The following is a 57671-nucleotide window of genomic DNA, read 5'->3' on the forward strand; positions in this document are numbered from 1 at the left end:
GGCGGCCACCAGCCCCGATCCGATCACCCCCACCGGGGCGATGACCAGAGACTCACAGTCTCGAAACCATTGGCGGTCTCAGGCGCCGAGCAGCCCCCGCGCGTACGCCGCCTGGCCGGCGTGCTGCAGGTCGTCGCCGATGACGCTCACGAGCCGGGCGCCGAGGGTGACCGGCGGGTCCCAGTTCTCGTCGACGACGCGGTCGAGGTCGTCGGGGCCGAGCGTCTCGAGGTAGCGCTTGGTGGCCTCGGTGACAGCGGTGAGGTAGTCGGTGAGGGCGGAGGCGCTCGCGCGGACGCGGCCGACCTGGTCGGGGTCCATGTCGAAGCCGGTCTCGGTGTCGTCGAAGGGCAGCCCCCAGCGCTCGGCGTACCCGCCCGAGGTCCACACCTGCTCGGTGCCGGCGACGTCGGCGACGTGGTCGTCCTGCACCCGCGTGAGGTGCCAGACCAGCCACGCGATCGTGTTGGCCTCGGGCCCGGGTCGCTCGGTGAGCTGCTCCTCGCTCAGCCCGTCGACGGCGGCGCTCGCCGTCTGCTGGATGCGGTCGAAGGCGTCGGAGAGCAGCTCGGAGGGGGTCACGATCCTCCGGTAACCAGTCAGGAGCGCTCGGGCGCCCTCACGGTGAGCGTGCTGGTGGAGAGCTTGCGGAGGCTGCCGTCGGGCTGACGCTCCGAGACGAGGACATCGACCTTCAGTCGGCCGCGTGCGGCCAGGATGCGGCGGCCGAGACCGTTGAGGCGGATCTTCACCTTCGCGCTCTGGCCGCCGGTCAGCACCACCGACTTCTTGGCGAGAGTGCGGGGCCTGGGCTTCGCGACGCCCGACCGGAAGCCCGGGACGTACTCGTGCTCGCTCACGCGGTAGATCACCGTGCAGCGGGCCGTCGGCGGTCCGAGGCAGATCTGGTTGGCGGTGACCTCGCCGTCGTCGGCGCGCGGCTTGCTCAGCTGGGCCTGGCCGACGGAGACCGGGGTGAGCGCGACGGGTGCCGGCGTGGTGGGCGTCGTGGTGCCGGTCGTGGTGCCCGTGCTCTGGGTGGGAGCAGTCGGCGTCGTCGGCGTCGTCTGGCTGGGAGCGAGCGGGAGCCGCCCGAGGTCGCTCCCGACGGTGCCGAACCAGACGTCGGTCGCGGTGACGGTCAGTCCGAGCGGCTGCACCGAACCCAGCGACGTCACCGTGGCGGTCGCGGACGCCGACCCCGAGCCCGGCACGACGTGCACGAGCGCGTTGGGCGGCCCGCTCACGCTCACCCAGAGCGACCCGTCGGGGGCCGCCGCGATCTGCGACGGGCTGCCGCCGACGAGGGAGGGACTGATCGAGGCGAGGGTGTACTGCGTCATGGTCCCGGAACCGGGGTCGAGCCGGCCGATCTTCTTGTTCAGGCGGTTGGTGAACCACAGCCCCCCGTCGCCACCGGCGGCGACGTCGGTCAGGCCGCGACCGGAGTAGGAGCCCGAGCACGGGTTCTGGGCCTCGCACGGGGTCACGGCGTACTCGTTGTACGTCGCCCCGCCGGTGTAGGAGGCGATGCGGTAGCCGGGGGTGCCGGGGTCCTCCTCGACGAACCACGGCGTCCCGTCGGCGGCCACCGTGATGCCCGACGGCTTGGCGTCGTAGCGCGACGAGGTGAGCGTCGTGGCTCCGCCCTGGACCGCGACGTTGGGTCCCTCCGTGAGCCCACCGTCGGTGATCTGCGCGATCCGCGCGCCGGGGTAGGGGGCGACGTTGCTGGTCGTCTTCTCGGTGATCCAGGCGCCTCCGCCGGGCGCGGTGGCGACGTCCCACAGGTCGACACCACCCGCGGCGGTGCCGGTCGAGATCGTCGTGGCCGGCGCGGGTGCGCTCGGCACGAGGCTGCCGTAGGCGCCGTCGCTGCGCACGTAGTAGAGCCGCCCGTCGTGGGCGCTGAACGCCACGGAGCGCATCTGGTTGGCGCAGCAGCCCACCGGCGAGGGGTCGGGCGTGGCGACGGTGGTCGTCCCCGCCGCAGTGCCGGCGACCGCCGAGGCCGGGTGGAGCCGGATCAGCGACGGCGTGGGCTGGCTGCCGCGAGCCGGTCCGCTCGCCGAGAACCACACGTCGCCCGACCCGTCGACCGTGACGCCGTAGTTGACGACGGCGTACCCGCTCGGCGCGGAGTAGTAGGTCGGCACACCTGTCGACGGTGCGTCGGCTGCGGCGGGGAGCGGCAGCGCTCCGGCGGCCATGGCCGAGGCGGTCAGCGTGAGGACGGCGGTGGTCGCGGCGACGGCGAAGCGGTGCACCGGACACGTCTACCTCCGCCGCGTCGCCTGGCGCATGACCACAACGGGTCATGGCGCCTACGGTGGATCGGTGGTCGACGACGATCTCTGGGCGCGCCGCAGCTCGGCCTTCGGGGCCGCGGCCCGGGAGTACGCCGAGCACCGGCCCGGCTACGCCCCTGCCGCTCTGGACTGGCTGCTCGAGGGAGCCGGCAGAGACGTCCACGACGTGCTCGACCTCGCTGCCGGCACCGGCAAGCTGTGCGGCGCCCTCGACCCGGCGATGCTGGCCGAGCTCGGCCGGCGGGTGCCGTCGGCGCGGCGGCTGGTGGGCCGGGCCGAGGCGGTGCCGCTGGCCGACGACTCCGTCGACGTGGTCGCGGTGGGCACGGCCTGGCACTGGTTCGACACCGACCGGGCGCGGGCGGAGGTGCGCCGGGTCCTGCGCCCGGGAGGCGTCCTGGGTCTCGTCTACGCCCTCGACCGGACCGACGTGCCGTGGGTGGCCGAGGTCGGGCGGCTGGCGCTGACGTCGGTGTCGACCACACCACCGGACCCGGACGCGCCGTTCGACCTCACCGGTTGGGAGGGCTGGGAGCTCGAGGAGCGCCGCTTCGACCACGTGCACCGGCGCACCGCGGACTCGCTGACGGCGATGTTCGGCACCCAGTCGCACACGATGGTGGTGAGCCCCGAGGAGCGCGCCGAGACCCTCGCCCGGGTGCGGGCCTTCCTCGCATCGCAGCCGGAGACGGCAGAGGGCGAGTTCGACCTGCCGATGCAGACGTGGGTGGCGCGGCTGCGGCCGCCTGGCTAGGGGGCAGCGGTCCTGAGCCGCTCCCACCTCGTCTCGAGCAGGTCGCGCCGGTGGGCGTTGCCGTGCAGCGCGAGGTAGCGCTCGCCGAAGACGAAGAGCAGCGCGTCGTCGAGGCGGCGTACGGCGCCGGGCGGGTAGCGGTAGTCCATCCGCTCGGCGATGGCATCCTCGTCGGCGTCGCGCAGGGTCTCGGACAGTTCCTGCAGCGTCGTGATGCCGAGCTCGAGGAGCAGCCCGGAGACCCAGAGGTAGTGGTCGGTGCGCGACCAGCCCGCGTCGTCGTACTGCCCGGCGAGGAAGGCCGCGAGCTCGCGCGGCGCGATGCGCGGGTCGTCGTCGGCGCGCTCGGGAACGGGTGCGCCGCGCAGCCGGTCGCGCACCGCGGAGAACTCCCGGTCGGCGAGCTCGAGCAGCCCCGCCGCGAGCGTGAAGCGGCGGTCGAACTCGCTGGCGTGCTCGGCCGGCACCGACCCCTTGTAGCGGATGTCGTGCTCGAACTCCGCCCACGCGTGCTGCAGCACCGTGCGCAGCTGCACCTGCACGACCTGCTCGTCCTCGGCGCCCCCAGCGCCCCCGGCGTCCTCGACCGGCAGCGCGACCTGCAGGTGGCGGCTGGCGTAGCCGAACCGGCCCTCGCTGGCCGTGACCTCGCCGAGGTCGCGGTCGTCGAGCACGCGCGACTGCGCGGCGAGCAGCCCGGCGACCGCCTCGACGTCGCTGCGGACGTAGGTGATGACGCGGACGCCGACCTGGTCGCCGATGTCGCGCAGCGGGTCGGGGTAGAGCAACGCCCCGGTCTCGTCGGTGCGCGTCGCCTTGTCGGCGAACGACGCGACCGCCTTGGCGCGGGCGCTGATCGCGAGGTAGTTGATGCCGGCCTCGTCGAGGATCGTCCCGAGCTGCCGCTCGGCGCGGGCGGCGGCTGCGACGAGCGCAGGGTGGCGCTCGGCGTACGCGCGGACGGCGGCGCGCAGCGGGTCCTCCGGCGGGCGCTGGGTGCGCAGGACGGGGGTGACGATCTGGCCGGTCTCCAGGTCGCCGTACGTCGTGACCGCGTCGGGCCGGGTGTGTGCGAGCAGCGCGACGTAGGCGCAGACGACGGCGTCGACCTGGTCCTCGGCCACCCGCAGCTCGCTCTTGCGGGTCGCCGCCTCGACCGACGCGCGCAGCGCGCGCCAGGTGTCGTCGGGTTCGACGACCGTCTCCGTCAGCTCGATGAGCCGCAGCAGCTCGGAGCGCAGCGAGGCGAGGTCGCGGCCGGGCTTGGCCTTGTACTTCAGCGTCTTGGGCAGCTCGAAGAGCGCCACGGTCGCGGCGTGGGGGTAGACCTCCAGGGCCGTCGCGTGGAGCTCGAGCCCGAGCAGCGCGGCGACGCGGGCTCCGCGGGTGCCGTCGCGGAACTCCGGCTTGCCGGTGTTGGACGGGTGCGTCCCCGCCTCGAAGCGGCGGTAGTCGCGACTCAGGGCCCGCTCCGCCGGGCGCGAACCCGTCTCGTTGGTGACGACGAGCGGTGCGTCGATGCCGGCGACCACCGGTCCGTCGGCGTACGGCGACAGCGCGGCGACGATCTCGTCGTCGGTGCGGACCGTGGACAGGTGCAGGATCCGGCCGCGCTCGTCGAGCACGGCGACGCCGGTGGGGTTGCGCTCGCCCCACGCGAGGTCGAGGCCGACGTAGAGGGTGCTCACTCGGGGCTCACTCGGGGAGCGGCCGCTCGGGGAGGGGCCCGAGCCCGGCGAAGGCGTCGAGGTACGGCGTCACGTCGCCGGTCTCCGTCCAGGCGCGCAGCTGGTCCGCCGTACGCCGGGAGACCAGGGCGCGGGCCAGGTCGAAGTCGGAGGCGCGCACGCGGGTGGTCGCGTCGGCGGGCCCGCTGGACCAGGTGTCGCCGACGAGCAGGATCGAGTCGTCGGGGGCGGCGTCGCGGAACTTCACCGCCCGTCGCTCGCGCACGATCGCGAGTCCCTCGGTGTCGCGCGCGCCCGGCGCCCCGAGAGCCGAGCGGAGGTCCTGCTCGTGGATGACGACGTCGTTGAGCGGACGGGTGCCGTGCTCGCGCATCCACCCCTCCAGGCCGTCGGCGAGCCCCCGCCACTCCGCGACCAGTTCGGCGGCGGTGCGGTCGCGGCGGGCGTCGACCTGGGCCTGGGTCCACTCGTCGTTGTGGTCGTCGGGCTCGTCACCGTCGAGCACGTCGGCCCCGAGGCCGACCACGTGGGAGAGCAGGTCGCGCGCGGTCCAGTCGGGGCAGGCCGGCACGCGCTGCTCGAGCCGGGCGGGGTCGACCGACTCCACCAGGGCGCACACCCGCTCGTGCGCGGCGCGCCACTCGGCGATCTCGCTGGCGGTCTCGGTCTCGCTCATGGGTCGAGACTGCCACGTGGGCCGGGGACGGTGAGGACGGCGACCGCGGTGGTCGCGGGCACCGCGAGCACGAGACCGATCGACCCGGTGAGCGCCCGCACGATCTCCTCGGAGATCTCCTCGGTCGTGAGCAGCTCCCACCACGAGCGGTCGTAGAGCGAGACCGCGAGCAGCAGCGTGAGCGCGGTGCCGGCGTAGGCGAAGACGATGGTGTAGATCGTCGAGGCGATGTGGTCGCGCCCGATCCGCATGCCGCTGGTGAACAGCCGCGCGCGTGACATGGCCGGCGACGCCGCGCGCAGCTCCCAGACCGCCGAGGCCTGGGTGATGGTGACGTCGTTGAGGATGCCGAGCCCGGCGATGACGACGGCGGCGACGAGCAGGTCCTGCATCTGCAGGCCGGGGGCGAACGTCGTGAGCGCCTGCCCGCTCTGGTCGACCACCCCGGTCAGGTGGGCCGCACCGATCGCCCACCAGGAGATGCCGGCGATGAGCAGCATGCCGACGAGGGTGCCGCCGAGGGCGGCGCTCGTGCGCATCGAGAACCCGTGCGTCGTGTAGAGCACCACGAACATGATCAGCGCGCCGGTCACCAGCGCCACCGCGACCGGCTGCTCCCCGGTGATGAGCGCCGGGATCGCGAAGAACCCGACCACGAGAGCCGCGAAGCCGAGCCCGACGATCGCCATCAGCCCGCGCCAGCGCGCGACCACGAGCACGACGAGGGCGAAGAGCCCCGCGACCAGCCACAGCGGGGTGGCGCGGCTGATGCCGAAGTAGCCGTACGTCGGGTCCTGGCCCTCGACGGTCGGCGTGCGCAGCAGCTGGATGCGGTCGCCCTTCGCCAGCCCCGAGGTCGCGACCTCCGGCGGCACGTCGACCGTCACCTGGTCGCCGTCGCCGGCGCCCTCGGCGACGGTCGCCGTCACCGTGCCGCAGCCGCTGCGGTCGGCCGAGCCGCCCGAGCCCCCCGGGTCGCTGGGGTCGACCGGCGGGCAGGCGGGCCGCACCCGGTCGACGACGGCCTCGGGGAACGTCGCGCCCTCCGCGGCGAACTGCACCGAGCCGTGCAGGTCGTCGGCCGCCTTCCCGTCCGGCCAGAGCCAGGCCAGCCCCGCGAGCGTCGCGATCGCCACCGCGGCCAACGCGACCAGCAGCACCGCCCGCGGCACCGGGTCGAGGTGGAGCTCCACCTCACCCCCGCCGTGCCCGTGGCCGTGACCGTGCCCGTGGCCCTGATCCCGCGACGCTCGGTGACTCCCCACGCGGACATGCTCCCCCGGTGGTCAGGGAAGGACGAAGTCCTGTCTCCCCCGGTGGTTGAGGAAGGACGAAGTCCTGTCTCCCCCGGTGGTTGAGGAAGGACGAAGTCCTGTCTCGAAACCACTCCCGGTCGCGACTCAGCTCAGCCCCACCAGCCGGGGCGCTCGCGCCTCGACCTCGGCCACCCCGGCGGCCCGGCCCCGGGCGCTCGCCGACTCGACCTCGACCGACAGCGGCCAGGCGCGGTAGGTCGCGCTCCACCGGTAGCGCAGCTGCCCACCCCCGGCCGACACGGGCACGGCGGCCGTCCAGGTGCGGCCGGCGAACTCACCGTCGACGAGCCACCGCGACCCGGAGGTCGCGTGCTCGGCGTCGAACCAGGCGAACCGGTCGAAGCCGGCCTGCCAGCGGGTGTAGCGGACGACGTGGTCCTCGGCCCGGCAGGTGAGGACCTCGACCTTGCCGACCACGACCGCGCGGGTCGCGCGACAGCCGACGTCCTCGGAGAGCTCCGCGAAGACCGTGGCGAGGCCGACGGCGCCCGCCGGGGTCGTGCATTCGCGGACGGAGGCCACCCGGGCGCCGTCCCAGCAGGTGCGATCGCGCCCCGACGTGTCCGGCGAACCGGACACCGAGCCCACGGCCGACTCGGCGACCGGCGTCGGACCTCCGCTCGCCAGCGGACCGAGCAGGAGCGCCACCCCGGCCGCTCCGCTGACGCCGACGAGGGTGCCGACCGATCGGCGCCCGATGGTCCCGCCCGGCCGGTCAGCGCGGTGCGTCGGGGCAGCGCGAAGCGCCCTGCGCGGCCGTCGTGAGGGCAGCGCAGAGCGCGTTGAACCCCAGCCCCCCGGCACGTCCTCGACGGTAGGGGGCCGATCGGTCGACGACCATGACTCGAACAGACCATCGCGGCACCACCCGAAGGGGTCAGGCCCGAGCGACCGACCGTCCTGACCCGTCTGTGCACGAGGGCCACGGACGGGCGATCGTCCGCCTGACCCTGGTAAGGGTCACGCCCATGACTTGACACGTACCGCACTAGTCCATTCACACCGGTGCAGAAACTTGTGGATATGGCGGGATGGCGTAGGGCAACCGCTCCCCCGGCGTGTCGCGACCTCCACCGCGAGGTGACGTCGAGGTGAACCAAGAAATCGGCCCACTGATTTGTGTACACACCGTGAGAAAGACATCTGCGCAGGTCAGAGCGGTGTGACACCGCGTCGGGGATCTTCTCTCCACAGACTTCTCCCCAGACTGTGCACAGCCGATCGCGTGTCGTCCACCGGCGGGCCGTGGTTGTCCCCAGGACCTGTGGACAGGCCGCTGTCCGGACCCCCCTCCGGCCCCCTAGGTTCACCAGACGCCGTCCGCGAGCCCCGCGGTCGTTCCCCGGCCCGGGCCGCCTGTCGGTGGCTCGTCCTAGGTTCGGGACCGACCCCGCGAAGGTCGTCGCACGCCGCCACCCCCACCCCCTGCAGCACCCGTCCCGGAGGTTCCGTGAGCCTGACCGAGCCCGACACCTGGGCCCCCCAGCAGCCGTCGTCGTCCGAGCGCGGCGGCGGGGGCGGCGGCGCCGGTGGCGACTCCTGGCAGGGCGACCGCACCCCGCCCCAGGACATGGCCGCCGAGCAGTCGGTGCTGGGCGCCATGATGATCTCCAAGGACGCGATCGCCGACGTCACCGAGGAGCTGCGGGGCACCGACTTCTACCGCCCCAGCCACGAGACCATCCACGACGCGATCATCGACCTCTACGGCCGCGGCGAGCCGGTCGACATGGTCACCGTGGCGGCCGAGCTGCAGCGGCGCGGCGAGCTGCAGCGCGTCGGCGGCGCGGCGTACCTCCACACGCTGGCGCAGGCGGTGCCGATCGCGGCCAACGCGTCCTACTACGCCGAGATCGTCCGCGAGAAGTCGATCCTGCGGCGCCTGGTCGAGGCCGGCACCCGCATCGTGCAGTCGGGCTACGCCGGCGAGGGTCACATCGACAACATCGTCGACAACGCCCAGGCCGAGGTCTACCAGATCACCGACCGCCGCAGCACCGAGGACTACGCGCCGCTGGCCGACATCCTCGACGGCGTCGTGTCCGAGATCGAGGCCATCGACAACCGCGAGGCCGGTCTCTACGGCGTCCCGACCGGCTTCGTCGAGCTCGACGACCTCACCAACGGCCTGCACTCGGGGCAGATGATCATCGTCGCCGCCCGACCCGGCGCCGGGAAGTCGACCTTCGCCCTCGACCTGTGCCGCGCCGCCTCGATCAAGTCCAACATGGCCACCGCGTTCTTCAGCCTGGAGATGACGCGCTCGGAGATCACCATGCGCCTGCTGTCGGCCGAGGCCGGCATCGTCCTCAACCACATGCGCAACGGCAACATGCAGGAGGACGACTGGAACAAGCTGGCCCGCAAGTCCGGCCAGATCCACAGCGCGCCGATGTTCATCGACGACAGCCCCAACATGACGATGATGGAGATCCGGGCCAAGGCGCGCCGCCTCAAGCAGCGCCACGACCTGCGCCTCATGGTCATCGACTACATGCAGCTGATGTCGTCGGGCAAGAAGGTCGAGTCCCGCCAGCTCGAGGTCTCGGAGTTCAGCCGCCAGATCAAGCTGCTGGCCAAGGAGCTCGAGATCCCGATCATCGCGCTGTCGCAGCTCAACCGTGGCCCCGAGCAGCGCGCCGACAAGCGCCCGATGGTCTCCGACCTGCGCGAGTCCGGCTCGCTCGAGCAGGACGCCGACATGGTGATCCTGCTCCACCGCGAGGACATGTACGAGAAGGAGTCACCCCGCGCCGGCGAGGCCGACCTCATCGTCGCCAAGCACCGCAACGGCCCCACCCGCGACATCACCGTGGCCTTCCAGGGCCACTACTCGCGCTTCGTCGACATGGCGCACTGAGCGCCCGTCTCCAGGACGATCAGACCATGGCCCGTCGTCTCGCAGCCTCGCTCGCAGGCCTCGGCGTCCTGCTGCTCCTCGCTCCGTCTCCGGCGACCGCAGCGCAGAAGACGCTGGTCGACGCTCGCCGCGACGCGCCTGCACGTTTCGACATCACCACGGTTCGCGCCACGAACACGACCGGAAGGCTGACCGTCTCGACCCGGTTCCGGGCTCTCGACGGGGACGGCACTCAGATCTTCGGGTTCTCCGTGCAGTCGAGCGACCGCTCCGAGTCGTACATGGTCACCGCGGTGCGCCGCCCGTCCGGCCGCGTCAAGACCGTGATCGACGGCACCGCGCCGACCGATCAGTGCACGACCGACACGACGTGGTCGCCGCGGCAGGACGTGATCGAGGTCAGCGTGGTGGGCCAGTGCCTGCTGCCGGGCGCGGTCAGGGTCACCACGTTCGTCGGGGCGGGCGACGGCAGCTACGGAGACCCATCGGACTTCACCCGCGGGTTCAGGGTGCCGCAGGACTGATCCCGCCAGTCAGGTGACCTGGTCTGCTGCGGCACGGCCGGCGACCCGGCCTGAGAACAGGCACCCGCCGAGGAAGGTGCCCTCGAGCGCGTTGTAGCCCATCATCCCGCCGCCGCCGAAGCCGCTGACCTCGCCGGCGGCGTACAGACCGGGGACAACCGAGCCGTCAGCGGACAGGCAGCGACCGGACAGGTCGGTCTCGAGGCCGCCGAGGGTCTTGCGGGTCAGGATGTTGAGCCGGACGGCGATGAGCGGGCCGTTGGCCGGGTCGAGGAACTCGTGGGGCGTGGCGACCCGGATGAGCCGGTCGCCGCGGTACCTCCGGGCGCCGCGCATCGCCGTGATCTGGGCGTCCTTGGTGAACGGGTTGCGCAGCTCCCGGTCACGGGTCTCGAGCAGGGAGCGCAGGCGGGACTCGTCGATCAGGTCTCCGTCGCCGACCCGGTTCATCCCGGCGACGAGCTCGGTGAGAGTGTCGGCCACCACGAAGTCGGAGCCGTGCTGCTTGAACGCCTCGATCGGCCCGGGGGCGCCGGGGCGGACGCGGGAGAGCAGGAGCTTGAGGTCCTTGTCGGTGAGGTCGGGGTTCTGCTCGGAGCCCGACAGCGCGAACTCCTTCTCGATGACCTTCTGGGTCAGCACGAACCACGAGTAGTCGTAGCCGGTGCCGCGCAGGTGGCGGAGCGTGCCGAGGGTGTCGAAGCCCGGGAAGTACGGCGCAGGCAGGCGCGCACCGGTCGCGTCGAGCCACAGCGAGGACGGGCCGGGGAGGATGCGGATGCCGTGGTCGGCCCAGATCGGGTCCCAGTTGCGCAGCCCCTCGACGTAGGCCCACAGCCGGTCGGGGTTGATGAGGCGGGCGCCCGCGTCCTGGCTGATCGCGAGCCCCCGGCCGTCGACATGGGCCGGTACGCCGGACACCATCGTCTCCGGCGGCGTGCCGAGCCGCGCCGGCCAGACCTTCCGCACGAGGTCCTGGTCGCCACCGATGCCGCCCGAGGTCACGATCGTCGCCTGCGCCCGCAGCTCGAACCCCCCGACCACCACCCGGCTCGAGGCCGCGCCGCGGGCGGCGTCGGTCGGCTCGAGCACGGCGCCGCGCACGCCGACGACGGTGCCGCCCTCGACGAGGAGACCGTCCACGCGGTGGCGGAACGCGAACCGGATCCGACCCCCGGCCACGTGGGCGCGGACCCGGCGCTCGAACGGCTCGACGACGCCCGGACCCGTGCCCCATGTGAGGTGGAAGCGCGGCACGGAGTTGCCGTGACCGTCCGCGCGACCGTCGCCGCGCTCGGCCCACCCGACGACGGGGAACAGCCGCAGCCCCATGCCGCGCAGCCACGACCGCTTCTCGCCGGCCGCGAAGTCGAGGTAGGCCTCCGCCCAGCGCCTCGGCCAGGCGTCCTCCTCACGGTCGAACTGCGCGCTTCCCATCCAGTCCTGCTCGGCGAGCTCGCGCGAGTCGCGGATGCCCATCCGGCGCTGCTCGGGCGAGTCGACGAAGAAGAGTCCACCCAGGCTCCAGAACGCCTGACCGCCGAGGTTCTGCTCGCCCTCCTGGTCGACCAGCACGACGCCGCGGCCGCGGTCGGCCGCCTCGGCGGCAGCGACCAGGCCAGCGAGCCCGGCTCCCACGACGAGCACGTCCACCTCTGATGCGTCCATGACGGCGAGCCTGCGCGAGGCGCGGCCAGCCCACAACGGTCTTTGTCACCCAATGACAGCCCAGTACGTTGTCAGGTGAGCAACCTGGCAGGGTGAGCGCCGTGACCGCTCGCGACCGGGCCGCAGGGGCCGTGTTCTCCCGCCTCGACGTGCTGGTCGACGACATCGTCGCCGGCATCGAAGAGCAGATCCCGGCCTACCGCACCCTCACCCCCGCGCAGCTCGCCGAGGTCACCGCCATCGCCGGGTGGGGCGTACGCCGGATCCTCGAGCTCTGGACGTCCGACAGCCCGCTGACCGAGGCTGATCTGCAGCGGTTCCGGGGCATCGGCACAGCGCGGGCCCTGGACGACCGGCCGCTCGCTGGGGTGCTGAGGGCCTACCGCCTGGCCGGCGAGCGGATCACCGACGAGATCGCGGCAGACCGCACCGCAGGGCTCACGGTGGCCGACGCCATGGCCCTGGCCCGGCTGTGGATGGCCGCGATCGACGAGATCTCCGAGGCACTGTCCCTCGGCCACTCCGAGGCGGCGCGTCGCCTCGACGAGGACCGTGACCGCGCCCTCGCCGAGCTGCTCGCCGACCTGCTCGACGGGCGCCGCGTCACCCTGACCGCGCTCGCCGACCGCGCCCGCCGCCTCGACCTGAGCCTGCCCGCACGCCCGAGCGTCGTCGTCCTCGCTCCGCCGCCCGACGTCGGCGCCCGGCAGCTCGTCGACGCGGTGCTGAGCGCCGCGGGACTGGCCGCCCAGGACGACGTGCTGCGCCTCGTCCGCAACGGGCGCGCCTTCGTCGTGTGCGACGCCGCTCAGGCGGCGGCGCTCCTGGGCGAGCTCTCCGGGGTGGCGGACGGCGCCCGTGCCGCGTGCGTCCCAGCACCCCGCCCCGCCGAGGTCCGCACCGCGTACCGGCTCGCCGACCACGCGCTCACCTACGCGCCCGGTCACGCCTTCGCCGCCCGCCCGTGGCTGTCGAACGGCGACGCGCTGCTCCTCGCCCTGCTCACCCCCGGCTCCGGCCCGGGCCCGGCACCCGATCCGAGCGAGATGGCGGCGGCCGTGCTGGGCGACACGCTCACACCGGACAACGCCCATCTCCACGAGGGGCTGAGGGCCGTCGTACGCACCGGCTCCGCCGTCGCGGCCGCGGCGCACCTCGAGGTGCACCCGCAGACGGTGAGGTACCGCCTGCGCCGCGTCCACGAGATCACCGGGCGCAGCACCGGCGACCCGTGGGACCTGTTCGTGCTCAGTGCGGCCGTACTGGCCGCCGGGTCCTGACTCAGGCAGCTGCGGACTCCTGCGCCCGCCACCACGCCACGGTCGCGGCGACGCCGTCGACCATCGGGGTGGGCGAGAGGCCGAGGCGGGCCTCGCTGGCGCTCGAGTCGAGGACGAACGGCGCGTCGAACATGTACGCCGTCTCGGCCATCTCGCGCATCGGCCGCGACACCGCACCCGAGGCCCGGAACACCCAGGCGGGGATCGACGCGGTGCGCGGCACGGGCACGCCGCCGGCCTGCGCGACCAGCTCGACCAGGCGTCGCTGGGTCACGGGCGCGGCGGTCGGGGCGTGCAGGAAGGAGTTCCACAGGTCCTCGCGCCCCGCGGCGCGGATCATCGCTGCGGCCAGATCGGGCACGTAGGTGAAGGAGTGCGGCTGGTCGAGGCTGCCCAGCACCCGCATCGTGCGACCGGCGAGGACGGTCGGGACCATCCGCTCGCCGGCGTGCGCGCCGCGGACGGCGGGCCCGTAGAAGTCGGACGCGGCGACGCTGACCGTCGGCGTGGCCGAGGCGTCGCGCTGGGCGAGGAGCTCGGTGCGCACGCCGAGCTTGCCGCTGGTCGCGGCGCGCGGGGTGTCCTCGGTCATCGGCCCGTCGACGGGGCCGTAGGCGTAGAGGCTCTCCGGGAACACCACGACCGCACCGACCCGTCCGGCCGCCTCCAGCACGGCGCGCTCGGCCTGCGGGAGCTCGGCGCGCCACACGCGGGCGTCGTACGCCGACCCGTGGATGCAGTGGTGCACCGCGACCGCACCGGCGAACGCCTCGGTCAGAGCTCCGGCCTGCGAGACGTCGACGCGCCGACGGTCGATCAACGGGTGCTCGGGGCCGCTGCCCGAGCGGGTGAGGAGCCGGACGTGCTCACCGGCCTCGGCGAGCTGCAGCGCGACGGTCGAGCCGACGGGGCCGGCTCCGGTGACGACGTGGACGGGGCTGTGAGCGGACATCGGTGCCTCCTGATGGGAAAGTGAGAGCACTGCTCTCGGAACATGGGAAGCATGCACCCGACGCTCGGGAAAAGCAAGAGCACTGCTCTCTTCCGCTACCGACGCTCTCGGCCGTGTGCGATCATCGAGCCATGACCGAAGCCCCCTCGACCCCTCGCAGCCGTGCGCGGGAGCAGACGATGCGCGACATCGTGCGGATCGGGCGGCAGCACCTCGCGACCGACGGCGCCGCGGCGCTCTCCCTCCGAGCGGTCGCCCGCGACCTCGGACTCGTGTCGTCCGCGGTCTACCGCTACGTCGCCAGCCGCGACGAGCTGCTCACCCTGCTCGTCGTCGACGGCTACGACGAGCTCGGCGACGCCGTCGACACAGCCCTCGCGCGGGTGGACCGGGGCGACTACGTGCGCCGCATGGAAGCCATCGGCCGCGCGGTCCGCACCTGGGCGCTGGCCGAGCCCGCGACGTACGCGCTGCTCTTCGGCAGCCCGGTGCCCGGCTACGAGGCCCCGGCCGAGCGCACGACCGGCCCGGGCACGCGGGTGGTCGGGCGCCTGGTCGAGGTGTGGGAGGACGCCTGGACGGCCGGTGCGGTCCGGCTCACCGATGACCCGGTCACTCCCCGGCGCCTCGCGCGCGACACCGCCCGGATCCGCCGTGACATGGGCCTGAGCGTGCCCGACGTGCTCATCACCAGGGGGATGTTCGCGTGGGCGGCGCTCTTCGGGTGCGTGAGCTTCGAGGTGTTCGGGCAGTACGGCGCCAGCACGTTCACCGACCCCGGCGACGTCTTCGAGCACCACCTCGTCGCGCTCGTCGAGGCCGTCGGGCTGCGAGCGGCGTAGCCTGGGCGGTGACCACGCACGACCGTCGATGGACCGGCGCCGCCGCTGAAAGGCGCCTCGCGATGAAGCACCTCTGCCCGACCGTCCCCGGAGGCCCGTCCACCCGCTGTTGAGCGCGCCCCGCACCAAGCCGCGCGAGCTGCGTGCGCAGCGTCGCCGTGGTCGTCACGGCTGCTGGGACCATCTCGTGGTCGCTCCCCTCTGGGTCGCCTACGACGCCAACCTCGGCACCCTGCTGCGCACCTGCGACGCGGTCGGTGCCTGCCTGGCGGTCCCGCGTACGCCGCACTACCGCGCTGCCCTCGAGGTCGGCGACACCCTGCGCGGGAGACGCCCGTGCATCCACTGGGTGGCGCCGACCAAGGAGGGGTGGCTGGCCGAGCAGCACAAGGCGGGCCGTCGCATCGTCGCTGTCGAACTGGTGGACGGCGCCACCCCGCTGCCGCGGCTCGAGCCCGCACGCTCACCCACCGTGCTGCTGCTCGGCCACGAGCACCACGGTGTGCCCGACGACGTGCTCGCTGAGGTGGACGAGTGCGTCGAGATCCCGATGGTCGGCTGGGGCGCCAGCCTCAACGTCGCCGTCGCCGGCAGCCTCGTCGCCTACCGGCTCGCCGGGCTGTCGTGACCCACCTCGAGCCGCGGCCACCCGGACAGGTCGGAGAACAGCTGACGGTCGTGGGTGGCCACCACGACGGCGCACGGCGTCGCGAGCAGCGCCGCCGTGAGCTCGTCGACGAGCGCCGCCGAGAGGTGGTTCGTCGGCTCGTCGAGCAGGAGCAGGTCCGGCCGGCGGGCGAGGCACCTCTCGAGGTCCAGCCGCCGTTGCTGGCCCGGGGAGAGGCGGCTGACCGGCCCACGCACCTCCTGCGACATCAGGACGACGCGGGCGTCCCCGTGCCGTGTGACCCGCCCCTCGGTGGGGCCCAGCTCACCGGCCAGCACGGACAGCAGCGTCGACTTGCCGGCGCCGTTCGGGCCGGTGACGAGGAGCCGGTCGCCACCGCTCACCGCGACGTCGACAGGACCGGTCAGGCGACCGGCCACCCGCAGGCCCGAGCCGCTGAGCAGCGGACGGCCAGGGAGCGCGCGCAGGTCGGGCCAGCGCAGCCGCGGTGGCGGCGGGGGTAGGTCGACCCGGTGCTGCTCGAGCTCGTCGGCGCGCCGGTTGAACGCCTGCACCGTGCTCGCCGCACGCGTCGCGCGCTGGTGCTTGCCCGTGCCCTTGTCGGGCCGCCACCCCGACTGCAGGCGCCCGCGGGCCTCGTCGGCCGCCTGCTGCAGCCGCGCCCGCTCCGTCTGCTGGGCCGCGTGCTCCTGCTCCCACCGCAGGCGTTCCGCCCGGCGACCGGCGACCCACCCGTCGTAGCCGCCCGCGTGCTCGCGCGGACGGCCGTCGCGGGTCGGGTCGAGGTCGAGGAACCTCGTCGCGGTGGCCCGGAGGAGCGCGCGGTCGTGGGAGACGAGCGCCCAGCCGCCGGGGTGGTCCTGCATTCGCCGGGTCAGGAACCCGAGCGCCTCGGCGTCGAGGTGGTTCGTCGGCTCGTCCAGCAGGAGCAGGTCGACCGCGGAGCCGAGGACGACGGCGAGACGCACGCGGTAGCGCTGCCCGACCGAGAGGGTGGTGAGCCGTCGGTCCCGGTCGGTGCAGGCGCGGAGGCCGTCGAGGGCGACGTCGATGCGCCGTTCGGCGTCCCAGGCGTCGAGGACGGTCGCCGCCTCGAGCGCGGCGGCGTAGGCGTCGTCGGCACCCGGCCGGCCCGCGGCGATCGCCTGGGTCGCGGCGTCCAGCGCTCGCAGCGCATCGCGGGAGGGGCGGAGCGCCTCGTCCAGCAGGTCGCCGACGGTGCGTGCGTCGTCGACCTCGAGGGTCTGCTCGACCAGCGCGAGCGACCCGGTGCGGGTCACCGAGCCCTCGTCGGGCGTCAGTCGCCCGGTCAGGACGTGGAGGAGGGTGGTCTTGCCGCGGCCGTTCTCGCCGACGACGGCGAGGCGGGAGCCGGCGGAGACGGTGGCGTCGATGCCGGACAGGACGGTGCGTTCGCCCAGGGTGACGGAGATGTCGCGGGCGCGGACGTGTGGTGCGGGGTTGCGGAGCATGGCGTGGTCTCTCAGCTCGTCGAGGAGCCGGGCAGCACGCGGGGCCGCCCGGCGGTGGGCCGGGACGGCGGACGAGAGGTTTCAGTCGGGGTCGGCCGCCGTCAGCGGCGCGACCACGGCTTCGCGCAGAAGTTCACGCCCCCGACGGTAGCGACCGCGGGGCTCGCGGCACACTCGGTTTCCGTGACCGTCGAGCTCCCCGCCCTCGCTGCCGTCGACGCACTGTTCGCCCGAGACTTCGAGCGGGGCCGCTCGCCCGGGCTGGTCCACGCCGTCGTCCACGACGGCGAGGTGCTGCACTGGCGCGGGCTCGGCACCACCGTCCCGGGCGAGGACACGCCGCCCACCGACACGAGCGTGCAGCGCATCGCGTCGATGTCGAAGTCGTTCACGGCCGCTGCGGTGCTAGTGCTGCGCGACCGCGGCGCCTTGCTGCTCGACGACCTCGTGTCGGCGTACGTCGCCGACGCGCCGGACGCCGTCACGATCCGGCACCTGCTGACCATGAGCGGCGGGCTGCTGACCGACGACCCGTGGGGCGACCGGCTCGAGCCGCAGACGCCCGCCGCGCTCGCCGCGCTGCTCGCCGGCGGGATCACCGTGGGCGGCCCGCCCGGCGTGGGGTTCGAGTACAGCAACCTCGGCTACGCGCTGCTCGGCCGCGTGCTGGACTCGGTGCTCGGCGAGGACGGCGCGTTCCGGGCCTTCGTGCTCGACGAGGTCACCGGCCCGCTCGGCATGAGCGCGACGGCGTACGACGCCCGCACGGTCGGCGACGCACTCGTCACCGGTCACCACGACCACGGCGACGGCTGGGTCGCGGAGCCGCCGGTCGTGCCGGGGACGTTCTCGGCGATGGGTGGGCTGCACTCCAGCGTGCGCGACCTGGCCCGGTGGGTCGGTGGGTTCACCGACGCGTTCCGCCACCCCGAGGCGCCGCACCCGCTCGGCGCCGCGAGCCGCCGCGAGATGCAGCAGCAGCAGCGGTTCGTGTCGGTCTCGGCGTCGCTGGACGAGGCCCGGACGACGGCGGCGGGCTACGGCTTCGGGTTGTTCGTCGAGCACCACAGCGACCACGGCCACGTCGTGCACCACTCCGGCGGCTACCCGGGCTACGGCTCGCACATGCGCTGGCACCCCGAGACCGGCCTCGGCGTCATCGCCCTCGCCAACGGCACGTACGCCGGCCCCGCGGTCGCGGCCCGCGACGCCCTGCGCCTGCTCGTGGCCGCCGAACGCACCGTGGGCGTCTCCGAGGTCGTGACGCCCGAGCTCGTCGCCGCGGTCACCGGCACCATCACCGCCGACGACCCGTACGCCGGTGACCTCTACACCTCCAACGTCGCCCAGGACGTGCCGCTCGCCGTGCGCCGGCGCAAGCTCGGCGAGGCCCTCGGCCGGGTGGGCGAGCCGACCGGGCCCGCGACCGCGCCGCACACCCAGGGTCTCGGCACCGCCCACTGGTCGGTGCCCGCCGAGCGCGGCCGCCTCGACGTGACCGTCAAGGTCGCTCCGACCGCGACCCAGCCCGCCGTGCAGTCGCTCGAGGTCGTCGCCGTCCCCGAGGCACCCGCCGACCTGGTGCAGGCCGCGACCGCGGCCCTCGACTCCCCCGCGGCGGCGCTCGCACGGGCCCACTCGTCCGAGCCCTCCCTCGCGGGCACCGTCGAGGTCGACGGTGAGAGGTCCGCGACCTTCGCCGTCCGCGCCGGCACCACCTGGTGGAAGCTCGTCGTCGCCCGCGACGCCGAGCCCCAGCTCACGGCGTACCCCACCGCCGAGTGGCCGCTGCTGGAGCACCGGGTCGGCGGATCGTCGTAAGGTCTCAGGCCTTCTGCAGCGCTTCGGCGAGCATCACGATGATCCCGCTCGGCCCGCGCACGTAGGTCAGGCGGTAGACGTCCTCGTAGGTCGCGACCCCGCGCAGCGGGTGGCACCCGTGCCGCGCGGCGATCTCCAGGGCGGCGTCGAGGTCGTCCACGGAGAAGGCGACGCGGTGCATGCCGATGGTGTTCGGCGCGGTCGGGCCGGGGTCGGACGCCGGGGGGTGGACGTACTCGAACAGCTCGAGGACACCGTGCCCGTCGGGAGTGCGCAGCATCGCGATGCGCGAGTGGTTGCCGTCCAGACCCACCGCCGTGTCGGTCCACTCCCCGCTGACCTCGGCGCGCCCCTCGACGTCCAGACCGAGGTCGGTGAAGAAGGCGACTGCCTCCTCCAGGTCCCGCACCGCGATCCCGACGTTCTCCAGCGTGATCGGCATGCCGGTCACGCTAGTGCGCTCAGTCGACGACGGGAACCGGACGCGGTACGGCGGTGAGGTGCTGGGGCGGGTAGAGCGCGCGCTGGGCCTCGACGTCGAGACCGAGAACGGACGCGGCGCGCCGCGGCCAGTGCGGGTCGCGCAGCGCGGCGCGGCCGAGCAGCACGACGTCGGCGGTGCCGTCGAGGAGCAGCTCCTCCGCCTCCGCGGGGTCCTCGACGAGGCCGACCGTGCCGACGGGCATGCCGGTGGTGCGCAGCTCGCGGGCGAACGGCGCCTGGTAGCCGGGACCGACCGGGATCTCCTGGTGGGCCACGGCGCCGCCGGTGGAGACGTCGACGAGGTCGACCCCGCCGTCGGCGAGCAGCAGCTCGGTCAGCGCGCGGGACTGCTCGAGGTCCCAGCCGCCCTCGGCCCAGTCGGTGGCGGAGATGCGCACGATGACGGGCATCTCGGCGGGGAGGGCGTCGCGGACGGCCGTGACCGTCTCCCGCAGCAGGCGGGCGCGCCCGGCCAGGTCGCCGGCGTACTCGTCGTCGCGGTCGTTGATGAGCGGTGAGAGGAACTGGTGGAGCAGGTAGCCGTGGGCGGCGTGCACCTCGACCGCGTCGAAGCCGGCCGCATGGGCGCGGCGCGCCGCGTCGGCGAACTGACCGGGCACGGCGCGGACCTCGTCGGTCGTGAGCGCGCGCGGGGCGTCGAGGGTGCCGAACGGCGAGGCCGTCGAGCTCACCGTCTGCCAGCCGCCGTCGACCGCCGCGACCGACCCGCTCCGGCCCGAGAACGGCGACCAGGTCGACGCCTTGCGCCCGGCGTGGGCCAGCTGCACCGCGATCCGCGAGCCCTGGCTGTGCACGAAGTCGACGACCGGACGCCACGCCTCGGTCTGGGCGTCGTCCCACAGACCGGTGTCCTCGGGGCTGATCCGGCCCTCGGGGACGACCGACGTCGCCTCGGTGACGACCAGGCCGAAACCGCCGGTCGCGAACGCACCCAGGTGGACGAGGTGCCACGCGGTCGGCACCCCGTCACGCGCGGCGCAGCTGTACTGGCACATCGGCGAGACCCAGACCCGGTTCGGCACCGCGAGGGTGCCGAGCTGCACCGGGTCGAACAGACGCGGGGTCACAGGCCGATCTGCACGGCGTAGTCGTCGATCTCGGCAGTGACCTTGAGGATCCGCTCGATCTTCTCCTCGCCCTCGGCGCCCAGCTGCGCGAACGTCGTCAGCGGGGCGCGCACCGGACCGACCGGGTAGCCGGCGCGGCGCGCCAGCTCCTTGCTGTAGCACTGGTGGCCGTACGTCGGGTGGCCCTCGGCGATGATCGCGTCGAAGGTGTGGATGAGGCTGTCGATGTGGCGCGCCTCGTCGACGCGGCCCTCGGAGAGCAGGCGGTACATCCCGGCCGAGGCGCGGGGGATGTAGTTGCCGTAGGGGTTGACGTAGCCGCGCGCGCCGAGCGCGTAGGAGTCGACGAGCTGCTCCCCGGCGTACACCACGATGTCGTCGCCGGCCAGCTCCAGCACCTCGCCGACGCGCGGGATGCTCTGCGAGGACTCCTTGATGTAGGAGACGTTGGGGAAGGCCTTGGCCAGGCGCGCGACCAGCGCGGCGCTCATGTCGACGTTGGACGTGACGGGGTTGTTGTAGAGCATGATCGGCACGCTGACGGCGTCGGTGATCGCCTCGTAGTAGCGGTAGATCTCGTCGTCGGTCGGCGTGTAGTAGTACGGCGGCAGGATCATCAGGCCGTCGGCGCCGGCCTCGGCGGCCTCGACGCTCTGCTCGACCGCGATCGCCGTCGAGGCGTTCATCGTGCCGATCAGGACCGGGATGCGCCCGTCGATGTGCTGCACGGTCGTCTCGACGACGGTGCGCCGCTCCTCGCGCGAGAGGGTGATGAACTCACCCGTGGTGCCGAGCATGATGATGCCGAGGACGCCGGTCTCGAGCTGCCAGTCGAGGAAGGCCTTGAGCCGGTCGGTGTCGACGGCGCTGGCGTCGTCGGTGAACGGGGTGACGGCGACGGTGTAGCTGCCCTCGAACTGCGGAGCGTCGGTCATGATTGGCCTCTCTGCGAACACTTGTACGACCTGTGAACACCTTACGGTACGGTCGCCGCATGGCCGAGCACGAGTCCACGCCTGCCGGGGAGTACGACGTCGCGGTGGTCGGGGGCGGGGCCACGGGCTGCGCCACGGCGTACTACGCCGCCAAGCGCGGCGCCCGCGTCGTGCTGCTCGACCGCCAGGACCTCAACACCGAGGCGTCGGGCCGCAACGCCGGCAGCCTGCACGGCCAGATCCAGCACGAGCCGTTCCTCCACCTCGGCGAGGAGTGGGCGCGCTCCTGGCTGCCCGCCCTCGACCTGCTGCGCGGCTCACTCGAGCTGTGGGACGGGCTGTCCGCCGAGCTCGGCGTCGACCTCGAGGTGAAGAAGAAGGGCGGCCTGCTGGTCGCCGACCACCCTGACCAGCTCGCCGACATCGAGCGCAAGGTCGCCCTCGAGCGCTCCATCGGCATCGAGAGCCGGATGCTGACCCGCGACGAGGTGCACGCCCTCGCGCCGTGGGCCTCGGACGCGATCGTCGGCGGCGAGCTCTGCCCGATCGAGGGCAAGGCCAACCCGCTGGTGACCGGTCCGTCGTTCGCGCGGGCGGCGGTGCGCCACGGCGCCGCCGTGCGAGGCGGCGTCGGCGTGCAGGCCATCACCCCCGACGGCGGCGGCTACGTGCTGACGACCACCGACGGCGACGTGCGCGCTCGCAAGGTCGTCGTGGCCACCGGCGACGCGATGCGCGAGTTCGGACGCCGGCTGGGGGTCAACCTGCCCGTGACCAGCGAGGCGGTGCAGGTCAGCGTGACCGAGCGGGTCGAGCCGCTGGTCGAGCACCTCGTCTACTACGCCGGCGGCAAGCTCACCTTCAAGCAGTCGTCGACCGGCACCCTGCTCATCGGCGGCGGCTGGCCCGCGCGGCGCGACGAGAACGGCGCGTGGGTCATGAACCCCGACTCCCTGCGCGAGAACCTCCGCATCGCCGTGCGCGTCGCCCCCGTCGTCGGCGGCGTCAAGCTGCTGCGCACCTGGGTCGGCGTCGGCAACGGCACGCCCGACCAGCGCCCCGTCCTCGGCGAGCTCCCGCACCACCCCGGGCTGTTCGTCGGGATCTACCCCTACATGGGGTTCACCGCCAGCCCGCTCATGGGCCGCACGCTCGCCGAGCTCGCCCTCGGCGAGACGCCCGCGCTCGACCTCGCGCCGTTCGACCCGATGCGGTTCGCCGACGCCGCCTGATCCACAGAGAGTGGTTTCGAGACAGCACTTCGTCCTTCCTCAACCACCGGTGTCACGGGCCTCGCCGGTGGTTGAGGAGGGCCGCTAGGCCCGTCTCGAAACCACGTCAGGCGGTGGGAGCGGTCTCGGGCGGCGCGGCGACGTCGATGATCGGGACCGGCTTGACCGGTGCCTGCGGGGCGAAGCCCGAGCGGTCGGCGACCGGGGTGCCGGTGACGCGGGCGCTCATCGCGGTGAGCACCGGGCCGCAGTAGCGGCCCTGGCACTTGCCCATGCCGACGCGGGTCATCCGCTTCACCGAGCCGGCGGCGACGGTGCCGTCGCCGAGCCCGGCCGCGATCTCGCCGTAGGTGATGCCCTCGCAGCGGCACACGACCGTGTCGTCGGTCGCGAGCTGCTCGGTCAGCACCGGGGCGGCGAAGAGCCGCACCATCGCCTCCTGGAAGCGCAGGTGCCGGCGGGCGTGGCGCACGCTGCGGCTGCCGGGCTGCGGCGCCGGCCCGGCCCCGAGGTCGGCGGCGACGGCCTCGGCGGCCAGCGCGCCCTGCGCCTCGGCGTACTTGGCGCCCTGGACGCGCGCGTTGTCCCCGATCGCCCACACGTGCGGCTGCGAGGTGCGCCCGGTCTCGTCGGTGACGGTGGTCAGCGCACCGCGCGACTCCTCGAACCGGTGCTCGCACCCGAGTGAGCGGGCCAGGTCGCTGCTGGGGACGAAGCCGTAGCCCAGGCAGACCGCGTCCACCTCGACGACCGTCTCGGCGCCGGTGGCGCGACCGCTCGCGTCGATGGAGGCGTACGCCGCGCGGCGGACGCCGTCGACGGGGTCGCCCTCGAGCCGCACGACCGCCGCACCGGTGCGGATCGGGACCCGGCGCCGGCGCAGGGCCGCGAGGTAGCGGGCGCCGTCGCGGGCCAGGGCCGGCGAGGCGGTGGCCATCGTGGCGACGTGCCGCCCGCGCTGCGGGTGCGTGATGCGCCCGGCCTCGACGAGCCCGACCACGTCGACCCCGGCGCGGGAGAGCTCGTAGGCGAGCTGGATGTTGAGCGGGCCGTTGCCCGCGACGAGGACCCGGGTGCCCGGCGCGACCTGGTAGGAGCGCAGCAGGCTCTGGCCGGCGCCGGTGGTCATGACCCCGGGCAGGGTCCAGCCCGGGACGGGCACTCCGCGCTCGTAGGCGCCGGCGGCGAGGACGACCCGGCGCGGGCGCAGGATGAAGCGGTCGTCGGCGGACCGGGCGGCGAGGTGGTCGGGCGCGAACGCGCCCCACACCGTGGTGCCGAGGAGCAGCCGGGCGCCGGAGGACTCGACGCGGGCGATGAGCGCGCGACCGCTGCGGTACTGCGCGTCGAGCGCGGCCTCATCGACCCGGAAGGCCTTCGCGGGCTGCTTGTAGTACTGCCCACCGAGGGCCGAGCGGTCGTCGACGAGCACGACGTCGAGGCCCCGCCGGGCGAGCCCGTCGGCCGCGGCGAGCCCCGCCGGCCCGCCTCCGACGACGAGGACGTCGGGCGTCAGCTCGGTCTCGGGGGTCGCGTCGACGTCACCGAACGCCGCGACGTCCGGGCGGACCGGCTGGGACGAGACGGTCGAGGCCTTCGAGGCAGAGGTGGTGCAGGCGAGCGAGCCGCCGTCGCCGTCGACGCTGACCGTGCACTCGTGGCACACGCCCATGCCGCACCAGACCCCTCGGCGACCGTCGCGCTCGTCGCGGCGCAGCCCGCGGACGCCGCCCGCCAGCAGCGCCGAGGCGACCGTGTCGCTGGCCTGCGTGGGCACGGCAGTGCCCTCGACGTCGAGACCCGACCCCTCCTCCGACGGGCCGATCCCGGGGGACTGGATGCGCATCTCGGCTCCTCTGAGAGTGTGCGTGGAGCGCACGGTTGTCCGCTTGCCGTACGCAGTGCCTAGACTAACCGCTGCCACCGACATCCACGAGGAGCAGTCCGATGAGCGCAGGAGCAGCCACACCCCACGGCGAGCTGGCGGGCAAGACCGTCCTGGTCACCGGGGCCTCGCGCGGCGTGGGCCGCGCGATCGTCGAGCGCCTGGCCACCACCGGCGCGAGCGTCGTGGCGCACTACGCCCGGGGCCGCGACGGCGCGGCCGAGGCCACCCGCGACTTCGCGCCCGGCACCGCCCACCTCGTCGGCGCCGACCTCGGCCTGCCCGACGGTGCCGCCTCCCTGTGGCGTCAGGTCGAGGAGGTCGCCCCGCGCGTCGACGCCGTGGTCCTCAACGCCGGCATCATGCCCAAGGTCGAGGCCGACGCCGACGACGAGGAGTGGGACTCGGTCATCCGCACCGCGCTGCAGGTCAACACCCTCAGCCAGGCCGAGCTCGCCCGCCGGGCCGTCTCCCACTTCCGCGGCCACGGCTCCGGCGTGCTCGTCGGCATCAGCAGCTGGGTCAGCCAGCGCGGCGCCGGGCACCCCAATCTCGCGGCGTACGCCGCGTCCAAGGCGGCCACCGGCGCGCTGCTCAAGACCTTCGCCCGCGCGTACGCCGCCGAGGGGCTGCTCACCTACCTCGTCGCACCCGGGGCGATCGACACCCAGATGACCCACGACTCCGCCGCCGACCGGGGCGGGCTCGAGGCGATCACCAGCACCCTGGCGATGGGCGAGCTCGTGCCGCCGACCGAGCTCGCGGAGCTCGTCACGGTGCTGTGCACCGGCCGGCTGCGTCACCTCACCGGCGCGACGCTCGACGTGAACGGCGCGTCGTACGTGCGCTGATCGACCGCTCGCGCGTCACCGTGCGACCATGTGTGCGCCCAGCGGATGGCTGAGCGCTCACAGGTTCGCTGGTGGTCGGGAGAGACGATGGCGCAGTCCGAGGAGGACCGTCGCTCGGGTGAGTTCGTGCAGTCGCTGGACCGCGGCCTGGCGGTGATCCGAGCCTTCTCCGACGAGCAGGAGCGCCTCACCCTCGCCGACGTCGCGCGCACCACCGGCATGAGCCGCGCCTCGGCGCGGCGCTTCCTGCTGACGCTGCAGACGCTCGGCTACGTCGGTCAGAAGCAGGGCCGGTTCTACCTGCGCCCCCGCGTGCTCGACCTGGGCTACGCCTACCTCTCCTCCTCCACCGACGTCGAGGTCGTCCAGGACCACCTGGAGCGCCTCTCCGCCAAGACCGGCGAGTCGTCGTCCGCCACGGAGTACGACGACGGCGACGTCGTCTACGTCGCGCTCGCGGCGGCCGACCGGATCATGACGATCCGGCTCAGCGTCGGGCGGCGCCTGCCGGCGTTCTGCACCTCGACCGGGAGGGTGCTGCTCTCCCAGCTGGGCGAGGACGAGCTCGAGGAGTTCCTCGAGGCCTACCCGCGCCCCCAGCTGACCCCGCACACGATGACCGACCCGGTCCGGCTGCGCGAGGAGCTCGCACAGGTCCGCGAGCAGGGCTGGGCGCTCAACGACCAAGAGATCGAGCTCGGCGCCCGCTCGGTCGCCGCCGGCGTGCGCGAACCGGGCGGTCGCATCGTCAACGCCGTCAGCATCTCGGCGCCGTCGGCGCGCGTCTCCCTCGAGCAGCTCACCGGCGAGCTGCTGCCGCCCCTGCTCGACGAGACCGAGCAGTGCAGCGCCGACCTCGCGCTGCTGCGCCGGGGTTGAGCCTCAGCCCTCCTCGACGCCCCCGCGCATGCGGGAGAGGAACTTCTTGGTCCGCTCGTGCTGGGGAGCCTCGATGACCGCCGAGGGCGGGCCCTGCTCGATGATCCGGCCGCCGTCGATGAAGATCACCCGGTCGGCGACGTCGCGGGCGAACTCGATCTCGTGGGTGACGATGAGCATGGTCAGCCCCTCGTCGGCGAGCAGCTTCATCACCGACAGCACCTCCCCGACAGTCTCGGGGTCGAGCGCGGAGGTCGGCTCGTCGAAGAGCATCACCTTGGGCCTCATCGCCAGCGCGCGGGCGATCGCGACGCGCTGCTGCTGACCGCCGGAGAGCTGGCGGGGGTAGGAGTTCTCCTTGCCCTCCAGCCGCACGTGGGCGAGCAGCTCGCGGGCCCGGGCCTCGGCCTCCTTGCGGGGCTGGCCGGCGACGCGGACGGGGGCCTCGATGATGTTCTCGAGCACCGTCATGTGGCCGAAGAGGTTGAAGGCCTGGAAGACCATCCCGATGTCGGTGCGCTGGCGCGCCAGCTCGGACGCCGGGAGCTCGACGTAGCGACCGCGGCGCTGGTGGACGCCGATGACCTCGCCGTCGACGCGCACGAGGCCCTGGTCGGGCTTCTCGAGGTGGTTGACGCAGCGCAGCATCGTCGACTTGCCCGAGCCCGAGGGCCCGATGATGCAGACGACCTCACCGGTCGCGACCTCGAGGTCGATGCCGTCGAGCACGCGCAGCGAGCCGTAGCGCTTGCAGAGCCCCTCGAGCTGCACCAGGGGCCGGGTGGCCGTCGTACGCGCGGTCACAGGGTCGGTCACGGTCGTCACTTCGTCTCCTGGTCTACGACCCGGCCGTCGGCGGGCTGCGTCGCGGGGCTGCTGAAGAACCCGTCGTGGCTCTCGGCGCGCCCGGTGAGGCGCAGCCGCTGGGCCACCGAGGGCCGGGCGTTGCGGGTCGCGCCGCGGGAGTAGTGGCGCTCGATGAAGTACTGCCCGATCGAGAGAACGGTGGTGAGCACGAGGTACCAGATGCTCGCCACGACCAGCAGCGGGATCGTCTCGAAGGTCCGGCTGTAGATGACCTGGACGGTGTAGAGCAGCTCGTTCATCGAGATGATGCTGACCAGGCTGGTGCCCTTGAGCATCGAGATCACCTGGTTGCCGGTCGGCGGCACGATGACCCGCATCGCCTGCGGCAGGATGATGCGCCGCATCGCCTGGCCGCGCGTCATGCCGAGCGCCGCGCTCGCCTCGCTCTGACCCTGGTCGACCGAGAGGATGCCGGCGCGGAAGATCTCCGACATGTAGGCGCCCTCGTTGAGACCGAGCCCGAGCGTGGCCGCGACCAGGGGCGTGATGAGGTCGTTGGTCGGCGAGCTGCCGAACTCCGGGCCGAACGGGATCCCGACCGACAGGTCGGGCAGGAAGCTCGCGAGGTTGAACCAGAACAGGATCTGCACGAGCAGGGGGGTGCCGCGGAAGACCCAGACGTAGGCACCGGCGACTGCGTTGAGCAGCACACTGTGGGACAGGCGCATCAGGGCCAGCGCGAGCCCGATGAGGCAGCCGAGCACCATCGCGATGACGGTGAGCTTGATCGTCTGCCAGACGCCGGTCAGCACCCGGTCGTCGAACATGTACTCCCACACCGTCGACCACTGGAGGCTGTCGGAGGTGAGGAAGGTCGAGATGATCTCGACGGCGATCAGCAGCACGAAGATCTTGACGACCCAGCCGGCGGCCTTGGTGAGCACGGGCCGCAGGCCCGGTGAGCTCGCCGGCGCGGCGCTGGCGGCCGTGACCTCGTCGGTGGCCGTGGCGTTCATGGAGCCTCCAGGGTTCGGGTGACCGAGGCACACGCGTGCCACACAGGTGCACTGCGACCGCCTCATTGCAGCGCAGGGGCGAAGTGTTCGTCAAGCGCCCAACCGTTCGCTGGACGGCCAGTTTCGACCCGCCGAGCCACGCCTGACCCTTGACACCCCTGGAGGGGGTGGTCACACTTCGTACACTTGGTCGCAGAGCGTACACGACCGAGACCGCGATCGACGGTGACGCGGGGTTCAGCACTCACACCTGGAGCAATTCACCCATGGCTTCTCTGCTCAGCTCGTCCCGGTCGGTCACCCGGCGCCCCGGTGTCCGCCGCGCGTCCGCCTCCCTCGCCGCCGCTGCCCTGCTCGCCGCCGGGCTCGCCGGGTGCGGCAGCGACTCCGACGACACCTCCGCCGACACCTCATCGTCGTCCTCCGACGCCTCGTCGTCGAGCGCGGGGTCCTCCGAGTCGTCCTCCGGGGGCTCGGGCGCGAGCACCGAGGTCGCCGGCGTCTCGATCTCCGAGGACGCCGAGCTGGCGGCCATGGTGCCCTCCGACATCGCCGACTCCGGCGAGCTCACCGCCATCCAGTACGACAACGCCCCCGCCGACACCTTCGTCGACGACAACGGCGACATCACCGGCTGGGGCCCCGACCTCGGCAAGGCCGTCGCAGCCACCCTGGGCCTGGAGTACAAGCCCGAGGCGTCCGGCGCCTTCGACACCTTCATCCCCGGCATGCAGAACGGTCGCTACACCAGCACCTGGGCCTCGCTGACCGTGCTGCCCGAGCGGCTCGAGGTCGTCGACATCGTCGCCGTCCACGAGGGCTCGACCGGCGTCATCACCACCGAGGACAGCGACCTCGACATCTCGGAGCCGACCGACCTGTGCGGCATCACCGTCGCCGCCCTCGCCGGGTCCAGCTTCGTCTCGCAGCTCGAGGACGTCGCCACGACCTGCACCGACGCCGGCGAGGAGGCCCCCAAGGTGGACTCCTACCCGCAGCAGGCCGCGGCCCAGCTCGCCGTCACCAACGGCCGCGCCGACGCCTTCGCCACCAGCAAGGGCCAGCTCGCCTGGCTGCTGCGCGAGACCAAGGGCTTCAAGCTCCAGCCGCTCGACTACCAGCCCGCCCTCGAGGGCATCGGCGTCTCCAAGGACTCCGGCATGACCGAGCCGATCGCCGCCGCGATGGACAAGCTGATGGCCGACGGCACCTACGAGAAGATCATGAACTCGTGGGACGTCGACTTCGGCTTCCTCGACAAGGCCGAGGTCAACCCCACCAGCTGATCCTCCCCCTCACCGGCTCCGGCCCGGTCGCCCTCGGGCGGCCGGGCCGGTGTCGTGTCCGGGGAAGACCGCGGCCCCGGTCGGCTCACGAGGAGCCGGCCGAGGCCGCGGGGGGTGGTGCTGGGTCAGCCAGCGACGACCTCGAGGGCCACGGTGGCGGCGACCTCGTCGTGCAGGCGGACGGTGACCTGGTGGGCACCGAGCGACTTGATCGGGTTGCCGACGGCGATGGTGCGCTTGTCGACCTTCTCGCCGGAGGCGTCGGTGATCGCGTCGGCGATGTCACCGGCGGTCACGGCACCGAACAGACGGCCGCCCTCACCGGCACGGACCTTGACCTGCACCGGCTCGGCCTCGAGCTTGGTCTTGACCTGCGCGGCGTGGTCGTGGTCGCGCACGGACCGGGCCGAGCGGGCCTTCTTGATCGACTCGATGGTCTTCTCGCCGCCGCGGGTCCAGCGGATCGCCGCACCGCGGGGGACGAGGTAGTTGCGGCCGTAGCCGTCCTTGACCTCGACCACGTCGCCGGGGGCGCCGAGGCCGGTCACTTCCTGGGTCAGGATGAGCTTCATCAGTCTGGCTCCTCTCAGCGACCGGTGGACGTGTAGGGCAGCAGGGCCACCTCGCGGGCGTTCTTGACCGCGATGGCGACGTCGCGCTGGTGCTGCACGCAGTTGCCGGTCACCCGACGCGCGCGGATCTTGCCGCGGTCGGAGATGAACTTGCGGAGCAGGGCGGAGTCCTTGTAGTCGACTCCGGTCGCCTTCTCCTTGCAGAACTGGCAGACCTTCTTCTTCGGCTTGCGAAGTACGGGCTTGGCCATTGTGGTGCTTCCTCCTCAGAAGCCCGGCGCTGAGTGGTTACAGCGCCGGAATGGTTGCGTGGATGGGAAAGGTGGATCAGAAGGGGGGCTCGTCCTGGACCCCGGGTGCGCCCCACGGGTCGTTGGACGCGCCACCCCGGTTGCCGCCGCCCTGGCCGCCGGACGCGGGGGCCGGGGAGGCCCACGGGTCGTCCTGCGGGGCGGACTGGCCGCCACCGCCGCCGGCGTTGCCGCCGCCGGAGTAGCCACCGGAGTTGCCGCCGCCGTTGCCGCCACCGGAGTAGCCGCCCCCGCCGCCCTGGCGGCTGGTGCGGTTGACCTTGGCGGTGGCGAACTTCAGCGAGGGGCCGATCTCCTCGACCTCGACCTCGAAGACCGTGCGCTTCTCGCCCTCACGGGTCTCGTAGGTCCGGGCCTTGAGGCGACCCTGGACGACGACCCGCATGCCCCGCTGCAGCGACTCGGCGACGTTCTCCGCCGCCTGCCGCCAGATCGAGCAGCGGAGGAACATGGCTTCGCCGTCCTCCCACTCGTTGGTCTGACGGTTGAAGTTGCGCGGGGTCGAGGCCACCGTGAAGTTGGCGACCGCGGCGCCCGACGGGGTGAACCGCAGCTCGGGGTCGTCGGTGAGGTTGCCGACCACGGTGATGAGGGTCTCGCCTGCCATGAGGGTCTCCTAGGTGTTCCGGTGGCGTCGGGGCCATCGTTGCCTCAGGCACCGACAGCAGGAAAGCGGCTGTCCACAGGCGGCAGGTGCCGCCCGGGGACGCCGGCTCGGCCGGACGGGTCCGACGCTCGGTGATCGATCAGTGATGGATCGGTGATCGATCAGTGAGCGTCGGGGCGCAGGACCTTGGTGCGGAGGATCGACTCGTTCAGCGTGAGCTGGCGGTCGAGCTCCTTGACCGTGGCGGGCTCGGCGGTCAGCTTGACGACCGCGTAGATGCCCTCGGCCTGCTTCTTGATCTCGTAGGCCATGCGGCGACGGCCCCACACGTCGACGGACTCGACAGAGCCGCCGTCGGTGCGGACGACGTTGAGGTACTTGTCGAGCGAGGGCCCGACCGTACGCTCCTCGAGGGACGGGTCGAGGATCACCATGACTTCGTATGCGCGCAAAGCGAATCCACCTCCTGTGGGCTCAGCGGCCACGGTCTCTCCGTGGCAGGAGGGCTTGTGCGTCTGCCCGCCACGACGTCGGGTCGCGGCGGACAGGACAGGTTAACAGCGCGCGGAGAGCCGCTCCCAATCCTGTGCACGGGCCGCCTGTGGAGGACGCCGGGCACCGCCGGGCGGATCCGCCTAGCGTCCCGTCCGTGCTCCGGACCCGTGCCCCACGGTCCCCGCACCGCTCCGGCGAGGAGCCGGTCGCGGGGCGCTGGGTGCTGCTCGAGGCGATCGGCCGGGGCGGCTGCGGCACCGTGCACCGCGCCCACGACCTGGAGCGCGGCCTCGACGTCGCGGCGAAGCTCGCCCACGATGCCGCCGCCCGCGCCCGGCTGGCCCACGAGCGGACCCACGTCGTCACCCATCCGCACGTGCTCCCCGTCCTCGGCTGGGCCGAGCAGGGCGACCTCGCGCTGCTCGCCACCGAGCTGGTGCACGGCGGCAGCCTGCTCGACCTCGTGCGCCGCGACGGCCGGCTCGGCGAGACCACGGTCGCGCTCCTGCTCGCGCAGCTGCTCGACGCCCTCGCCGCCGTGCACGCGGCGGGGCTGGTGCACGGCGACGTCAAGCCGGCCAACCTGCTGCTGCGTGACGGACCCCGCCCGCACCTGCTGCTGGCCGACTTCGGGGTGGCGGTGCGCCAGGGGTGCGACACCGGACCGGCCGCCCGGGTCGAGGGCACACCGTCCTACCTGCCTCCCGAGCGGCTCGCCGGAGCGGCACCGCACCCGGGCCAGGACGTCTACGCCGCCGGGCTGCTCGGGCGGCGGGTCCTGCGTGGCTCGTCACCGCTGCTCACCCTCTGCGACTCGATGGCCCGGCCCGAGCCGTGGCTGCGACCCAGCGCCGACGTGGCCCTGCGGCGTCTGCGCGAGCTCAGCCCCGGCCGGTGGCCGGCTGCCGGGTGACCTGCTCGGTCAGCTGCTGGGTGCCGACCACCGACAGCAGCGCGAGCTGCTCGGCGGCCGGCGTGCCGGGCGCGGCGGAGTAGACGTGCAGGGTCTGGTCGGCGTCGGGCACCACCAGGACGTCGCACTCGAGGGTGACGTCGCCGACGACGGGGTGGGCGAGCGTCTTGGTGTGGGTGCGCCACGTGGTCGCCGACCCCTCGTCCCACAGCTCGCGGAACCGCTCCGAGCCGGTCGCGAGGTCGTCCAGGAGCCGGGCCAGCCCGGTGTCGGTGGGGTAGCGGCTCAACGCGCCGCGCAGCTGAGCCACGACGTTGCGCTCGGCGCGCTCGAGGTCCTCGGGCGGCCCACCGAGCGGCGTACGACGGTCGCCCGGCTCGGGCAGGAAGGTCAGCCGCGGGTGGTTGCGCCGGTGCGGCGCGACGGCGGACCAGTCGCCCAGGAGCGCGGAGGCGAGCGGGTTCCAGGCGATGACGTCGCCCTTGGCGCTGAGCACCATGGCCGGCAGGTCGGCGAACCGGTCGACGAGCCGCAGCACGCTGGGGCGCACGTGCACGTCGATCGTGCCGGGGCGCGGCGGCTCGGCCCCCGCGAGACGGAAGAGGAGGTCTCGCTCGTCGGACTCGAGGCGCAGCGCCCGGGCCAGCGCGCCCAGGACCTGCGCCGAGGGATGCGGCCCCCGCCCCTGCTCGAGGCGCACGACGTAGTCGACCGAGACGCCCGCCAGCAGCGCGAGCTCCTCGCGGCGCAACCCGTCGACACGGCGGCGGAGGCCGACGGGCAGACCGACGTCCTCGGGGCGCACCCGGGCGCGCGCCCGACGCAGCACCCGGGCGAGCTCGTCGCGGTTGGTCCCAGCCGTCACCTGACCAGCATGGCGCGCTCGCGACCGGCGCGGGTAGGACCGCCGGTCCCACGCTCGACCGGCCCTGTCACCGGCCGCGGACCCGAGCCACGGTGGAGCCATGACCACCTCTCCTCCCACCGCCCTCGTCCGCGGCCACGTCACCGCCCTCGTCACCGGCAGCAACAAGGGGCTCGGCGCCGAGACGACCCGGCGGCTGGCGGCTCTCGGCTGGACCGTCTGGATGGGCGCCCGCGACGTCGCCGCGGCGCACGCCACCGCCGACCGCATCCGCCGCGACCAGCCCGACGCCGACCTGCGCCCCGTCGCGCTCGACGTGACCGACCCGGCCTCGGTCGACGCGGCCCGCGAGACCGTCGGCGCCTCCGGCACCGGCCTCGACGTGCTGGTCAACAACGCCGGCGTCGCCGACCCGTCGACGCTCGTCACCGCCGCCACCCGGGCCGAGGACCTGCTGCCGACGTACGCCGTCAACGTGCTCGGCCCGGTCCGGGTGACCGAGGCGTTCCTCCCGCTCCTGCAGGAGTCGCCGACCGCGCGCGTCGTGATGGTCTCGAGCGGCCTCGGCGACCTGACCCACGTCAACGACCCGGAGCGCGCCGAGCACGGGGTGCCGGGGTTCGTCTACCAGTCCTCGAAGGCGGCGCTCGACATGATCGCCGACCGCTACGACGCCGCGCTCTCCGACGTGCGGGTCCGGGCGGTCGACCCGGGTTACACCGCCACGGACCTCAACGGCCACAGCGGTCCGCAGACCCTCACCGAGGGCACCGACGCGATCGTCGCCGCGGCGAGCGCCGAGGCGGTGCCGGCCGGCAAGTTCGACCGCACGCACCTCTCGGTCGACCTCGGGAGCGGTGTCGGCGCGGCCTCCTAGGGTGGAGGCATGGCAGCAGCGACCTCCCTCAGCATCGGCGCGCACGTCGACCAGGCCGACCCGATCGCCGAGGCGCAGGCGCGCGAGGCGCCGCTGGTGCAGTTCTTCCTCGGGGACCCGCAGGGTTACAAGGGCCCGGAGTTCCGACGCGAGGGCGGAGCCGAGGCGCTGCGGGCCGACGCCGAGGCCGCCGGCATCGACCTCTACGTCCACGCTCCCTACATCGTCAACGTCGCCACGACCAACAACCGCATCCGCATCCCGAGCCGCAAGCTGCTGCAGCAGCACGTCGACGCCGCCGCCTCGATCGGGGCCAAGGGGCTGATCGTCCACGGCGGCCACGTCGGCAAGGACGACGACCCCGAGAAGGGGTTCGACAACTGGCGCAAGGCGATCGAGGCGACCGACCTCAAGCTCCCGCTGCTCATCGAGAACACCGCCGGTGGCGACAACGCCATGACCCGCTACCTCGAGCGCATCGCCCGGGTCTGGGACGCGATCTCCGCGGCCGAGGGGTTCGAGCAGGTCGGGTTCTGCCTCGACACCTGCCACGCCCACGCGGGGGGCAACGCGCTCGAGACCGTGGTCGTGGACGTGCGCGCCATCACCGGGCGCATCGACCTGGTGCACTGCAACGACAGCCGCGACGAGTTCGACTCGGGCGCCGACCGCCACGCCAGCCTCGGCGCCGGCAAGGTCGACCCCGACCTGCTCGCCGCGGTCGTGCGCGACGCGGGTGCCCCCGTGGTGTGCGAGACACCCGGTGGACCGGTCGAGCACAGCGAGGACTTCGCCTGGCTCCGCGAGCGTCTCTGACCCCTCACAGGTAGGCCACAGGGCGACCACACCGCCGCGCCAGCCGCGGCGTCGACGGTGGAGGGCATGATGCTCACCACCACCGCGCACGATCCCGCGCACGACCCGGCACCGCCGGCGCCCGCCCCCGCCGACCCGTCCCCCGGCGTACGCCGGCCCGGCTGGGAGCGACCCGCCCTGATCGGTCTGCTCGCCGCGACCGCTCTGCTCTACCTGTGGGGGCTGAGCGAGTCGGGCTGGGCCAACAGCTTCTACGCCGCGGCGGCCCAGGCCGGCTCGGAGTCGTGGAAGGCGTTCTTCTTCGGCTCCTCCGACGCGGCCAACGCGATCACGGTCGACAAGACGCCGCTGGCCCTGTGGCCGATGGCGCTGTCGATCCGCATCTTCGGCCTGAGCTCGTGGAGCCTGCTGGTGCCGCAGGCACTCGAGGGCGTCGCGGCCGTCTGGCTGCTCGTCGCCACCGTGCGCCGCGCGACCGGTTCGGCCGGCGCGGGGCTCATCAGCGGCGCCGTCATGGCGCTGACGCCGGTGGCGGTGCTGATGTTCCGCTTCGACAACCCCGACGCGATGCTCGTGCTGCTCCTCGTCGCCTCGGCGTACGCCACGCTGCGCGCGGTCGAGCGGCCCGCCGAGGGCCGCACGGCCCACCCGGTGCGGTGGCTCGCCCTGGCCGGAGCCCTGGTGGGGCTCGCCTTCCTCGCCAAGATGCTGCAGGCGCTGCTGGTGGTGCCCGCGCTCGGCCTGGTCTACCTGCTCTTCGCCCACACGAGCATCCCCAAGCGCATCGGACACCTGCTCGTCGGCCTCGTGTCGATGGTCGCCGCCGCCGGCTGGTGGGTCGCGATCGTGTCGCTGTGGCCGGCCGACGACCGTCCCTACATCGGCGGCAGCCAGAACGACTCCGTGCTCGAGCTGACCCTCGGCTACAACGGTCTGGGTCGCCTCACCGGTGACGAGACCGGCTCCGTGGGCGGCGGGGGCGGCGGCGCCGGCGGCGGGATGTGGGGCGAGACCGGCATCACGCGGATGTTCGGCTCCGAGGTCGGCGGTCAGATCGCCTGGCTCCTGCCGGCCGCGCTGGTCCTGCTCGTCGCCGGGCTGTGGTTCGCCCGCCGCGGGCTCGGCGACCGCGTCGTCCGCGCCAGCCTCGTGCTCTGGGGCGGCTGGCTGCTCGTGACCGCGGTGACGTTCAGCTTCATGGCCGGCATCTTCCACGCCTACTACACCGTCGCGCTGGCCCCCGCGATCGGCGCGCTCGTCGGCACCGGCGCCTGGCTGCTCTGGCGGCACCGCACGTCGTACGCCGCCGCGCTGGTCGGCGCCGCCACCACCGCGCTGACCGCGGTCACGGCGTTCACCCTGCTCGGCCGCAGCGCCGACTTCGTGCCCTGGCTGCGCTGGGTCGTGCTCCTCGGCGGACTGCTGGTCGCCCTCGCCGTCGCGGCGATGGGCCACCTGCCGAGGCGGCTCGCCGCCGGGGTCGCGGCCGCCGCACTGGTCGTCGGGCTCGCCGGTCCCGCGGCGTACAGCCTCGAGACGGCGGCCACCGCCCACACCGGCTCGATCCCGACCGCGGGTCCCTCGACGGGCAGCGGGTTCGGCGGGCGGGGCGGCGGTCCCGGCGGCGGTGGCGGCGGGTTCGGCGGCGGCACGCCGCCCACCCAGGGCCAGACCGGCGGCCAGACCGGCGGCCAGACCCAGGCGCCGACCGGTGGACAGACCGGCGGTGGCGGTGCCGGCGGTCTGCTCAGCGGCAGCGAGCCGACCGAAGCGATCACCTCGCTGCTCCTCGAGGACGCCGACGACTACACCTGGGTCGCTGCGGCCGTGGGCTCCAACAGCGCCTCCGGCTACCAGCTGGCGACCGAGGAGCCGGTCATGGCGATCGGCGGGTTCAACGGCTCCGACCCGGCGCCGACGCTGGCGGAGTTCCAGGCCTACGTCGCCGACGGCGAGATCCACTGGTTCATCGGTGGCGGCGGCTTCGGCGGGCAGAACGGCGGCAGCAGCGCGAGCAGCGAGATCGCCGCGTGGGTCGAGGCCAACTTCACCGCGACCACCGTCGACGGGGTCACGCTCTACGACCTCAGCGGTGGCACCAGCACCGGGACCGCGTCGTGACCGCGCTCTGGGCGGATGCCCCCGCGGAGGGCGGCACAGCCACCACCACGCTCGACGTGGTGATCCCGGTCTACAACGAGGAGGTCACGCTCGAGGCGTCGGTGCTGCGGGTGCGCGAGCACCTCGCGACGCTGCCGTGGTCCGCGCGGGTGACCATCGCCGACAACGCCAGCACCGACGGCACCGCGGTCCTGGCCCGGCGGCTGGCCCACACCCACGACGACGTGCGGGTCGTGCACCTGCCGGAGAAGGGGCGGGGTCGCGCGCTCAAGCACGTGTGGAGCACGTCGGACGCGGCGGTCCTGGTCTACATGGACGTCGACCTGTCGACCGACCTCAACGCGCTGCTCCCGCTCGTCGCCCCGCTCATCAGCGGCCACAGCGACCTGGCCATCGGCAGCCGGCTGCGCCACGACTCCCGCGTCGTGCGCGGCCCGAAGCGGGAGGTCATCAGCCGCGGCTACAACCTGCTGGTCAAGGGCGCGCTGCGCACACGCTTCTCCGACGCGCAGTGCGGCTTCAAGGCGATCCGCGCCGACGTCGCCCACGAGGTGCTGCCGCTGGTCGAGGACGACGCGTGGTTCTTCGACACCGAGCTCCTCGTGCTCGCCGAGCGCGCCGGGCTGCGCATCCACGAGGTGCCGGTCGACTGGGTCGACGACCCCGACAGCCGCGTCGACATCGCGCGCACGGCGTACGACGACCTGCGCGGCATCGCGCGCCTCGGACGCAACCTGGTCACGGGCCGCCTCCCGCTCGGGGGCGTCACCGAGCGGCTCGGGCGGGCGCAGGCCGAGGCGGGCAGCGGACGGCTCGGCTCGCAGGTGGCGCTCTTCGCGCTCGTGGGCGTTGCCTCGACGCTCGCCTACGCCCTGCTGTTCCTGGTGTTCCGACAGCTCACCGGACCGCTCACGGCCAACCTGCTGGCGCTGCTGGTGACGGCGGTGGCCAACACCGCGGCCAACCGGCGCCTCACGTTCGGCGTACGCGGCCGGCAGGACGCCCTGCGCCACCAGGTGCAGGGGCTGGTGGTCTTCGCGGTCGGGCTGGGCGTCACGAGCGCGACGCTGTGGGGCCTCGAGGGGGCCGGTCACGTCACCGAGGTCGTCGCCCTCACCGCGGCCAACCTGCTGGTGACCGTCATGCGGTTCGTCGCGCTGCGGACGTGGGTGTTCGCGCGGCATCGCTGAGGCCGAGGGGCACGACCTCCACCTCGCAGACCTCGTGCACGATCTCGCGGTCGGGGTGGCGCCGCTCGAGCCGCAGGGTGCCGGCGGCGCCACCGAAGGCCAGGAAGTGCAGCTCGTGGGGCTCGGCCCCGGACGCGGGCTCCAGCGGCAGCAGGTGGCCCGGGTGGGCCGCCACCCGCCAGCGGCTCGCCCCCAGGCGCGGGCGGAACCGCAGGCACAGCTGTTCCCCGGCGCCGAGCTCGACGATGGTGCCGGGGCGGGGGTCGGACAGGGTGAGGTGCTCGCTCATGCCTCCCAGGAGCGGCCGGCGTCCCGCCTGATACGTCCGTCGCGGACTACCCGAAGCAGACGAACGGCGCGGGGGCGGAGCGGGGCGTGACGGGGTCGACGGCGGCGGCGAGGGCGGAGGCCGGGTCGGTGCCGGCGGCCAGGGCACGGTGGACGCGGACAAGGGTGTCGTGGGCGGCGTCGTCGGCGACCGCGGCGGGGCTGGCCACGACACAGCGGGCGCCGGCGTGAAGCCAGGCGGCGGACATGCCGATGAGCTCCTCGCCCCACCGCACCGACGAGCGGCCGACCTCGCAGGCGGAGAGCAGGACGACGTCGGGGACCGACGTGAGCCGGTCGACGTCGTAGCCGAACCACGGGCCGTCGTCGAGCTCGAGGCCCGAGAACAGCGGGTTGTCGGCCGCGTGCCGGCCGTGCGCCGCGACGTGCAGCACGTCGACCCGCCCGGCGAGGTCGGTGACCGCCTCGGCCGTGGCCGCTGGGCCGGCCAGCACCTCGGCGCGCGACCAGGCCGAGGCGGCGGCGCGCACCTCGGCCTCGGCGCGCGGCACCCGCGGACCGGCGACGAACCCGCCCACCCCGAGCCGCATCGGCCGTGCCGCCCGGTCGAGCCACGAGGTCGCGCTCTGCGCCACGGTGACCGGCCGTCCGACGAGCCCCGGCAGGAGCGCCCACGGCACCCCGGCCAGCACCCCCGACGGCGTGAGCACCACCCGGCGGTCCCCGAGGTCGGCCAGCAGTGGCGCGACCAGCACGTCGCCCAGGCGCACGAGCCGCTCGGCGAGCGCGGAGCGCACCACCGTCGACACCGCGGCGGGGAGGCCGGTGCCGGCCGAGACGTCGAGGTCGGCGAGCAGTCCGCCGAGCAGGGCGTCGAGTGCGGCGCGGCCGCCGAGGTCGTGACGGCGGGTGCCGGCGCCGGTGACGACGAGGGCGACGACCCGCTCCGCGGTGACGACGTACGCCGCGAGCGCGGTGTCGTCGCCGAGCCCGGCCACGACCGCGTCGAGCGGCGCGGGTGAGGCGTAGGCACCGGAGCCGCGCCGCTGCCAGGCGCGCTCGCGGACCCGGCGGCGCAGCTCGGCCTCACGCTCGGGGCCGGGCGCGGCGCGCAGCTCGGCGAGGTCGGCCGCGACGGCCGGGTCCTGCGGGGTGCGGACAGGCTGCACCCGCGAGGCCAGCATCCGGGCGCGCTCGGACCACTCGAGCAGCACCGCGTCGGAGCGCGACCCGACGGCGAGGGCCTGCCCGCGCACGCCGAGGCGCACCCCGAGGCCGACGACGTTGGTCTGGAGGTCGAGGGAGCCGAAGGAGCTCTGCCAGGCGTGCAGGTCGTCGAGTCCGGCGCGCAGGTGGCGCAGGGCGTCGGCGCGACGGGTCGCGAGCTCGGCGCGCACGTCGCGCTCGGCGAGCCGCAGCTCGAGCGGCGCCGAGCGCGGCACCCGCGGCACGGGTCGACCGCGCGACGCGCGGGCCTGCTCGAGGCGCACCTCGAGGGCGAGGTGGCCGAGCCGCTGCTGCGCGAGCTCGGGCAGCAGGGTCGCCGCGCGGTCCGCGAGCCCGGCGGTGCGCCCGGCGCGCGAGTCGCAGACGAGCGCCTGGGCCTCGGCGCGCACCCGCCAGCGCGGTGCGCCGCTGCGCTCGAAGAGGTCGCGGGCGCGCCGTGCGGCGGCTGCGGCCCGCGGGTCGCCGCGCAGCGCCCCGGCCCGGGCGACGGCGAGCTCGGCCTCACCGCGCCGCTGCGCGAGCCGGCGCCGGGCGTACTGCTGCGCGGCCGAGCGCAGGGCGGAGAGCCCCTCGTCGTGGAGTCCCGCGGCGAGGAGGACCTCGGCGCGGTCCTGGTCGACCATCGCGACGAGCGCGGGGCCGCCCTGGGCCTCGACCTCACCGCGCGCACCGTCCATGAGGCGCAGCGCTGCGACCAGGTCACCGCGCCGGAACTCGACGTAGCCGAGGTTGTGCTCGGCCTTGGCCGCCGCGAGCGGGTCGCCGCCCACGACGAACGACGCCCGGGCCGCCGCGAAGTCGCCGGCCGCGAGGTCGAGCGCACCGCGCTGCAGGTGGACGTTGCCGCGGTTGAGGTGGACGTTGCCGAGACCGACCGGGTCTCGCGTGAGGGGAACGGCCGCGTCGAAGGCCGCGATCGCCGCCTCGCCCTCGCCGCGGAGCATCTCGACCAGTGCGACCTGGCGCAGCAGCACCCCGCGGGTCTCCTCGCCGATGCCGTGGGGGGACGACAGCGCTTCGCGGCACAGCCGCAGCGCCCCCTCGGGGTCGCCGGTCTCCGAGAGGACGTAGGCCAGGCTGGCGTCGATGCGGGCCCGCAGGTCGCCCGCACCGCTCAGCTCGCGGGCCCGCTCGAGGTGGCGCCGCGCCTCGGCGTGCCGTCCCCGGTTGAGCGCGCCCACACCCCGGCGGTGCAGCTCCTCGGCCGTGGGCACGGCTCATTGTGGCGGCTCAGCGGCCCCCTTGGAGGCTGCTGATCAACGGGGGTGGATGTCAGCGTCGTCCCGGTGCGTGCACGGGTGGTGCCGACGAGGGAGCCGTGCCGGAGGCACGGCGACTGAGGAGAAGCCGCTCGGGTGCGTGCTGGGGCGGGGCTGACGCCGCCCTCTGCCATTGATCATGAGCCTCCTAGGCACGCACCGACGGCCGCGGTGACCACCGACGCCGCGTGCGCGGGCTCGTCGACGGCGCCGGTGCCGTCGACCCGGCCCACGAGCTCTCGGGCGATGAGCCCCGCCGCGATCGGGGCGCTGAACGACGTCCCGCTCCAGATGCCGAACCCGCCGGTGAAGTCGTCGGGGTCGAGCGACTCGCGCGTGCGGCCGTCGTACGTCGTGCGCGCGACGGGCTCGAACCCGCCCTGGAACGGCGGCATGGTGCTCATCAGGGCCGCACCCGGCTGGTAGGTCGAGACCCAGTCGCCGGTGTTGGTGAACAGCGCGTCGGTGCCGTTGGGGTTGAGGGCGCCGACCGCGACGACGGGGCTCGCGGACTGCGCCGGCGCGAAGCCGGCGGGGTAGCACTTGCGGTCGGTCGCGTCGTTGCCCGCCGAGCAGACGACCACGACGCCGTTGTCGCTGAGCTGGTCGAGGACGCCGGTCATCACCGGGTCGAAGGCGAGGTCGTCGGGCGACTCGTGGTAGTAGCCCATCGACAGGTTGAGCACGTCGAGCGCGTGACCGCCCTCCTCCCCCGCGCGGTAGCGGCGGGCGAGCTCGGCGATCTGGGTCAGGGCCGTCACCAGGTCGGACTCGACGATCGGGCCCTCGGACGGCACCACGCGCCAGGCCAGGATGTCGGCGTCGGGACAGAGCTGGTGGACGAGCCCCGCGATGAAGGTGCCGTGGCCCGAGAGCTGGTCGATGACGCCGTCCTCGGGGCCGACCTGGTCGCCGTGGAGCTCGGGGTCGGTCGAGGACAGCGCGTAGCCGATCGCGGTGCCGCCCAGGCGCACGTCGGTGTCGACGACGCCGTCGAGCCACGGGTGCTTCGCCCAGCAGCCGGTGTCGAGGATGCCCACGACCGGTCGTCGGGTCGTGAGCTCGGCGTCGGGCGTGCGGCAGGGCGGCGGGCCGACGTAGGCGACCGGTTGGCGCCCTCCGCGGCCGGGGACGACGTAGCCCATCGCCGGGTCGGAGTTGTGGAGCGGGTCGGAGTTGTGCAGCGGGTCGGAGTTGTGGAGCGGGTTGGGCCAGAACGTCGTGGCGTGCAGGACGTGGTCGAGACCGACGGTGCGCAGCACGTCGGCGCGGCCCGTCGCCCGCGCCTGCTGCAGCAGCAGGAACCCGTCGGGCGGACGCACCGCCCGGCCGTCGGCGACGCTGATCGCGACCTTGACCACGCCGTAGCCGAGCCCGCGGGTGCGGGCGTCCTCGCCCTCGACCTCGATGCGCCAGCCCAGCTCCTCCGCGGCGCGCGCGAGCTCGGCCTCCACGGCCGCCTGGTCGGCGGTCTTGGGGAAGATCACCCGCGGTCCGACGTACGCCGTAGGCAGGGGCGGGGCCTCGCCCGCCAGCTGGGGAGCCTTCGACGGGTCGAGCACCCGCACCGCGTGACGATGGTGCAGCCGGTGGGCGTGACCGGCGCGGCGTCGGTCGGGGGTCTGGGGCGGCAGCGGCACGGGGTCTCCTCAGAGCTCGAAGGCAGGGGTCTGGAACGCCGGGGCACCGGTGCCGGGCTCGAGGCGCAGCCGCAGCAGCCCGGGCGCGAGGTCGGGCAGCTCGAAGCGGCCGGTGGCCCCGACGGCAAGCGTGGCGACGTCGGCCCAGCCGTGGCGCACCGCGCGCTGCACCGTGACGGTCACCGGCACCGGCGGCACCACCCAGCCGTCGAGGCGGGCGCCGGCGAGGCGCACCAGCAGCTCGAGACCGGCGTGGCTGAACCGCATCGTGTACGCCGCACCCGGGGCGCCGCGCGTGCCGGCGAGGTCCTCGGAGCGCTCGACCAGCAGCATGAGCTCGAGGTCGAGGCCACCGGCCTCGGCCTCCGCCGCCAGGGTCGCGGCCGCCTGCATCCGCGCGACGAGTCCGGTGGGCACGGGGTCGCGCTGCTCCCACACGGTGCGCACCAGCACGAGGAGCTCCTCCTCGCTGGGGTCGGTCGGGTCAGCCACGGTCGCTCCCTCCGCCGGCGAGCTCGGCCCGCAGCTTGTCCAGGCAACGCCCGCGGGTGGGGCCGATGCTGCCGATCGGCATGGCGAGCTCGGCGGCGACGGAGGCGTAGTCAGGGCGGTGCTCGAAGGCGACGATCCTCAGCAGCCGGCGGCAGCGCTCGCCGAGCCGGTCGACCGCGGCCCAGAGCAGCCGGTCCTCGTCGCGGCGCACGACGTCGGCCTCGGGCGAGGTCGCATCGGGCAGTCGGGGGGCGAGGTCGTCGTCCTCGGTCGCCAGCGACCGGCCGGCGGCCTTCGCCACCCGCCACGCCTCGCGCCGCGCGGAGGTGGTGAGCCAGGAGCCGACGGCAGCCGGGTCGTGCACCGCGTCGCGCGAGCGCACCAGGGCCAGCCAGGTCGTCTGCACGACGTCCTCGGCCACCTCGGCGGGCAGCCGGTGGGCCCGCACCACCTGCCACAGCACGGGCGTCATCACCCGCACGAGGTCGTCGAGGGCGAGCGCGTCGCCGCCGCGCCAGCGCACGAAGGCGTCGCTCGCCGCTGCCCACACCTCCTGCGGGTGGGCGGGACGGGCGCGGTCGAGGCTCACGCACGCCTCCTCGTCCTGGAGCTCGTCCTGGAGCTCGTCTCGAAGGCTCTCCACACCGCACAGGAGAGCGGGGCCAGCCGCCTGATACATCTCCCCGAGAACGACGCGCACCAGCCTGGCAGAGCCCGGGCCGGACGGCGAGACCCAGCGGCTCGGTAGCCTCGTCGAGTGCCTGCGCTGTCCGTCCGACCCATCACCGACGAGCAGCACCGGGCGTTCGTGGAGCGCCAACCCTGGACGAGCTTCCTGCAGACCCCCGCGTGGGGCACGGTCAAGACGGAGTGGCGCAGCGAGTCCATCGGCTGGTTCGCCGGCAGTGACTCCGAGCCCGTCGGTGCGGCCCTGGTGCTGCACCGTCCGGTGCCGAAGCTGCGCCGCTGGTCGCTGGCCTACCTCCCCGAGGGCCCGGTGATCGACTGGGCCGCCGCCGACCTCTCGCAGTGGCTCGAGCCGATGTCGGCCTACCTGCGCAGCCAGGGTGCCTTCGGCGTGCGCATGGGCCCGCCCGTGACGACCCGGCGCTGGGACGCCGCGGCGGTCAAGCAGGGCCTCGCCGACCCCGACGTACGCCGTCTCACGGACGTCGCGCCCACCCACCGCGACCCCGTCGGCAACCGGGTCGTCTCGCAGCTGCGCGAGCTCGGCTGGCGCAGCCAGGCCGCCGAGGACGGCTTCGGGTCGGGCCAGCCGCAGTACAACTTCGAGGTGCCGCTCGTGCGCCGCTCCTCCGACGGCGCGACCGAGGCGCTCACCGAGGCCGAGGTGCTCGCGGGGATGAACCAGCTCTGGCGCCGCAACATCAAGAAGGCCGACAAGGCCGGCGTCGAGGTCACCACGGTCGGGGTCCGCGACGGCGCGGAGGCGCTGCGGGCCGCGGTCGAGCGCTTCCACGCGCTCTACCTCGAGACCGCCGAGCGCGACCGCTTCACCCCGCGCCCGGTCGACTACTTCCACCGGATGACCGAGGCGATGGGCGCCGAGGACCCCGACCGGATCTCGTACTGGTTCGGCGAGCACGAGGGCGAGCTCGTCGCCGCGACGCTGATGGTCCGCGTCGGCGTGCACGTCTGGTACTCCTACGGCGCCTCCTCGACCGCCAAGCGCGACGTGCGCGGCTCCAACGCCGTGCAGTGGCAGATGATGCGCGATGCGCTCGCCGCCGGCGCCGACGCCTACGACCTGCGCGGCATCGCGCCCACCCTCGACAGCGACGACCACCACGTCGGGCTCGTCCAGTTCAAGGTGGGCACCGGTGGGGAGGTCGTCGAGTACGCCGGGGAGTGGGACCTGCCGCTGCGCCGCCCGCTGTACGCCGCCTTCGACCTCTACATGAGCCGGCGCGGGTGAGGAGCGAGCGATGAGCGTGACCCTGCACGTGGACGGCGAGCGCTGGCGCACCCACCTGCGCTCGGTCGCCGACGCCCACCCCGGCCTGACCCCCGTCGTCAAGGGCAACGGCTACGGCTTCACCGCGGGCCGGCTGGCCCGGCGCGCGGACTGGCTCGGCGTCGACACCATCGCCGTCGGCACCTACGACGAGCTCGAGCACGTCGAGTCCCGCTTCGGCGGCGACCTGCTCGTGCTGACCCCGTGGCGCCCGTCGGTGCGCGAGCTCGACCCGGCCCTGGCCCGCCGCGTGGTCCACACCGTGTCGCGGCCCGAGGACCTCCCGGCGCTGCTCGAGCGCCACCCCGACGCGCGCTACGTCCTCGAGCTGCTCACCTCGATGCGCCGCCACGGCATGAGCGCCGCCGAGCTGCGGGCCCTCGCACCCTCGGTTCGCCGTACGCCGCTGCAGGGCGTCGCCGTCCACCTCCCCCTCGCCGGCGGCTCGCACCTCGGCGAGGTCGAGCGGCTGCTCGACGACGTCGTCGGCGCCGAGCTGCCCGGGGCGCCGGCCACGACGCTGTGGGTCAGCCACCTCACCGGCGGCGAGCTCGACACCCTCCGCGCCCGCTGGCCCGAGCTGACCGTGCGCCCGCGCATCGGCACCGACCTGTGGCTCGGCGACCGCGGCGCGCTGCGCGTGAGCGCGACCGTGCTCGACGTGCACCGCCTGCACCGCGGCGAGGTCTTCGGCTACCGCGGCCGCACCGCCCCCCGCGAGGGCCACCTCGTCATCGTCAGCGGCGGCACCGCCCACGGCATCGGCCTCGAGAGCCCGCAGGGTCAGCTCGGCCTGCGCGACCGCGCCGCCGTCGTCGCCCGCGGCGGCATGGAGGCCCTCGGCCTCACCCGCTCGCCGTTCTGGATCGGCGGCAAGCAGCGGCTCTTCGCCGAGCCGCCGCACATGCAGGCCTCGATGCTCTTCCTGCCCGCCGACTCCACCCCGCCCGCCGTCGGCGACCTCGTCGACGTGCGGTGCCGGTTCACCGCCACGGCCTTCGACCGCGTCGAGTTCAGCTGACCCCGGTGGTTGAGGAAGGCCGCTCCCGTTGGTTGAGGAAGGCCGCTCCCGTTGGTTGAGGAAGGCCGCTAGGCCTGTCTCGAAACCACGCAACCGCGAGCGGTGGTTTCGAGACGGTCGCTGGCGCGACCTCCTCAACCAGCGGTGCTCGGGACTCGCTGCTCGACCAGCGGGGGGCTGACGGCGCGGACGGGGTCGTGGCGGGGGACCCAGACGTCGCGGGCGACGAGGGCGACGAGGTAGAGCTCGCCGAGCATCCGCAGGACGATGGCGATCCAGTAGAACCCCACGTCGTCGCCGCCGGCGGGCTGCAGCGCACCGTCGAGGTACCACCACACCGAGGCGAAGTAGACGACCTCGGTCGCCTGCCAGACCAGCTGGTCGCGCCAGCGCGGGCGGGCGAGCACGGCGAGCGGCAGCAGCCACAGGACGTACTGCGGCGAGTAGACCTTGTTGACGAGCAGGAAGCCCGCGACCACCAGGAAGCCGAGCTGGGCGAGCCGCGGGGTCGACGGAGCGCGCAGGCCGAGCACGGCGACCCCGGCGCACCAGAGCAGGAAGAAGCCCCACGACCAGTGGTTGACGGTCTCGGGCGTGATCGTCGCCCCGCTCGCCTGCTGCAGGACCAGCCAGATCGAGCCGAGGTCGGGGCCGCGCTCGGAGTTGAAGCTCCAGAAGACCTTCCACTCCGCGGGCCCGGAGAGGTACGCCGGGAGGTCGACGACGACCCAGGTGACGGCGGCCGCGGCGCAGGTCAGGGCGAGCTCGGGCCAGCGGCGCCGGCGCAGGCAGATGACGGCGATGCCCCCGAGCAGGAAGAGCGGGTAGAGCTTGACGGCGGTGCCCAGCCCGATGAGCACCCCGGTCGCGACCGGCTTGTCGCGCGACCAGGTCCACAGCGACGCGGCGACGAGGACGACGGGCAGCATGTCCCAGTTGATGAGCGCGGTGAGCGCGAGCGCCGGGGAGAGCGCGAACGCCGCGGCGTCCCACGGCCGGCGCCGGTGGACCCCGGCGAGCAGCCACGCCGAGAGCAGCGCCATCGCCGCGAAGGCGAGCGCGTTGACGATGACGAACGTGCCGAGCTCGGAGCGCACCTCGGGCGTGCCGGCGAGGTCACCAGCCGGGACGTCGCCGCGTGCGGACACGTCGGGTGAGCCGCTCACCCAGTGGGTGACCCAGGCCGCGCCCCACGCGAAGTAGGAGATGCCGACGGGGTACTCCATGACCTGGTAGCGCGAGCGGACCTGCGCGTCCTCGGTGTAGGGCCAGGCCAGCTCGGCCAGGCCGCGGCCGGTGTAGAGGAACGGCAGGTCGGTGTAGCACATGTGGGAGTAGCGCTCCTGCGCGAAGACCCAGTCGTCGTCGACGCACGCGCTCTTCTGCACCATGCCGAGCGAGAAGGTCACGGCCGCGAGGAGCAGCAGGACCCGGGTCGGCGTCCACCAGCGGTGGCCCGCCCAGCGGGTGCCGACCGGGCCGCCGACGCTCTCGCTGAGCGCGGCGACGACCGGGTCGTCGCGGGTCGGGTCGACGCGACCCTTCACCCGGGCGTCACCAGAACAGCCGGCCGAGCCAGGACGCCGTCATCACCGACAGCATCCGGGCCGCGGGCGTCGCCGTCGCCGCCGCAGGCGTCGTCGGGGTCACCGGTGTCGGCGTGGGCGTCGGGGTCGGCGTGACCACCGGCGGCTCGGGGGTGGGCGTCGGGGTCGGCGTCGGCACCACCGGGGTCGGCGTCGGGGTCGGCGTCGGCTGCTGGGTGGTCGGCTCCTGCGTCGGGATCGTCGGCGTCGGCACGACCTGGGTGTCGGTCGGTCGCTGCGTCGGCCTCTGCGTCGGCTTCGGGGTGCTCGGCGGCGGCGTGTAGGTCGGCGTCGGGGAGTGCCCGTCGTCCGGCGCCTCGCCGTCGACGTACGCCGGCTCGGGGAAGTCCTCGACGTCGGTGCCGTCGAGCGCCTTCTCCATGATCGAGGTCCAGGTCTCGGCCGGGTAGCTGCCGCCGAAGTACGACGGCAGCCAGCCGTCGAGCTTGCCGTTGCCCTTGCCGCGCACGTACATCACCGACGTGGCCAGCTGCGGGGTGAAGCCGGTGAACCACGACGACACGACGTCGTCCTGGTCGTTGGTCGAGGTGCCGGTCTTGCCGGCGGCCGGGCGGCCGAGGGAGAGCGCGGCCGTGCCCGAGCCGGACTGCACGACCTGCTGCATGGCGTAGGAGACGTCGGCGGCGATGTCGCTGCCCGCGATGGGCTCACCGTCGGAGGACTCGATGCCGTCGTCGGCCTTGATGACCTGCTGGTCGCTGACCCGGTGGTCGTAGAGGGTCTCGCCGTCGGCGTTGACCACCTTGTCGATGACGTAGGGCGAGGCGAAGCGGCCGCCGGCCGCGATCGTGCCGTAGGCGTTGGCCATGTTGATGGGGCTGACGGTGGCCGAGCCCAGCGCGATGCCGAGGAACGGCTCGAGGCCGGGGGTCGTCTTCGGGATGCCGTAGTCGTGCTTGCCCGGGCCCGGTGCGCGCGGGATGCCCATGACGTTCATGGTGTCCATGACCTTCTGAGGGCCGTCCGGGATCGAGTCGGTCAGGTCGACGAAGGCGGTGTTGATCGAGTCCTCGGTGGCCTTGAGCAGGCTGACCGACGAGCCGTAGTCGGTGTCGCCCTGGTTGCGGATCTCGGTGCCGTCGGGCAGCTCGAAGGGGCTGTTGCCCTCGAAGGTGTCCTTGAGCGAGAAGCCGGACTCCAGCGCCGCGGTCACCGCGAACGGCTTGAGCGAGGAGCCGGCCTGGCCGCCGGCGATGGCCCAGTTGATCTGGGAGTCGAGGTAGTCCTGCCCGGCGTACATCCCGCGCAGCGCGCCCGTGCCGGGCTCGACGCTGGCGACGCCGACGTGCAGCTCCTTGTCGCTGAACCCCTCGGGCCGCACGGCGGCGACCCCGTCCTCGGCGGCCTGCATGGCCTGCTTGGTGAACGTCGTGGTGATCCGCAGGCCGCCGCCGTCGATCTCGCCCTCGGTGAACGGCTCGCTGGTCGCGGCGTTGGTGAGGCCGAGGAGCTGGTCCTTGACCAGGCTCAGCACGTGGCCCTTCTGGCCGCCGTAGGTGCTGTCGGTGGTCACGGGCGGGAACGTCGGCAGCTTGCGCGAGGCCTGGGTGGCCTCGTCGGCGGTGATGTCGCCGCTCTCCGCCATGCCCTCGAGGACGTAGCGGTAGCGCTCGCGCAGCGCCTTGCGCGAGTCCTTGCCGTTGTCGGCGTCGAAGCGCGTCGGGTTGTTGATGACGCTGGCCAGCACCGCGCACTCCTGCAGCGTCAGCTCGGAGGCCGACTTCTTGAAGAACGCCTCCGCCGCGGCCTGCACGCCGTACGCGCCGCGGCCGAAGTAGATGGTGTTGAGGTAGCCCGCCAGGATCTCCTTCTTGCTCATGGTGCGCTGGAGCTTGAGGCTGAGGATCGCCTCCTTCACCTTGCGGGTGTAGGAGCGCTCCTGGCTGAGGTAGAGGATCTTGACGTACTGCTGGGTGATCGTGGAGGCACCCTGGGTGGCGTTGCCGCTGGCATTGCTGAACGCCGCGCGGGCGATGCCCTTGACGTCGATGCCGTTGTCGGACCAGAAGCTGCGGTTCTCGGCGGCGACGACCGCGTCCTTCATGTCCTGCGGGATCTCGTCGTAGCCGATGACGTCGCGGTTCTGCACCGCGAACTGGCCGATCTCGCTCTTGCCGTCCTGGTAGTAGACGTAGGTCGTCTGCGTCTCGAAGGCCTCGTTGGCCTCCGGGATGTCGGTGGTCGAGTAGAGGAAGGCGAAGGCGCCGACCCCGAGCAGGGCGAAGACGACGCCCGCCACGACGGTGTAGAGCGCGGCCCGCTTGAGCCGCGTCTTCCAGGTCTTCGGCTTCTTCGGCTTGCGGACGCTCTTCTCCGCGGTGCCGGGCCGGCCGGGGGGACGCTTCGTCGCGCCACCGGTCGAGCCGGTCGCCCCTGACGGTGCCTTGCGCTTGCCTGCCACGTCGCACGAGGTTACGCAACCCCGCCCAGAACCGCCCAGAACCGAGCCGAGGGCCCGCGGGCTCGACTCCGATCGGAGACGACGATGTACCGGTCCTTCGGGTTGTGGTGATGTATCGCTACGATAGGTCGCGTGGCGCGTCGTGCAGAGACCATCGAGCTGGCAGTCCTCGGACTGCTGCACGAGGGACCCATGCACGGCTACGAGCTGCGCAAGCGGCTCAACCTCATGCTCGGCTGGGGCCGGGTGCTGTCCTACGGCTCGCTCTACCCCACGCTGAAGAAGATGCTGCGCGGCGCCCTCATCGAGGAGTCGACGGCGTCCACGCCGACCTCACGGCGACCCAAGATCGTCTACCAGGTCACCGAGGCCGGCACGCGGGAGTTCGAGCGGCTGATGTCGGAGGTGGGTCCCACCGCCTGGGAGGACGACAACTTCGACATCCGCTTCGCGTTCTTCTCCTCCACCGACATGGAGATCCGGCTGCGGGTGCTCGAGGGCCGCCGCACCCGTCTCCAGGAGCGTCTCGACCGGGTCCAGCGCGAGCTCGCCATGACCCAGCAGGAGGTCGACCGCTACGCCGGGGAACTCCAGCGCCACGGCGTCGAGTCGGTCCAGCGGGAGGTCAACTGGCTCAGCGACCTCATCCGCGCCGAGCGCGACGACTCCTCGCGTCCCGCACCGTCGTCACCACCCGCTGCCCCGTCGGCAGCACCATCCGCAGCAGCACCAGAAACGTCCTGACGGACACGTCGCACCCCCGGGTGCACCAACAGAAGGGAACGCACCCCATGGGTTCGGTTCGAGTAGCAATCGTGGGCGTCGGCAACTGCGCGACGTCCCTCGTCCAGGGCGTCCACTACTACAAGGACGCCGACCCGTCCGGCACCGTGCCGGGCCTGATGCACGTCACCTTCGGCGACTACCACGTCGGTGACGTCGAGTTCGTCGCGGCGTTCGACGTCGACGACCTCAAGGTCGGCAAGGACCTCTCCGAGGCCATCAACGCCTCGCAGAACAACACCATCAAGATCGCCGACGTCCCGACTCTCGGTGTCGAGGTCCAGCGCGGCCACACCCTCGACGGCCTCGGCAAGTACTACCGCGAGACCATCGACGAGTCCTCGGCCGAGCCGGTCGACGTCGTGCAGGTCCTCAAGGACACCCAGGCCGACGTCCTCGTCTCCTACCTCCCGGTGGGCTCCGAGGAGGCCGACAAGTTCTACGCCCAGTGCGCCATCGACGCCGGCGTCGGCTTCGTCAACGCCCTGCCCGTCTTCATCGCCTCCGACCCCGAGTGGGCCGAGAAGTTCCGCGCCGCGGGCGTCCCGATCGTCGGCGACGACATCAAGAGCCAGGTCGGTGCCACCATTACCCACCGCGTGCTCGCCAAGCTGTTCGAGGACCGCGGCGTCGCGCTGGACCGCACCTACCAGCTCAACGTCGGCGGCAACATGGACTTCAAGAACATGCTCGAGCGCGAGCGCCTGGAGTCCAAGAAGGTCTCCAAGACCCAGGCCGTGACCAGCAACCTCAAGGGCGAGCTGGCCAACAAGATCTCCGACCGCAACGTCCACATCGGTCCCTCGGACCACGTGGCCTGGCTCGACGACCGCAAGTGGGCCTACGTCCGCCTCGAGGGTCGCGCCTTCGGCGACGTCCCCCTCAACCTCGAGTACAAGCTCGAGGTCTGGGACTCCCCGAACTCCGCCGGCATCATCATCGACGCCGTCCGCGCCGCGAAGATCGCCAAGGACCGCGGCATCGGCGGCCCGATCGTCTCCGCGTCGTCGTACCTCATGAAGTCCCCGCCGGTGCAGCTGCCCGACGACGAGGGCCGCGCCCGCGTCGAGGCGTTCATCCGCGGCGAGGAGTGACCCTCACCCGCTGAGGCACCCCGGCTCCACCGAAGGCCCGCTCCCCGTCCGGGGGGCGGGCCTTCGTCGTACGCCGGCAGCGGGAGTGGTTTCGAGACGGTCGCTGCACGACCTCCTCAACCACCGTGACGGTGGTTGAGGAAGGACGAAGTCCTGTCTCGAAACCACTCACCGCTTGTCCCGGTGCTCCCACGCCCGGCTGGCGAGCGCGGGCAGGTCCTCCCACCGCCCCTCGATCAGCGCGATGCGCTTGCGCCGGTTCCACCCCTGCACCATCTTCTCGAACGCGAACGCCTCGTCGACCCGGGCGAAGTCCGCGCACCACCACAGCACCATCGGCCGCCGGCGCCGGGTGTACGCCGCTCCGGTGCCGTCGTTGTGCTGACCCATGCGGCGTTCCAGGTCGACCGTGCTCCCGACGTAGAACGAGCCGTCAGCGCAACCGAGGATGTAGGTCCAGGCCATGGGCACGACTTTGAGTGCATCTGGCCTCTGATCCGAGACGTCCGGTGAGACCTGTGGACTGGCACCCTGGTGAGGCCGCCTGTGGACGATGAGTGGTTTCGAGACGGTCGTTGCACGACCTCCTCAACCACCGGGGTCTCGAGTCGACCACCGGGCGAGGCTCCGGGACCGGCGAAACACGAAGTTCACACGGCTGTTGCTACTGGCGCGTAACCCCGGGGGGTGGGGGCCGTTGGTGGTGCCAGACGCCGGTCAGGGGGATCGGCCCATCGCTCCCGAACGAGGCCGCCATGCCCTTCTCGGTCCACCGTCGTCTGCTCGCCCCGCTGCTCAGCGGGGCCCTGGCGCTCGCCGTCGCACCGGCGCTGAGCGCACCCGCCACCGCCGTGCCGTCCGTGGCGCCCGCCGCCGCCACTGGTCCGGCCTCGCTCGGCACCCCGTCGCGTACGACGGTCGGCGCGCTCACGCTGGAGAACTCCTTCGTCAGCGCGGTCGGCTGGGTCAAGCCGGCCGGGACGGCCGGTCAGGACGGGACCTACCCGTCGCGGCTGCTGCTCCGCAACAGCGCCGCCGTGCCGACGGCGGCGACGGTGACCCTCACCGCGCCCGACGGCACCAGCGTGCTCAGCGCCTCTGGCCCGGGCACCCACGCCGTCGCAGGCGCCGGCTCGTCGGTGACCTGGACGGTGACGGTCCCGGCGGCCGCCTCAGCCAAGGCCCCCGGCACGGCCACCCTCGTCCTCCAGCAGCGGGCCGACTCGCTCGCGGAGACGCCGACACTGGTGTGGCGCGACCTCTCGACCACCGCGACGCTGAAGGTCGGCACCTCGACCGGCTCGCCGGCGTACTCCCACGGCCCGAAGGTCATCCCGCCGTCGTCGACCTACGACACGGCGCGGTACGGCGACCGGCCGTTCCCGATCGTGCCGGTGCAGTACCGCGACCGCGCCTACCAGTCGACCCACACGGGCGACTCGCTCGAGAGCGTGGTCAACGACCCGACCAACACCGGCTCGACGTTCAACCTGTTCCAGGAGATGTCGCTCGGTCAGCTCTACCCCGAGGGTGACGTGCCCTCCGTCGGCGTCGCGACCGCCGGCTTCTCGGGTTACGCGCCCGGCTTCCCGTTCACCAACGCCAAGCCCGGCAACACCTGCCTCGGCACGACGTACGCGGATCTCCTCGGAGGAGCCACCGGCCCCGCTGCCGCGGCACTCCAGTACGACAAGCGCATCACCAACGGCGTCTACAACCTGCCCGGCGACACCGGCTACTACGGCTCGGACTCCAACGGCTCCGCCGTCGTCGGCTCTCTGACCGGCGTCGGCGCCCTGCAGAACATCGACTCCGGCTGCGGTGACACCGGCAAGCTCGTCGCCGACTCGGTCGCCATCGCCGACCCCGAGATCGACTACTCCGACTTCGACACCGACAAGGACGGCGTCGTCGACTTCTTCATGGTCGTCTTCGCCGGCTGCGGCGGCAACGGCGCCTCGCAGCTCTCGGTCGCCGGGTGCGACTACAAGGGTCCGGGCGGCACACCCTCCGCGCCGTACGACAACGTCTGGCCGCACAGCTCGACGCTGGAGAACGGCTACACCGACCCGGTCACCGGGCTCCCCGGGTTCACCACCGACGACCAGCTGAAGGACCTCCAGGGTCGCCCGCTCTGGTACCGCGAGGGCAGCTTCTCCGAGCCCTACACGACGACGGACCGGGGTGACGCCCACCGCGTGCTGGTGCGCGTCGGCCCCTACAACGTCAACCCCGAGACCGCGATCGACGCCGCGTCGGTGATCAGCCACGAGTACGGCCACTCCCTCGGCCTGCCCGACTTCTACTCCACCGGCAGCCGCGAGACCTACGGCGACTGGAACCTGATGGCCACCGACAAGTCGCAGGACATGGACGCCTACTCCCGCCAGGAGCTCGGCTGGGTGGTGCCCGAGGTGCTCGACTCCGACCGCACCGAGAGCTCCATTCCCGACTCCAAGCAGGACGTCTCCACGATCAGCTGGGAGACGCCCGACGGCACGCCGTACACGCTGCGTGAGGGGCAGAACGGCGTCGGCCGGGTCCAGAACTCGCAGATGTACGTCGCGAAGCTGCCCGGTCGCAAGCTGCTCGACGCCTCGGCGTTCGACACCGGCGACAAGGCCAGCGCCTCGCACCTGTGGTGGTCGGGGTCGGGCAACGACTTCGGCTGCGCCCCGCAGTCCGGGCGCAACTTCGACCTGGCGATCCCCGGCCTGTCGGCGCTGACCGACCCGAACGCCACCGTCACCCTGTCCTTCAAGTCCCGCTGGGACATCGAGTGGGACTTCGACTACGGCTTCGTGCTGACGACCACCGACGGCGGCAAGACCTACCGCTCGCACGCCTCCCAGAAGGGCTACACCTCCTCCAACACCGACCCGCTGGCCGCCAACCCCAACAACAACGCGTGCCAGGCGACCTACGACAACGGGCTGACCGGCACCAGCGGCTCCTACGCCGCCAGCAGCCAGGCGGCCGACCGCAAGCTCGGCAACACCCCGGCTCCGGTGTTCCTCGCCGACTCCTACGACATCAGTGACCTCGCCGGTGCCGCCAACGGCGCGCTGCGGTTCAGCTACGCGACCGACCCGGGGCTGGCCCGGCCCGGCTGGTTCGTCGACGACGTGAAGGTGAGCGTCGACCCCGACGGGCCCAACGGGTCGGAGCCGGCCTACGACGCCCTCGCCAGCGACTTCGAGACCAGCGGCGGCCCGAGCGACCCGGCGGTCTACAACGGCGGGTGCCGCGAGGACCTGACCACGGCGTCGAGCTGCACGCTCGGCTGGCGCTACCTGCAGGCCGGGGCCGAGGCTGAGCAGGACCACGCCTACTACCTCGAGATGCGCGACCGCTCGGGCTTCGACCTCGACGGCCACGGCCAGGCCGACCGCGGTGCCGTGGGCTGGGGCGCAGGGTTCTACGCGGCGTACACCGACGAGACCCACGGCTACGGCAACGTCGGCACCGACGACCCGCCGGCGCAGTCGCCGCTCGACTCGGTGCCGACGCCCGGATCCGACACCCCGGACCTGAATGACGCGGCGTTCGTCGCCTCGGTCCCGGCCCGCTCGACGTTCAGCGACAGCAGCGCCGCGCCGCACGTCGACAACTACAAGGACCCGACCAGCGCCTCGGGCAACTGGGAGTTCGGCTACGACTGCCTGGCCTTCAAGGTGCTCTCGATGAGCGGCGAGAGCAACGGTCCGGCGACCTCCGACGGCGACCTCACCGGCACGGTCTCCTTCGACGTCGGCCAGGGCTGCGGCGACTTCGACTACGGGTACGCCGACCCGTCGGCCCCTGGCGCCGGTGGCGGTCAGGCCGACACGGCGCCGACGGCCGTCGCCTCCGCCGACCCGACGTCGACCACGGTGGGCACCACGGTGCGCTTCTCCGGGGCGGGCAGCACCGACGCGGAGTCGCCGGGCAACCTGACCTACAGCTGGGACCTCGGCGACGGCTCGGCCAAGCTGACCGGTCGCGACGTGACGCACGCCTACCAGCGGGCCGGCACCTACCGCGCCACGCTGACGGTCTCCGACCCCAGTGGACGCACCGGCACGGCTTCCGTGACCGTGCAGGTGGCCGCGACCACCGGCGCCGGGTCCGGCACGGGCGCCGGGACGGGCACCGGCGCCTCCGGCCCAGTCGCGCGGATCAAGGTCAAGACGAAGCGGCCGGTCAGCGACCGGCGGGTCAAGCTCGTCGCCAAGGCCTCGACGGGCACCGGCTCCCTGACCTACCGGTGGAACTTCCACAACGGCGGCAAGAAGGTCGACGCCCGGGGCGTGGAGGTGAAGCCCTTCCTGCGCCGACCCGGCCGGCACGAGGTCACCCTCACGGTGATCGACTCCACCGGCGCCGTCGCCAAGGCCACCGTGGTCTTCCGGGTGCGCTACCGCCGCTGACGCACTCCGCGGTGACGTGGTTTCGAGACGGTCGCCAGCGCGACCTCCTCAACCACCGGGGTCTCGGTCCCGGTGGTTGAGGAAGGACGAAGTCCTGTCTCGAAACCACCCACCGCAAGGAGCGGTCAGGCGCTGCGCTCGGCCCACCAGGCGCGCAGGGCGGCGGTGGCGTCCTCGGTCGACATGGGGCCGTGGTCGAGGCGCAGCTCGAGCAGGAACCGGTAGGCCTCGCCGACCTCGCGACCGGGGCCGATGCCGAGCAGCTCCATGATCTGGTTGCCGTCGAGGTCGGGGCGGATCGAGTCGAGCTCCTCCTGCTCCTGCAGGACGGCGATCCGCGCCTCGAGGTCGTCGTAGGCGCGTCGCAGGGCGTCGGCCTTGCGCCGGTTGCGGGTGGTGCAGTCGGCGCGGGTGAGCACGTGCAGCCGGGCGAGCTGGTCGCCGGCGTCGCGGACGTAGCGGCGTACGGCGGAGTCGGTCCACTCGCCCGAGCCGTAGCCGTGGAAGCGCAGGTGGAGCTCGACGAGCGAGGAGACCGCCTCGGTCTCCTCCTTCGAGAAGCGCAGCGCCTGCATCCGCTTGCGGGTGATCTTGGCGCCGACCACGTCGTGGTGGTGGAAGGTCACGGTGCCGTCGTCGACGAAGCGGCGGGTCTTGGGCTTGCCGACGTCGTGCATCAGCGCGGCGAAGCGCGAGACGAAGTCGGGACCGTCGGTGCCGAGCCGGGGCTCGAGGTCGATGGCCTGCTCGAGCACGGTGAGGGTGTGCTCGTAGACGTCCTTGTGGCGGTGGTGCTCGTCGCGCTCGAGGGCGAGGGCGGGCAGCTCCGGCAGGACGTACGACGCGAGCCCGGTCTCGACGAGGAGCGTGAGGCCCAGGCGCGGCCACGGGGCGCAGACCAGCTTGACCAGCTCGTCGCGCACCCGCTCCGCGGAGATGATCTCGATGCGGGCGGCCATGTCGGTCATCGCGGCGACCACCTCGGGCGCGACCTCGAAGCCGAGCTGGGCGGCGAACCGTGCGGCCCGCAGCATCCGCAGCGGGTCGTCGCTGAACGACGCCTCGGGGGTGCCGGGCGTCCGCAGGACGCCCTGGGCCAGGTCGACGACACCGCCGAAGGGGTCCTCGACGACCCGCCCGGGCACCCGGACGGCCATCGCGTTGACGGTGAAGTCGCGGCGTCCGAGGTCGCCGGCGAGCGAGTCGCCGAAGTCGACCGTCGGCTTGCGCGAGTCGGGGTCGTAGGCCTCGGAGCGGTACGTCGTCACCTCGACCGTCCACTCGCCCTTGCGGCAGCCGATCGTCCCGAAGTCGCGGCCCATGTCCCAGGTCGCGTCACCCCAGGCGGAGAGCAGCTTCTCGGTGTCGTCGGGGCGCGCCGAGGTCGCGAAGTCGAGGTCGTGGTGGGGCCGCCCGAGCATGGCGTCGCGCACCGGACCGCCGACCAGGGCCAGCT

General features: G+C 73.2%; 50 protein-coding genes (1 of these 50 running past the window's edge). 21 read left to right on the top strand and 29 right to left on the bottom strand.

All coding sequences use genetic code 11. The annotated features are described in order from the left end of the window. Positions 1-78: 78 nt before the first annotated feature. Together GRQ65_RS22940 and GRQ65_RS17335 are read right to left on the bottom strand one after the other, a co-directional pair. Entirely contained in the window at positions 79-582 is a 504-nt protein-coding gene (locus GRQ65_RS22940; RefSeq protein WP_160879262.1) for a mycothiol transferase, read from the bottom strand. A 17-nt stretch (positions 583-599) separates the two neighbouring features. Then, positions 600-2267: a Vgb family protein gene (locus tag GRQ65_RS17335; protein WP_160879263.1), complete on the bottom strand. Its 1668-nt coding sequence runs from the start codon at positions 2265-2267 to the stop codon at positions 600-602. A 70-nt stretch (positions 2268-2337) separates the two neighbouring features. Between GRQ65_RS17335 and GRQ65_RS17340 the strand changes: the two genes are divergently transcribed. Then, on the top strand, positions 2338-3063 hold the full coding sequence (locus GRQ65_RS17340) for a class I SAM-dependent methyltransferase (protein ID WP_337191824.1): 726 nt from the start codon (positions 2338-2340) through the stop codon (positions 3061-3063). On the opposite strand, the gene GRQ65_RS24120 is transcribed toward GRQ65_RS17340, so the two are convergent. The 4 genes from GRQ65_RS24120 to GRQ65_RS17360 form a co-directional block, all read right to left on the bottom strand. After that, positions 3060-4751: a DUF429 domain-containing protein gene (locus tag GRQ65_RS24120; RefSeq protein ID WP_160879264.1), complete on the bottom strand. Its 1692-nt coding sequence runs from the start codon at positions 4749-4751 to the stop codon at positions 3060-3062. The genes GRQ65_RS17340 and GRQ65_RS24120 overlap by 4 nt on opposite strands. Before the next feature lie 7 nt (positions 4752-4758). Then, on the bottom strand, positions 4759-5427 hold the full coding sequence (locus tag GRQ65_RS17350; protein ID WP_160879265.1) for a maleylpyruvate isomerase family mycothiol-dependent enzyme: 669 nt from the start codon (positions 5425-5427) through the stop codon (positions 4759-4761). Further along, complete coding sequence (locus GRQ65_RS17355; protein ID WP_337191825.1) at positions 5424-6620, bottom strand: YibE/F family protein; 1197 nt, start codon at positions 6618-6620, stop codon at positions 5424-5426. The genes GRQ65_RS17350 and GRQ65_RS17355 overlap by 4 nt, the downstream gene beginning before the upstream one ends. Positions 6621-6827: 207 nt before the next feature. After that, entirely contained in the window at positions 6828-7391 is a 564-nt protein-coding gene (locus GRQ65_RS17360; protein WP_160879266.1) for a hypothetical protein, read from the bottom strand. Between the two features lie 802 nt (positions 7392-8193). Here GRQ65_RS17360 and dnaB point away from each other — a divergent pair. Both dnaB and GRQ65_RS17370 read left to right on the top strand, forming a co-directional pair. Then, on the top strand, positions 8194-9603 hold the full coding sequence (gene dnaB / locus GRQ65_RS17365; RefSeq protein WP_337191826.1) for a replicative DNA helicase: 1410 nt from the start codon (positions 8194-8196) through the stop codon (positions 9601-9603). A 26-nt stretch (positions 9604-9629) separates the two neighbouring features. Then, entirely contained in the window at positions 9630-10127 is a 498-nt protein-coding gene (locus tag GRQ65_RS17370; protein WP_160879267.1) for a hypothetical protein, read from the top strand. A gap of 9 nt (positions 10128-10136) precedes the next feature. Here the strand turns inward: GRQ65_RS17370 and GRQ65_RS17375 are convergent, their stop codons facing one another. Beyond that, positions 10137-11795, bottom strand: a complete 1659-nt coding sequence (locus GRQ65_RS17375; RefSeq protein WP_160879268.1) for an FAD-binding dehydrogenase — start codon at positions 11793-11795, stop codon at positions 10137-10139. Between the two features lie 101 nt (positions 11796-11896). Here GRQ65_RS17375 and GRQ65_RS24125 point away from each other — a divergent pair, with 101 nt between their 5' ends. Further along, positions 11897-13075, top strand: a complete 1179-nt coding sequence (locus tag GRQ65_RS24125; protein WP_160879269.1) for an RsbRD N-terminal domain-containing protein — start codon at positions 11897-11899, stop codon at positions 13073-13075. 1 nt (position 13076) lies between these two features. On the opposite strand, the gene GRQ65_RS17385 is transcribed toward GRQ65_RS24125, so the two are convergent. Beyond that, positions 13077-14027, bottom strand: coding sequence for an NAD-dependent epimerase/dehydratase family protein (locus tag GRQ65_RS17385; RefSeq protein ID WP_160879270.1), 951 nt, complete (start codon positions 14025-14027; stop codon positions 13077-13079). 131 nt (positions 14028-14158) lie between these two features. Between GRQ65_RS17385 and GRQ65_RS17390 the strand changes: the two genes are divergently transcribed. Continuing rightward, positions 14159-14869, top strand: coding sequence for a TetR/AcrR family transcriptional regulator (locus GRQ65_RS17390; protein WP_160879271.1), 711 nt, complete (start codon positions 14159-14161; stop codon positions 14867-14869). A 187-nt stretch (positions 14870-15056) separates the two neighbouring features. Further along, positions 15057-15497 (top strand): TrmH family RNA methyltransferase, encoded by a 441-nt coding sequence (locus tag GRQ65_RS17395; protein WP_337191827.1) that lies wholly within the window; start codon positions 15057-15059, stop codon positions 15495-15497. Here GRQ65_RS17395 and GRQ65_RS17400 read toward each other — a convergent pair. After that, positions 15473-16969, bottom strand: coding sequence for an ATP-binding cassette domain-containing protein (locus tag GRQ65_RS17400; protein WP_160879273.1), 1497 nt, complete (start codon positions 16967-16969; stop codon positions 15473-15475). The genes GRQ65_RS17395 and GRQ65_RS17400 overlap by 25 nt on opposite strands. Positions 16970-17152: 183 nt before the next feature. Between GRQ65_RS17400 and GRQ65_RS17405 the strand changes: the two genes are divergently transcribed. Continuing rightward, positions 17153-18790, top strand: coding sequence for a serine hydrolase (locus tag GRQ65_RS17405; protein ID WP_160879274.1), 1638 nt, complete (start codon positions 17153-17155; stop codon positions 18788-18790). 4 nt (positions 18791-18794) lie between these two features. Here GRQ65_RS17405 and GRQ65_RS17410 read toward each other — a convergent pair whose 3' ends face one another. The 3 genes from GRQ65_RS17410 to GRQ65_RS17420 are packed head-to-tail and all read right to left on the bottom strand — an operon-like array spanning position 18795 to position 21296. After that, entirely contained in the window at positions 18795-19232 is a 438-nt protein-coding gene (locus GRQ65_RS17410) for a VOC family protein (RefSeq protein ID WP_160879275.1), read from the bottom strand. A gap of 19 nt (positions 19233-19251) precedes the next feature. Continuing rightward, complete coding sequence (locus GRQ65_RS17415; protein WP_160879276.1) at positions 19252-20361, bottom strand: oxidoreductase; 1110 nt, start codon at positions 20359-20361, stop codon at positions 19252-19254. Then, on the bottom strand, positions 20358-21296 hold the full coding sequence (locus tag GRQ65_RS17420; RefSeq protein WP_160879277.1) for a dihydrodipicolinate synthase family protein: 939 nt from the start codon (positions 21294-21296) through the stop codon (positions 20358-20360). Before GRQ65_RS17420 ends, GRQ65_RS17415 begins: the two co-directional genes overlap by 4 nt. A 59-nt stretch (positions 21297-21355) precedes the next feature. Between GRQ65_RS17420 and GRQ65_RS17425 the strand changes: the two genes are divergently transcribed. After that, positions 21356-22528 carry an NAD(P)/FAD-dependent oxidoreductase gene (locus tag GRQ65_RS17425; RefSeq protein WP_160879278.1) on the top strand — a complete coding sequence of 391 codons (1173 nt, stop codon included), beginning with the start codon at positions 21356-21358 and terminating at the stop codon, positions 22526-22528. 106 nt (positions 22529-22634) lie between these two features. On the opposite strand, the gene GRQ65_RS17430 is transcribed toward GRQ65_RS17425, so the two are convergent. After that, positions 22635-24374, bottom strand: coding sequence for an FAD-dependent oxidoreductase (locus GRQ65_RS17430; protein ID WP_160879279.1), 1740 nt, complete (start codon positions 24372-24374; stop codon positions 22635-22637). Positions 24375-24475: 101 nt separating this feature from the next. On the opposite strand from GRQ65_RS17430, the gene GRQ65_RS17435 reads away from it, so the two are divergent. Both GRQ65_RS17435 and GRQ65_RS17440 read left to right on the top strand, forming a co-directional pair. Then, complete coding sequence (locus GRQ65_RS17435; RefSeq protein ID WP_160879280.1) at positions 24476-25264, top strand: SDR family NAD(P)-dependent oxidoreductase; 789 nt, start codon at positions 24476-24478, stop codon at positions 25262-25264. Between the two features lie 87 nt (positions 25265-25351). Continuing rightward, on the top strand, positions 25352-26143 hold the full coding sequence (locus GRQ65_RS17440; protein WP_160879281.1) for an IclR family transcriptional regulator domain-containing protein: 792 nt from the start codon (positions 25352-25354) through the stop codon (positions 26141-26143). A 3-nt stretch (positions 26144-26146) separates the two neighbouring features. Here the strand turns inward: GRQ65_RS17440 and GRQ65_RS17445 are convergent, their stop codons facing one another. Beyond that, the gene (locus GRQ65_RS17445; protein ID WP_337191828.1) at positions 26147-26959 is read right to left on the bottom strand and encodes an amino acid ABC transporter ATP-binding protein; all 813 of its coding nucleotides are present in this window, start codon (positions 26957-26959) and stop codon (positions 26147-26149) included. Positions 26960-26964: 5 nt separating this feature from the next. Beyond that, positions 26965-27966 carry an amino acid ABC transporter permease gene (locus tag GRQ65_RS17450; RefSeq protein WP_160879282.1) on the bottom strand — a complete coding sequence of 334 codons (1002 nt, stop codon included), beginning with the start codon at positions 27964-27966 and terminating at the stop codon, positions 26965-26967. Positions 27967-28232: 266 nt separating this feature from the next. Here GRQ65_RS17450 and GRQ65_RS17455 point away from each other — a divergent pair, with 266 nt between their 5' ends. Further along, positions 28233-29252 carry a transporter substrate-binding domain-containing protein gene (locus GRQ65_RS17455; protein ID WP_160879283.1) on the top strand — a complete coding sequence of 340 codons (1020 nt, stop codon included), beginning with the start codon at positions 28233-28235 and terminating at the stop codon, positions 29250-29252. A 125-nt stretch (positions 29253-29377) separates the two neighbouring features. Here the strand turns inward: GRQ65_RS17455 and rplI are convergent, their stop codons facing one another. The 4 genes from rplI to rpsF all read right to left on the bottom strand — a co-directional run bounded on the left by rplI (position 29378) and on the right by rpsF (position 31194). Next, a complete protein-coding gene (gene rplI / locus GRQ65_RS17460) occupies positions 29378-29824 on the bottom strand; it encodes a 50S ribosomal protein L9 (RefSeq protein ID WP_160879284.1) in 447 nt (148 codons plus the stop codon). A 14-nt stretch (positions 29825-29838) separates the two neighbouring features. Then, on the bottom strand, positions 29839-30075 hold the full coding sequence (gene rpsR, locus GRQ65_RS17465) for a 30S ribosomal protein S18 (RefSeq protein WP_160879285.1): 237 nt from the start codon (positions 30073-30075) through the stop codon (positions 29839-29841). 76 nt (positions 30076-30151) lie between these two features. Further along, positions 30152-30742, bottom strand: a complete 591-nt coding sequence (locus tag GRQ65_RS17470; protein ID WP_160879286.1) for a single-stranded DNA-binding protein — start codon at positions 30740-30742, stop codon at positions 30152-30154. 161 nt (positions 30743-30903) lie between these two features. Next, positions 30904-31194: a 30S ribosomal protein S6 gene (gene rpsF / locus GRQ65_RS17475; protein WP_160879287.1), complete on the bottom strand. Its 291-nt coding sequence runs from the start codon at positions 31192-31194 to the stop codon at positions 30904-30906. A gap of 197 nt (positions 31195-31391) precedes the next feature. Here rpsF and GRQ65_RS17480 point away from each other — a divergent pair, with 197 nt between their 5' ends. Beyond that, positions 31392-32150: a protein kinase domain-containing protein gene (locus GRQ65_RS17480; protein ID WP_160879288.1), complete on the top strand. Its 759-nt coding sequence runs from the start codon at positions 31392-31394 to the stop codon at positions 32148-32150. Here the strand turns inward: GRQ65_RS17480 and GRQ65_RS17485 are convergent. After that, entirely contained in the window at positions 32119-33015 is an 897-nt protein-coding gene (locus tag GRQ65_RS17485) for a helix-turn-helix domain-containing protein (RefSeq protein WP_337191829.1), read from the bottom strand. The two genes, GRQ65_RS17480 and GRQ65_RS17485, sit on opposite strands and share 32 nt — an antisense overlap. Before the next feature lie 100 nt (positions 33016-33115). Here GRQ65_RS17485 and GRQ65_RS17490 point away from each other — a divergent pair, with 100 nt between their 5' ends. The 4 genes from GRQ65_RS17490 to GRQ65_RS24130 all read left to right on the top strand — a co-directional run bounded on the left by GRQ65_RS17490 (position 33116) and on the right by GRQ65_RS24130 (position 38019). Beyond that, positions 33116-33892 (top strand): SDR family NAD(P)-dependent oxidoreductase, encoded by a 777-nt coding sequence (locus GRQ65_RS17490; protein ID WP_160879290.1) that lies wholly within the window; start codon positions 33116-33118, stop codon positions 33890-33892. A gap of 9 nt (positions 33893-33901) precedes the next feature. Continuing rightward, positions 33902-34708 (top strand): deoxyribonuclease IV, encoded by an 807-nt coding sequence (locus GRQ65_RS17495; protein WP_160879291.1) that lies wholly within the window; start codon positions 33902-33904, stop codon positions 34706-34708. A gap of 66 nt (positions 34709-34774) precedes the next feature. Beyond that, entirely contained in the window at positions 34775-36829 is a 2055-nt protein-coding gene (locus GRQ65_RS17500) for a glycosyltransferase family 39 protein (RefSeq protein WP_237448456.1), read from the top strand. Further along, positions 36826-38019: a glycosyltransferase gene (locus GRQ65_RS24130; protein ID WP_160879292.1), complete on the top strand. Its 1194-nt coding sequence runs from the start codon at positions 36826-36828 to the stop codon at positions 38017-38019. The genes GRQ65_RS17500 and GRQ65_RS24130 overlap by 4 nt, the downstream gene beginning before the upstream one ends. Here the strand turns inward: GRQ65_RS24130 and GRQ65_RS17510 are convergent. The 5 genes from GRQ65_RS17510 to GRQ65_RS17530 form a co-directional block, all read right to left on the bottom strand. Beyond that, entirely contained in the window at positions 37970-38308 is a 339-nt protein-coding gene (locus GRQ65_RS17510; protein WP_160879293.1) for a hypothetical protein, read from the bottom strand. The two genes, GRQ65_RS24130 and GRQ65_RS17510, sit on opposite strands and share 50 nt — an antisense overlap. Positions 38309-38354: 46 nt before the next feature. Continuing rightward, positions 38355-40748, bottom strand: a complete 2394-nt coding sequence (locus GRQ65_RS24135) for a CHAT domain-containing protein (protein ID WP_160879294.1) — start codon at positions 40746-40748, stop codon at positions 38355-38357. A 182-nt stretch (positions 40749-40930) separates the two neighbouring features. Then, on the bottom strand, positions 40931-42433 hold the full coding sequence (locus GRQ65_RS17520) for a S8 family serine peptidase (RefSeq protein WP_160879295.1): 1503 nt from the start codon (positions 42431-42433) through the stop codon (positions 40931-40933). A gap of 9 nt (positions 42434-42442) precedes the next feature. Beyond that, the gene (locus GRQ65_RS17525; RefSeq protein WP_160879296.1) at positions 42443-42925 is read right to left on the bottom strand and encodes a hypothetical protein; all 483 of its coding nucleotides are present in this window, start codon (positions 42923-42925) and stop codon (positions 42443-42445) included. Continuing rightward, complete coding sequence (locus GRQ65_RS17530; RefSeq protein ID WP_337191830.1) at positions 42918-43514, bottom strand: RNA polymerase sigma factor; 597 nt, start codon at positions 43512-43514, stop codon at positions 42918-42920. The genes GRQ65_RS17525 and GRQ65_RS17530 overlap by 8 nt, the downstream gene beginning before the upstream one ends. A gap of 168 nt (positions 43515-43682) precedes the next feature. Here GRQ65_RS17530 and GRQ65_RS17535 point away from each other — a divergent pair, with 168 nt between their 5' ends. Further along, entirely contained in the window at positions 43683-44861 is a 1179-nt protein-coding gene (locus GRQ65_RS17535; protein WP_337191831.1) for a lipid II:glycine glycyltransferase FemX, read from the top strand. A gap of 10 nt (positions 44862-44871) precedes the next feature. Then, positions 44872-45921, top strand: coding sequence for an alanine racemase (locus GRQ65_RS17540; RefSeq protein ID WP_160879298.1), 1050 nt, complete (start codon positions 44872-44874; stop codon positions 45919-45921). 134 nt (positions 45922-46055) lie between these two features. Here GRQ65_RS17540 and GRQ65_RS17545 read toward each other — a convergent pair whose 3' ends face one another. Together GRQ65_RS17545 and GRQ65_RS17550 are read right to left on the bottom strand one after the other, a co-directional pair. Then, positions 46056-47468, bottom strand: coding sequence for a glycosyltransferase 87 family protein (locus GRQ65_RS17545; RefSeq protein ID WP_160879299.1), 1413 nt, complete (start codon positions 47466-47468; stop codon positions 46056-46058). 7 nt (positions 47469-47475) lie between these two features. After that, positions 47476-49929 carry a transglycosylase domain-containing protein gene (locus tag GRQ65_RS17550; RefSeq protein WP_160879300.1) on the bottom strand — a complete coding sequence of 818 codons (2454 nt, stop codon included), beginning with the start codon at positions 49927-49929 and terminating at the stop codon, positions 47476-47478. Between the two features lie 132 nt (positions 49930-50061). Between GRQ65_RS17550 and GRQ65_RS17555 the strand changes: the two genes are divergently transcribed. Then, the gene (locus GRQ65_RS17555; protein ID WP_160879301.1) at positions 50062-50673 is read left to right on the top strand and encodes a helix-turn-helix transcriptional regulator; all 612 of its coding nucleotides are present in this window, start codon (positions 50062-50064) and stop codon (positions 50671-50673) included. Positions 50674-50720: 47 nt separating this feature from the next. Next, a complete protein-coding gene (locus tag GRQ65_RS17560; RefSeq protein WP_160879302.1) occupies positions 50721-51806 on the top strand; it encodes an inositol-3-phosphate synthase in 1086 nt (361 codons plus the stop codon). A 168-nt stretch (positions 51807-51974) separates the two neighbouring features. Here the strand turns inward: GRQ65_RS17560 and GRQ65_RS17565 are convergent, their stop codons facing one another. Continuing rightward, positions 51975-52271, bottom strand: a complete 297-nt coding sequence (locus GRQ65_RS17565; RefSeq protein WP_160879303.1) for a GIY-YIG nuclease family protein — start codon at positions 52269-52271, stop codon at positions 51975-51977. Between the two features lie 290 nt (positions 52272-52561). Here GRQ65_RS17565 and GRQ65_RS17570 point away from each other — a divergent pair, with 290 nt between their 5' ends. Continuing rightward, positions 52562-56215, top strand: coding sequence for a PKD domain-containing protein (locus GRQ65_RS17570; RefSeq protein ID WP_160879304.1), 3654 nt, complete (start codon positions 52562-52564; stop codon positions 56213-56215). A gap of 125 nt (positions 56216-56340) precedes the next feature. Here the strand turns inward: GRQ65_RS17570 and GRQ65_RS17575 are convergent, their stop codons facing one another. Further along, positions 56341-57671, bottom strand: the 3' portion of a protein-coding gene (locus tag GRQ65_RS17575; RefSeq protein ID WP_160879305.1) for a CCA tRNA nucleotidyltransferase. It continues 124 nt past the right edge of the window; 1331 of the gene's 1455 nt are visible here — the last part of the coding sequence; the start codon falls outside the window, past its right edge — the gene reads right to left on this strand; it ends in the stop codon at positions 56341-56343.

Source organism: Nocardioides flavescens (assembly GCF_009823805.1).
In the GTDB taxonomy this organism is placed as follows: Bacteria; Actinomycetota; Actinomycetes; order Propionibacteriales; family Nocardioidaceae; genus Nocardioides; species Nocardioides flavescens.

What these genes read in the sequence shown, in the direction of transcription:
- rpsR (WP_160879285.1), bottom strand. Translation starts at nt 30,075, where the DNA reads ATGGCCAAGCCCGTACTTCGCAAGCCGAAGAAGAAGGTCTGCCAGTTC.
- GRQ65_RS17490 (WP_160879290.1), top strand. Translation starts at nt 33,116, where the DNA reads ATGACCACCTCTCCTCCCACCGCCCTCGTCCGCGGCCACGTCACCGCC.
- GRQ65_RS17370 (WP_160879267.1), top strand. Translation starts at nt 9,630, where the DNA reads ATGGCCCGTCGTCTCGCAGCCTCGCTCGCAGGCCTCGGCGTCCTGCTG.
- GRQ65_RS17510 (WP_160879293.1), bottom strand. Translation starts at nt 38,308, where the DNA reads ATGAGCGAGCACCTCACCCTGTCCGACCCCCGCCCCGGCACCATCGTC.
- GRQ65_RS17565 (WP_160879303.1), bottom strand. Translation starts at nt 52,271, where the DNA reads ATGGCCTGGACCTACATCCTCGGTTGCGCTGACGGCTCGTTCTACGTC.
- GRQ65_RS17440 (WP_160879281.1), top strand. Translation starts at nt 25,352, where the DNA reads ATGGCGCAGTCCGAGGAGGACCGTCGCTCGGGTGAGTTCGTGCAGTCG.
- GRQ65_RS17495 (WP_160879291.1), top strand. Translation starts at nt 33,902, where the DNA reads ATGGCAGCAGCGACCTCCCTCAGCATCGGCGCGCACGTCGACCAGGCC.
- rplI (WP_160879284.1), bottom strand. Translation starts at nt 29,824, where the DNA reads ATGAAGCTCATCCTGACCCAGGAAGTGACCGGCCTCGGCGCCCCCGGC.
- GRQ65_RS17385 (WP_160879270.1), bottom strand. Translation starts at nt 14,027, where the DNA reads ATGTCCGCTCACAGCCCCGTCCACGTCGTCACCGGAGCCGGCCCCGTC.
- GRQ65_RS17560 (WP_160879302.1), top strand. Translation starts at nt 50,721, where the DNA reads ATGGGTTCGGTTCGAGTAGCAATCGTGGGCGTCGGCAACTGCGCGACG.
- GRQ65_RS17400 (WP_160879273.1), bottom strand. Translation starts at nt 16,969, where the DNA reads ATGCTCCGCAACCCCGCACCACACGTCCGCGCCCGCGACATCTCCGTC.
- GRQ65_RS17455 (WP_160879283.1), top strand. Translation starts at nt 28,233, where the DNA reads ATGGCTTCTCTGCTCAGCTCGTCCCGGTCGGTCACCCGGCGCCCCGGT.
- GRQ65_RS17425 (WP_160879278.1), top strand. Translation starts at nt 21,356, where the DNA reads ATGGCCGAGCACGAGTCCACGCCTGCCGGGGAGTACGACGTCGCGGTG.
- GRQ65_RS17390 (WP_160879271.1), top strand. Translation starts at nt 14,159, where the DNA reads ATGACCGAAGCCCCCTCGACCCCTCGCAGCCGTGCGCGGGAGCAGACG.
- GRQ65_RS17450 (WP_160879282.1), bottom strand. Translation starts at nt 27,966, where the DNA reads ATGAACGCCACGGCCACCGACGAGGTCACGGCCGCCAGCGCCGCGCCG.
- GRQ65_RS17420 (WP_160879277.1), bottom strand. Translation starts at nt 21,296, where the DNA reads ATGACCGACGCTCCGCAGTTCGAGGGCAGCTACACCGTCGCCGTCACC.
- GRQ65_RS17470 (WP_160879286.1), bottom strand. Translation starts at nt 30,742, where the DNA reads ATGGCAGGCGAGACCCTCATCACCGTGGTCGGCAACCTCACCGACGAC.
- GRQ65_RS17500 (WP_237448456.1), top strand. Translation starts at nt 34,775, where the DNA reads ATGATGCTCACCACCACCGCGCACGATCCCGCGCACGACCCGGCACCG.
- GRQ65_RS17375 (WP_160879268.1), bottom strand. Translation starts at nt 11,795, where the DNA reads ATGGACGCATCAGAGGTGGACGTGCTCGTCGTGGGAGCCGGGCTCGCT.
- GRQ65_RS17540 (WP_160879298.1), top strand. Translation starts at nt 44,872, where the DNA reads ATGAGCGTGACCCTGCACGTGGACGGCGAGCGCTGGCGCACCCACCTG.
- GRQ65_RS17410 (WP_160879275.1), bottom strand. Translation starts at nt 19,232, where the DNA reads ATGCCGATCACGCTGGAGAACGTCGGGATCGCGGTGCGGGACCTGGAG.
- GRQ65_RS17570 (WP_160879304.1), top strand. Translation starts at nt 52,562, where the DNA reads ATGCCCTTCTCGGTCCACCGTCGTCTGCTCGCCCCGCTGCTCAGCGGG.
- GRQ65_RS17435 (WP_160879280.1), top strand. Translation starts at nt 24,476, where the DNA reads ATGAGCGCAGGAGCAGCCACACCCCACGGCGAGCTGGCGGGCAAGACC.
- GRQ65_RS17350 (WP_160879265.1), bottom strand. Translation starts at nt 5,427, where the DNA reads ATGAGCGAGACCGAGACCGCCAGCGAGATCGCCGAGTGGCGCGCCGCG.
- GRQ65_RS17430 (WP_160879279.1), bottom strand. Translation starts at nt 24,374, where the DNA reads ATGCGCATCCAGTCCCCCGGGATCGGCCCGTCGGAGGAGGGGTCGGGT.